Origin of the sequence: Janthinobacterium sp. SUN073 (assembly GCF_030397665.1) — a bacterium.
Classification (GTDB): Bacteria; Pseudomonadota; Gammaproteobacteria; order Burkholderiales; family Burkholderiaceae_D; genus Janthinobacterium.
The window spans coordinates 94,465-151,770 of sequence record NZ_JAPUBT010000008.1 but is presented as its reverse complement, the minus strand read 5'-3'; the positions used below and the strand labels follow the sequence as shown (position 1 = coordinate 151,770).

51 protein-coding genes and 1 pseudogene (2 of these 52 cut by a window edge) are annotated in these 57,306 nt (G+C 58.8%); 34 read left to right on the top strand and 18 right to left on the bottom strand.

The genetic code is table 11. The annotated features are described in order from the left end of the window. The 5 genes from O0882_RS20810 to O0882_RS20790 all read left to right on the top strand — a co-directional run. On the top strand, window positions 1-293 hold the final stretch of the coding sequence (locus tag O0882_RS20810; RefSeq protein WP_289951047.1) for an amino acid ABC transporter permease. 385 nt of this gene lie to the left of the window's left edge; only the last 293 of its 678 coding nucleotides appear in the window; its start codon lies beyond the left edge, outside the window; its stop codon occupies window positions 291-293. After that, window positions 293-985, top strand: a complete 693-nt coding sequence (locus tag O0882_RS20805) for an amino acid ABC transporter permease (RefSeq protein ID WP_289951045.1) — start codon at window positions 293-295, stop codon at window positions 983-985. Before O0882_RS20810 ends, O0882_RS20805 begins: the two co-directional genes overlap by 1 nt. Next, the gene (locus O0882_RS20800) at window positions 982-1,725 is read left to right on the top strand and encodes an amino acid ABC transporter ATP-binding protein (RefSeq protein ID WP_289951043.1); all 744 of its coding nucleotides are present in this window, start codon (window positions 982-984) and stop codon (window positions 1,723-1,725) included. Before O0882_RS20805 ends, O0882_RS20800 begins: the two co-directional genes overlap by 4 nt. A gap of 126 nt (window positions 1,726-1,851) precedes the next feature. Further along, window positions 1,852-2,418, top strand: a complete 567-nt coding sequence (locus tag O0882_RS20795) for a glycine zipper domain-containing protein (protein ID WP_289951041.1) — start codon at window positions 1,852-1,854, stop codon at window positions 2,416-2,418. A gap of 197 nt (window positions 2,419-2,615) precedes the next feature. Beyond that, window positions 2,616-2,969: a hypothetical protein gene (locus O0882_RS20790; protein WP_071078622.1), complete on the top strand. Its 354-nt coding sequence runs from the start codon at window positions 2,616-2,618 to the stop codon at window positions 2,967-2,969. A gap of 19 nt (window positions 2,970-2,988) precedes the next feature. Here O0882_RS20790 and O0882_RS20785 read toward each other — a convergent pair whose 3' ends face one another. After that, on the bottom strand, window positions 2,989-3,855 hold the full coding sequence (locus tag O0882_RS20785) for a universal stress protein (protein ID WP_289951037.1): 867 nt from the start codon (window positions 3,853-3,855) through the stop codon (window positions 2,989-2,991). A gap of 168 nt (window positions 3,856-4,023) precedes the next feature. Here O0882_RS20785 and phbB point away from each other — a divergent pair, with 168 nt between their 5' ends. Continuing rightward, a complete protein-coding gene (phbB, locus tag O0882_RS20780; RefSeq protein ID WP_289951035.1) occupies window positions 4,024-4,770 on the top strand; it encodes an acetoacetyl-CoA reductase in 747 nt (248 codons plus the stop codon). A gap of 175 nt (window positions 4,771-4,945) precedes the next feature. On the opposite strand, the gene O0882_RS20775 is transcribed toward phbB, so the two are convergent. From O0882_RS20775 to O0882_RS20750, 6 genes are all read right to left on the bottom strand, one after another. Further along, window positions 4,946-5,326, bottom strand: coding sequence for a TraR/DksA family transcriptional regulator (locus O0882_RS20775; RefSeq protein WP_289951034.1), 381 nt, complete (start codon window positions 5,324-5,326; stop codon window positions 4,946-4,948). 110 nt (window positions 5,327-5,436) lie between these two features. Beyond that, the gene (locus tag O0882_RS20770; RefSeq protein ID WP_289951031.1) at window positions 5,437-5,856 is read right to left on the bottom strand and encodes a VOC family protein; all 420 of its coding nucleotides are present in this window, start codon (window positions 5,854-5,856) and stop codon (window positions 5,437-5,439) included. Between the two features lie 80 nt (window positions 5,857-5,936). Beyond that, entirely contained in the window at window positions 5,937-6,410 is a 474-nt protein-coding gene (locus tag O0882_RS20765) for a hypothetical protein (protein ID WP_289951029.1), read from the bottom strand. Further along, window positions 6,395-7,213, bottom strand: a complete 819-nt coding sequence (locus O0882_RS20760) for a hypothetical protein (protein ID WP_289951027.1) — start codon at window positions 7,211-7,213, stop codon at window positions 6,395-6,397. The genes O0882_RS20765 and O0882_RS20760 overlap by 16 nt, the downstream gene beginning before the upstream one ends. Before the next feature lie 88 nt (window positions 7,214-7,301). Next, on the bottom strand, window positions 7,302-8,084 hold the full coding sequence (otnI, locus tag O0882_RS20755) for a 2-oxo-tetronate isomerase (RefSeq protein ID WP_289951025.1): 783 nt from the start codon (window positions 8,082-8,084) through the stop codon (window positions 7,302-7,304). Window positions 8,085-8,316: 232 nt separating this feature from the next. Then, a complete protein-coding gene (locus O0882_RS20750) occupies window positions 8,317-9,687 on the bottom strand; it encodes a DEAD/DEAH box helicase (protein ID WP_289951023.1) in 1,371 nt (456 codons plus the stop codon). 290 nt (window positions 9,688-9,977) lie between these two features. Here O0882_RS20750 and O0882_RS20745 point away from each other — a divergent pair, with 290 nt between their 5' ends. The 4 genes from O0882_RS20745 (at window position 9,978) to O0882_RS20730 (ending at window position 15,842) form a co-directional block, all read left to right on the top strand. After that, on the top strand, window positions 9,978-11,699 hold the full coding sequence (locus tag O0882_RS20745; protein WP_289951021.1) for a methyl-accepting chemotaxis protein: 1,722 nt from the start codon (window positions 9,978-9,980) through the stop codon (window positions 11,697-11,699). A gap of 94 nt (window positions 11,700-11,793) precedes the next feature. Further along, window positions 11,794-12,171: a BlaI/MecI/CopY family transcriptional regulator gene (locus tag O0882_RS20740; protein WP_034758847.1), complete on the top strand. Its 378-nt coding sequence runs from the start codon at window positions 11,794-11,796 to the stop codon at window positions 12,169-12,171. A 3-nt stretch (window positions 12,172-12,174) separates the two neighbouring features. Continuing rightward, window positions 12,175-13,614 (top strand): M23/M56 family metallopeptidase, encoded by a 1,440-nt coding sequence (locus O0882_RS20735; protein ID WP_289951017.1) that lies wholly within the window; start codon window positions 12,175-12,177, stop codon window positions 13,612-13,614. An 83-nt stretch (window positions 13,615-13,697) separates the two neighbouring features. Beyond that, window positions 13,698-15,842 carry a TonB-dependent receptor gene (locus O0882_RS20730; RefSeq protein ID WP_289951016.1) on the top strand — a complete coding sequence of 715 codons (2,145 nt, stop codon included), beginning with the start codon at window positions 13,698-13,700 and terminating at the stop codon, window positions 15,840-15,842. 7 nt (window positions 15,843-15,849) lie between these two features. Here O0882_RS20730 and O0882_RS20725 read toward each other — a convergent pair whose 3' ends face one another. Then, complete coding sequence (locus O0882_RS20725) at window positions 15,850-16,104, bottom strand: hypothetical protein (protein WP_289951014.1); 255 nt, start codon at window positions 16,102-16,104, stop codon at window positions 15,850-15,852. 217 nt (window positions 16,105-16,321) lie between these two features. Between O0882_RS20725 and O0882_RS20720 the strand changes: the two genes are divergently transcribed. Further along, window positions 16,322-16,975, top strand: a complete 654-nt coding sequence (locus O0882_RS20720; RefSeq protein ID WP_289951013.1) for a hydrolase — start codon at window positions 16,322-16,324, stop codon at window positions 16,973-16,975. Between the two features lie 45 nt (window positions 16,976-17,020). Beyond that, window positions 17,021-18,871, top strand: a complete 1,851-nt coding sequence (locus tag O0882_RS20715) for an amidohydrolase (RefSeq protein WP_289951011.1) — start codon at window positions 17,021-17,023, stop codon at window positions 18,869-18,871. A gap of 14 nt (window positions 18,872-18,885) precedes the next feature. Here O0882_RS20715 and O0882_RS20710 read toward each other — a convergent pair whose 3' ends face one another. The 3 genes from O0882_RS20710 to O0882_RS20700 are packed head-to-tail and all read right to left on the bottom strand — an operon-like array spanning window position 18,886 to window position 21,346. Continuing rightward, on the bottom strand, window positions 18,886-20,250 hold the full coding sequence (locus O0882_RS20710; protein WP_289951008.1) for a VWA domain-containing protein: 1,365 nt from the start codon (window positions 20,248-20,250) through the stop codon (window positions 18,886-18,888). Continuing rightward, on the bottom strand, window positions 20,250-20,861 hold the full coding sequence (locus O0882_RS20705; RefSeq protein WP_289951006.1) for a TadE family protein: 612 nt from the start codon (window positions 20,859-20,861) through the stop codon (window positions 20,250-20,252). The genes O0882_RS20710 and O0882_RS20705 overlap by 1 nt, the downstream gene beginning before the upstream one ends. Next, window positions 20,858-21,346 (bottom strand): TadE/TadG family type IV pilus assembly protein, encoded by a 489-nt coding sequence (locus O0882_RS20700; protein ID WP_289951241.1) that lies wholly within the window; start codon window positions 21,344-21,346, stop codon window positions 20,858-20,860. Before O0882_RS20700 ends, O0882_RS20705 begins: the two co-directional genes overlap by 4 nt. Before the next feature lie 358 nt (window positions 21,347-21,704). Between O0882_RS20700 and O0882_RS20695 the strand changes: the two genes are divergently transcribed. The 14 genes from O0882_RS20695 (at window position 21,705) to O0882_RS20630 (ending at window position 37,089) form a co-directional block, all read left to right on the top strand. Beyond that, window positions 21,705-23,324, top strand: coding sequence for a histidine kinase (locus tag O0882_RS20695; RefSeq protein WP_289951004.1), 1,620 nt, complete (start codon window positions 21,705-21,707; stop codon window positions 23,322-23,324). 39 nt (window positions 23,325-23,363) lie between these two features. Next, window positions 23,364-24,053 carry a response regulator transcription factor gene (locus O0882_RS20690; protein WP_289951002.1) on the top strand — a complete coding sequence of 230 codons (690 nt, stop codon included), beginning with the start codon at window positions 23,364-23,366 and terminating at the stop codon, window positions 24,051-24,053. Window positions 24,054-24,445: 392 nt separating this feature from the next. After that, window positions 24,446-24,619 carry a Flp family type IVb pilin gene (locus O0882_RS20685; RefSeq protein WP_289951000.1) on the top strand — a complete coding sequence of 58 codons (174 nt, stop codon included), beginning with the start codon at window positions 24,446-24,448 and terminating at the stop codon, window positions 24,617-24,619. A gap of 158 nt (window positions 24,620-24,777) precedes the next feature. Beyond that, on the top strand, window positions 24,778-25,371 hold the full coding sequence (locus O0882_RS20680; RefSeq protein WP_289950999.1) for an A24 family peptidase: 594 nt from the start codon (window positions 24,778-24,780) through the stop codon (window positions 25,369-25,371). Next, window positions 25,368-26,735, top strand: a complete 1,368-nt coding sequence (locus tag O0882_RS20675; protein ID WP_289950996.1) for an ATP-binding protein — start codon at window positions 25,368-25,370, stop codon at window positions 26,733-26,735. The genes O0882_RS20680 and O0882_RS20675 overlap by 4 nt, the downstream gene beginning before the upstream one ends. A 16-nt stretch (window positions 26,736-26,751) precedes the next feature. After that, the gene (gene cpaB, locus O0882_RS20670) at window positions 26,752-27,588 is read left to right on the top strand and encodes a Flp pilus assembly protein CpaB (RefSeq protein WP_289950995.1); all 837 of its coding nucleotides are present in this window, start codon (window positions 26,752-26,754) and stop codon (window positions 27,586-27,588) included. Window positions 27,589-27,612: 24 nt separating this feature from the next. Further along, a complete protein-coding gene (locus tag O0882_RS20665) occupies window positions 27,613-29,148 on the top strand; it encodes a type II and III secretion system protein family protein (RefSeq protein WP_289950994.1) in 1,536 nt (511 codons plus the stop codon). Between the two features lie 10 nt (window positions 29,149-29,158). Continuing rightward, window positions 29,159-29,437: a pilus assembly protein gene (locus tag O0882_RS20660; RefSeq protein WP_289950993.1), complete on the top strand. Its 279-nt coding sequence runs from the start codon at window positions 29,159-29,161 to the stop codon at window positions 29,435-29,437. Window positions 29,438-29,474: 37 nt separating this feature from the next. Beyond that, window positions 29,475-30,635: an AAA family ATPase gene (locus tag O0882_RS20655; protein WP_289950992.1), complete on the top strand. Its 1,161-nt coding sequence runs from the start codon at window positions 29,475-29,477 to the stop codon at window positions 30,633-30,635. Between the two features lie 22 nt (window positions 30,636-30,657). Then, a complete protein-coding gene (locus tag O0882_RS20650; RefSeq protein WP_289950991.1) occupies window positions 30,658-32,028 on the top strand; it encodes a CpaF family protein in 1,371 nt (456 codons plus the stop codon). Window positions 32,029-32,034: 6 nt separating this feature from the next. After that, window positions 32,035-33,009 (top strand): type II secretion system F family protein, encoded by a 975-nt coding sequence (locus O0882_RS20645; protein ID WP_289950990.1) that lies wholly within the window; start codon window positions 32,035-32,037, stop codon window positions 33,007-33,009. 41 nt (window positions 33,010-33,050) lie between these two features. Further along, on the top strand, window positions 33,051-33,983 hold the full coding sequence (locus tag O0882_RS20640; RefSeq protein WP_289950989.1) for a type II secretion system F family protein: 933 nt from the start codon (window positions 33,051-33,053) through the stop codon (window positions 33,981-33,983). Beyond that, complete coding sequence (locus O0882_RS20635; protein WP_289950988.1) at window positions 33,980-34,798, top strand: LytR C-terminal domain-containing protein; 819 nt, start codon at window positions 33,980-33,982, stop codon at window positions 34,796-34,798. Before O0882_RS20640 ends, O0882_RS20635 begins: the two co-directional genes overlap by 4 nt. A gap of 50 nt (window positions 34,799-34,848) precedes the next feature. Beyond that, window positions 34,849-37,089: an Ig-like domain-containing protein gene (locus O0882_RS20630; RefSeq protein WP_289950987.1), complete on the top strand. Its 2,241-nt coding sequence runs from the start codon at window positions 34,849-34,851 to the stop codon at window positions 37,087-37,089. A gap of 76 nt (window positions 37,090-37,165) precedes the next feature. Here O0882_RS20630 and O0882_RS20625 read toward each other — a convergent pair whose 3' ends face one another. Beyond that, on the bottom strand, window positions 37,166-37,948 hold the full coding sequence (locus O0882_RS20625) for an inositol monophosphatase family protein (protein ID WP_035826389.1): 783 nt from the start codon (window positions 37,946-37,948) through the stop codon (window positions 37,166-37,168). A gap of 195 nt (window positions 37,949-38,143) precedes the next feature. On the opposite strand from O0882_RS20625, the pseudogene O0882_RS20620 reads away from it, so the two are divergent. Continuing rightward, window positions 38,144-38,257 (top strand): annotated as a pseudogene (locus O0882_RS20620) (tRNA (cytosine(32)/uridine(32)-2'-O)-methyltransferase TrmJ); the annotation flags it as partial. 645 nt (window positions 38,258-38,902) lie between these two features. Here the strand turns inward: O0882_RS20620 and O0882_RS20615 are convergent. Further along, window positions 38,903-39,346, bottom strand: a complete 444-nt coding sequence (locus O0882_RS20615; protein WP_289950986.1) for a DUF6641 family protein — start codon at window positions 39,344-39,346, stop codon at window positions 38,903-38,905. Window positions 39,347-39,633: 287 nt separating this feature from the next. Here O0882_RS20615 and O0882_RS20610 point away from each other — a divergent pair, with 287 nt between their 5' ends. The 4 genes from O0882_RS20610 (at window position 39,634) to O0882_RS20595 (ending at window position 46,787) form a co-directional block, all read left to right on the top strand. After that, a complete protein-coding gene (locus tag O0882_RS20610) occupies window positions 39,634-44,592 on the top strand; it encodes a type ISP restriction/modification enzyme (protein WP_289950983.1) in 4,959 nt (1,652 codons plus the stop codon). 245 nt (window positions 44,593-44,837) lie between these two features. After that, window positions 44,838-45,404, top strand: a complete 567-nt coding sequence (locus O0882_RS20605) for a tyrosine-type recombinase/integrase (RefSeq protein ID WP_289950982.1) — start codon at window positions 44,838-44,840, stop codon at window positions 45,402-45,404. 385 nt (window positions 45,405-45,789) lie between these two features. Further along, the gene (locus tag O0882_RS20600) at window positions 45,790-46,353 is read left to right on the top strand and encodes a hypothetical protein (protein ID WP_289950981.1); all 564 of its coding nucleotides are present in this window, start codon (window positions 45,790-45,792) and stop codon (window positions 46,351-46,353) included. A gap of 80 nt (window positions 46,354-46,433) precedes the next feature. Next, window positions 46,434-46,787, top strand: coding sequence for a winged helix-turn-helix domain-containing protein (locus tag O0882_RS20595; protein ID WP_289950980.1), 354 nt, complete (start codon window positions 46,434-46,436; stop codon window positions 46,785-46,787). 218 nt (window positions 46,788-47,005) lie between these two features. Here the strand turns inward: O0882_RS20595 and O0882_RS20590 are convergent, their stop codons facing one another. The 4 genes from O0882_RS20590 to O0882_RS20575 form a co-directional block, all read right to left on the bottom strand. Then, window positions 47,006-48,424, bottom strand: coding sequence for an FG-GAP-like repeat-containing protein (locus O0882_RS20590; protein WP_289950979.1), 1,419 nt, complete (start codon window positions 48,422-48,424; stop codon window positions 47,006-47,008). Window positions 48,425-48,705: 281 nt separating this feature from the next. Further along, complete coding sequence (locus O0882_RS20585) at window positions 48,706-49,917, bottom strand: VCBS repeat-containing protein (protein WP_289950978.1); 1,212 nt, start codon at window positions 49,915-49,917, stop codon at window positions 48,706-48,708. Window positions 49,918-50,311: 394 nt separating this feature from the next. Continuing rightward, complete coding sequence (locus O0882_RS20580; RefSeq protein ID WP_289950977.1) at window positions 50,312-51,361, bottom strand: hypothetical protein; 1,050 nt, start codon at window positions 51,359-51,361, stop codon at window positions 50,312-50,314. 136 nt (window positions 51,362-51,497) lie between these two features. After that, the gene (locus tag O0882_RS20575) at window positions 51,498-52,157 is read right to left on the bottom strand and encodes a hypothetical protein (protein WP_289950976.1); all 660 of its coding nucleotides are present in this window, start codon (window positions 52,155-52,157) and stop codon (window positions 51,498-51,500) included. Between the two features lie 608 nt (window positions 52,158-52,765). On the opposite strand from O0882_RS20575, the gene O0882_RS20570 reads away from it, so the two are divergent. Next, entirely contained in the window at window positions 52,766-54,133 is a 1,368-nt protein-coding gene (locus tag O0882_RS20570) for a hypothetical protein (protein WP_289950974.1), read from the top strand. 258 nt (window positions 54,134-54,391) lie between these two features. On the opposite strand, the gene O0882_RS20565 is transcribed toward O0882_RS20570, so the two are convergent. Then, window positions 54,392-55,426 carry a tyrosine-type recombinase/integrase gene (locus tag O0882_RS20565; protein WP_289950972.1) on the bottom strand — a complete coding sequence of 345 codons (1,035 nt, stop codon included), beginning with the start codon at window positions 55,424-55,426 and terminating at the stop codon, window positions 54,392-54,394. 311 nt (window positions 55,427-55,737) lie between these two features. Here O0882_RS20565 and O0882_RS20560 point away from each other — a divergent pair, with 311 nt between their 5' ends. After that, window positions 55,738-56,502 (top strand): RNA methyltransferase, encoded by a 765-nt coding sequence (locus tag O0882_RS20560; RefSeq protein WP_289950971.1) that lies wholly within the window; start codon window positions 55,738-55,740, stop codon window positions 56,500-56,502. Beyond that, on the top strand, window positions 56,499-57,306 hold the 5' portion of the coding sequence (locus tag O0882_RS20555) for a LysR substrate-binding domain-containing protein (RefSeq protein ID WP_289950970.1). Its footprint extends 95 nt past the window's final position; only the first 808 of its 903 coding nucleotides appear in the window; it begins with the start codon at window positions 56,499-56,501; its stop codon lies off the right edge, out of view. The genes O0882_RS20560 and O0882_RS20555 overlap by 4 nt, the downstream gene beginning before the upstream one ends.

Genomic DNA, 57,306 nt, shown 5'->3' with positions numbered 1-57,306 from the left:
TCGAGGCAGGCCGGGCGCTGGGCTTCAGTTTTCTCGCCACCATGCGCCTGTGCATCGTGCCGCAGGCGCTGCGGCTGGCCGCGCCGCCGCTGCTGTCGCAAACCTTGAACCTGTGGCAAAACACCAGCATCGCCACCGTCATCGGCGTGGCCGAGCTGATGTACCAGACGCAACGCGTGGAAGCGGCCTCGTTCCGCAGCGTGGAGGCGTTTGTCTTCGCCAGCGCGGCCTACCTGGCCGTTTCGCTGCTGATCGCGGGCCTGGCGGCCTTGCTGCAAAGGAAGGTGTCCTGATGCTGGAACTCATCCACGATTACTGGCTGTATTTTCTTGTGGGACGCTATCCCGAAGGACCGCTGGGCGGCCTGGCGCTGACGGTATTGCTGGCCAGCCTGGCGCTGGTGCTCAGCCTGCCGTTCGGCTTGCTGCTGGGGCTGGCGCGCCTGAGTCCCTGGCGGCTGCTGCGCTGGCCCGTCGCCGCGCTGATCCACGTGGTGCGGGGCATCCCCTTGCTGCTCGTCATCTTCTGGGCCTATTTCTTCCTGCCCAGCATCACCGGGCATGAAAGCGGGCAATTCGGCACCATGCTGGCGGCCCTTGTCATCTTCGATGGCATTTACCTGGCGGAGATCGTGCGCGCTGGCGTGCAAGCCGTGCCCAAGGGACAGGTGGAGGCGGCCCGTTCGCTGGGCTTGAATTACCTGGACAGCATGCGCACGGTGGTGCTGCCGCAGGCGCTGCGCCACATGTTGCCATCCCTCGTCAACCAGTTCGTCTCGACCATCAAGGAAACCTCGCTGGGATACATCATCGGCCTGGCGGAGGTGTCGTTCATCGCCTCGCAAGTCAATGGCCTGGTGCTGACCAAGCCCGTGCAAGTGTATTTTTTGCTGGGCATGACGTACTTTGTTTTATGTTTCAGCCTGTCACGCGCCGCCTTCTGGCTTGAGCGGCGCCAGGCGCGTCTTTTGAAAGCGGCAGCATGATTACCTTTGACAACGTCAACAAATACTATGGCGACTATCACGCCTTGAGCGATATCAATGAACACGTGGCCAAGGGTGAGGTGCTGGTCGTGTGCGGGCCGTCCGGCTCCGGCAAGTCGACCCTGATCCGCACCATCAACCGCCTGGAGGCGATCGCTTCGGGCCGCATCACGGTGGCGGGCCAGGATATTGACGCGCCGGGGCTGGACGTGAATGCCTTCCGCTCGCACATCGGTTTTGTGTTCCAGCAATTCAACCTGTTTCCCCATTTATCGGTGCTGGACAATTGCGCGCTGGCGCCGCAGCGCTTGCGCGGCCTGACCCGGCGCGAAGCCGAGGAGCGGGCGCTGGCCCTGCTGGAACGGGTGGGACTGGCGCACAAGGCGCGCGCCATGCCGGCGGCCCTGTCGGGCGGCCAGCAACAGCGGGTGGCGATTGCCCGCGCGCTGGCCATGCAGCCGCCGCTGATGCTGTTTGACGAACCCACCAGCGCATTGGACCCGGAAATGGTGGGCGAGGTGCTGCAAGTGATGCGCGACCTGGCGCAGGGGGGCATGACGATGGTGTGCGTGACGCACGAGATGGGTTTCGCGCGCGAGGTGGCGGACCGCGTCTGGTTCATGGACCATGGGCAAGTGCTGGAGCGGGCCACGCCCGAGGATTTCTTTGTGCGGCCGCAACATGCGCGCGCACAACAATTCCTGTCGGATATCCGCAGCCCGTTCAGCGCGTCTGCTTGAGTGAGCATATGATTGGGCATGGGAGTAAGAGGCTGTGTGCGTAAGCGAACGGTATCCTGGCGTTGTCTGGCGCACGCTATCGAGGCGGCGCATGGTGCGCCAGCAGCCGACCAGGAGGGTCGTATCATGTCACGCATCATCGCAGGTCATTTTCAGTTGCAGGAACAGATAGACGCCGCGCGCGCCGCGCTGAACCAGGCGGGTTTTTCCGATAGCCGCATCAGCGCCTTCTTTGTCAACCAGCCGGGCCAGCACGACTTGCACGCGCTCGGCGGCGACCGCGACATCTCGCCCGGCGCCAAGGAGACACCGGAAGGCGTGGTGGAAGGCGTGGCCGTCGGCGCCGCCGTAGGCGCGGGCATCGGTGCCGCCGCCACCCTGGCGACGGGGCCGCTCGGTCCCGTCGTCGGCGCGCTGGTGGGCGCCCACGTGGGTTCGCTCTACAGTTTCAATAAAATGAAGGAGGCGGGCGAGTCCGAAAAACATGGTGAAAACAAGGGCGAAAACCGCCGCCAGCCACGCCATCCTGGCATGCTGATCGCCGTCGCGCTGGGCGGCCTCGACGAGCGCGAACGGGCGCTCGAGGCACTGCACCGGCTGGGCGCCGAGCATATCGAGGAAGCGGAAGGCACGATCGCCAATGGCGACTGGTACGATTTCGACCCGCTCAGCATTCCCGTGCTGGTGGCGTGAAGCGGCGCCCTTGTGGCGCACGATGCATAAATGCCGCGCTGCATGCAATTTTAGGTATGATCCTTGTTAGTATTGCTAATTATTGGTAAACAATGCCGACAGGGATAGTTTCCGCGCGCCCGTAGTGACACTGGACCAAGGTGACTGCCTGTAGTACTTGCCTCGCATGCTAACGAGTATGGATAGGGGGTCGCGTCATGACACAGGCATGGTTCATTCTGACACGGGCCGATGGGCGCGACATTTGCGCGCCCTCGCCGGCACAGCTGGCCGATGCGCTGGCCGAGGTCTACCGCGGCGCCACGCCGGACGGCAGCCCGGCCGCCGTCTTGTTGCGCTTTGGCTACGACGACGGCTTGATGTATCAGGTCGAGGTCGCTAGCGGAGGCGAAGTCACTTTCGAGGAATGGTCGGACCGCGATTGCGAAATCGCCCTGGCTTCGCCGCGCCACATGTCGGCCCTGCCGCAGGGCGACGCGCTGCAGCTGTGGCAGTGGCTGGCGCAGCGCCAGGTGGCGAAGATCCGCAGCCAGCCCTGGCAGGGCGGCTAGTCCCCGTTCTCAACAGGCCCTAGTGTGCCATCAGCACGGGGATCGTCATGCTCTGCAAAATCGTGCGCGTGACGCCGCCCAGGATGGTTTCGCGCAGGCGCGAATGGCCATACGCTCCCATCACCAGCAAGTCGGCCGACAGGTCGGCCGCCTGCGACAGCAGCGCCTCGCCGATATCGCCGCGCCGCACGCCGCCGCCATCGAGCAGATGCAGCCGCGCTTCCACGCCGTGGCGCGCCAGGTAGTGCGTCAGCTCGGCGCCCGGCTGTTCGCCGTGTTCGGCCGCATGCACCTGGGCATCGAAGATGGCCACGTGGACTTGCCCGGCGCGTTGCAGCAGGGGCAGGGCGGCGCTCACGGCACGGCTCGCTTCCTTGCTGGCGTTCCAGGAAATGAGCACATTGCGCGCGGCCGCCGGCGGCGCCAGCAGGGGCAGCGGCGGCGCATACGGCACGATCAGCACAGGGCGGCCAGAATGTAGCAGCACGTAGGCGGGAAAGTCGCGCATCACGGACGGCGATTTATCCTTGGCATTGTATTGGCTGATGACGACCAGGTCCGCATAGCGGGCCAGCAGGCTGATGCCGCCCGCCGCCTCGTCGTCGAGCACGCGCTGTTCGAACGAGGCGACGCCGGCCGCGCGTGCCTGTTGCTCGAAACCGTCAAGGGCGCGCGTCGCCCGTTCGCGCAGGAAGTTCAAATGCAAGCTCAGGTTCGGGTCGGCATCGAGGTCGGGCTGGTTCTGGTACAGCAGGCGCGATACGCCCGTCAGCGCCACGCCCGTCAGGTGGCCGCCGCACGCCTGGGCGATGCTGGCTGCCGCTTCAATGCGGGCGGCGCGCCCGGCGCTGTCGTCGATGTGGAGCAATACGGTTTTATATGTCATGGCCTGTCCTCTCGCTGTGCGGTAGGGGCCATTCTGGCACAGTCCGGGACGTCGGCCGCGCACGACTGCATCAGGCTGAGCACTTGATCTGGCGCAAAGCTGGCGATAAAAACTGCTCCTACACTTGATCCCACGCAGAACAACCATAACAAGCGGGGAGAGACAGCAATGAAGGAACAAAAGGTAGCACTGGTCACGGGCGGCATGGGCGGCCTGGGCACGGCCTTGTGCCGCCGCCTGCATGCGGCGGGCTTTGCCGTCGTGGCGGCACATACGCCGGGTAATGCGCGCGTGGCAAGCTGGCTCGACGAGCAACAGGCGCAGCAGTATTATTTTCACCCGCTGGCCATCGACGTGAGCGACTTCGCTGCCTGCAGCGAAGCTGTGGCAAGCGTGCTGGCGCAGTTCGGCCGCATCGACGTGCTGGTCAACAACGCCGGCATCACGCGCGACCAGAGCATGCGCAAGATGGAATTGCCGCACTGGACCGAGGTCATGCGCACCAATCTCGACAGCCTGTTCAACATGAGCAAGCAGGTGCTGGAACCCATGCTGGAAAAAAAATGGGGCCGCATCATCAATATATCGTCCGTGAATGGCCAGAAGGGCGCGTTTGGCCAGTGCAACTACGCGGCCGCCAAGGCGGGCGTGCATGGCTTCAGCAAGGCGCTGGCGCTGGAAGTGGCACGCCACGGCATCACCGTCAATACGGTCTCGCCCGGCTACCTGCGCACGCAGATGGTGACGGCCGTGCCGGCCGATATCCTGGAAACGAAGATCCTGCCGCAGATTCCCCTGGGCCGCCTGGGCGAGCCGGACGAGGTGGCGGCCCTGGTGGCTTACCTGGCATCCGACGAGGCGGCGTTCGTCACGGGCGCGAACATCGCCATCAATGGCGGGCAGCACATGAGTTAAGCAGCGTGCAGCTGGATATTTGAAGCAGGGCAATGGCAGTAGAGGAGACCCGTCCACCCAGCCGGCACGCACGATGCTGGCGGAGGACGACAGGCAACATGGTAGTCACGCTGGAAAACAGGGGGCAGGGCAGCGATGCCTTGCCCTTTGTTGTTGCGCAACCGTCATGCTCGCGTCATGCTACGCCGCGCCGGGCTTTTTCCAGCCGCGTCTGGCAATCGATGCACAGGCGCGCTTCCGGGCGCGCGTTCAGGCGCGACAGGCCGATGGCTTCGCCGCAGTTGTCGCACAGGCCGTAGCTGCCATCGGCAAACTTGGCCAGCGCATGCCTGATGGTGGCCAGCTGCGCCAGATTGTGCTCGGCCGCTTCGCTGACGAGGGCGTTCAAGGTGTGTACGCTGGCGTTATCGGCCGGCGAGGCTTCGATTTCATTGAGCAGCGAGGCGCGCGCATCCGCTTCGGCCGCCTCGTTCTCGATCTGTTCCAGCAACGCCAGCTTGCGTTGCTCCAGCACGCCTTGCAGGCGTTGCAACTGGTCTTGCGGCAATCCATTCATGGTTGTCACCCGGTAGAGGTTACTTCCATTATGGTAGTCCAAGATTGGACGCTCTGCTTGCGCTACTGCCCGCGCCGCGTTTGATGCGGCGCAGGCAGGCATGGGCTGTTCTATGCTGGTTCTTTCAGGCAGTTGACCATCCAGGCGACGCCGAACTGGTCTTTCAGCATGCCGAAGCGCTTGGCCCAGAACGTTTCCGCCAGCGGCATCTGGATGTTGCCGTCACGCGCCAACGCGTCGAAGGCCCGTTCCGCTTCCTCCGGCGTGTCGAGGGTCAGGCAGACCGAGCAGCCGCTCATGCCCTTGGCGCCATCCTCGGTGCAGCCGCCGTCCGAGCCCATCAGCATGGTGGCCCCCAGCTGCACGGAGCCGTGCATGATCTTGTCGTACCAGTCTTCCTTGACCTGGTCCTGAGCTGGCGAGCCGCGATACGGCATCAGGCACAGGTCTGTGCCATGCAGGTGCTGGCGGTAGTATTCCAGCGCTTGCGCGCAATTTCCATTGAATTGCAAATACGGTTCGATACGCATATTGGCCTCCTCTGGTGGTCCCGCAGGCACGATTGCCATGCGGGGACGTCCCAGTATAGGCGCTCGCCGGCCAAATTCAATCAGTCCGGTGCCATCTCTTGCAGCCGCTCACGCACCTTGCCCAAGGTGCTGAGGATACGCTCGGGATTGCCGGCCAGGACGGCGCTGCCCAGGTGCAACAAGCTCGTCGCCAGGCTGATCCAGTGCCGCACGTCGTCGTTGCGGGCGATGCGCAGGCGCACCGTGTCGAGCAGGCCGCTGAGCTGGCGCTGCGCCGTTTCCAGGCCGGCGACCGTATGCCCGGCGGCATCGGCATACAGCTGGTTGGCTTGCTGGCGCAAGGCCACTTCCAGGGCGAAGACGGCTTGCGCCTGACTGTGGCTGATACCGTTTTCTCCCTGGCTGGCGCGCTTGCGGATGGCGCGCATAACGGCGCCATGCAGGGTGACGGCCGCCTGCGACAGGCTGTCGGCCAGTTGCTCGACGCGCATGGCGCTGCTCAGAGCCGCTTCGCGGCGTTCGCTGCTGCTGCTCCTGTTTACCGATCCGTCCATCTTGCCTCCGTGGTGGTGAGGGCGGCAGCGAGTTGGGCGTGTTCGCGCCCCAGTGCCGCCAGTTGACGGCGCGCCAGGGTATGGCGCAATCCAAGCAGGCGATATTCCTCGGTTTTGCTTTGTTGCATGTTTTTCGCCAGCACGGCCAACAGGCGCTGCTGCGGCGTGTCGGCATACGCGATTTCCACGTCCAGCAAGCCGAGCACCATGTCGCGCTCGTTGTCGCCGCTCTTGTCGTACAGCGCCAGCAAGCTGTCGAGCGCGGCCAGCAGAGCTTGCAGCGGGGCATCGCCATCGTGCAGTACCTGGGCCAGGTGCGCCTGCTGGCTGGCCGCGCCGCCCAGGTTCGAGAGTTGCTGCAGCAGCAAGGTGTAGGCGCTGACATGCCGGTCATCGATGCCGCTGCCCGGCCAGGCGCGGATGGCGGCGCCGGCACTGGCCAGTTCCGGTTGCACGTCATAGGCATCGGCTTGCGCCAGCCGGCCCAGCGCCTGCAGGTACAGGCGCACGGCATGCGCCAGGCGCGCGACATCCGCTTGTGCGGCACGGCGCTGGGCATCGAGCAGGCGTTCGCGCGCGTCTTCGGCGGGCGACAGATAGGGGCGGGCGCGCTGGTAGCTGTCCACGTGGCGCTGCGACAGTTCGCTGAAGGCGTTCAGGGCATCGGTGCCGGCGGCCAGGGCGCGCACCTGCGCCAGCTCGGTGCGTGGAGTGGCGCAGCCGCACAACACGGCAGCCAGGAAGAGGCTCAGGTACAGGTTCAGGCCAAGGGCGCGGCAATGGCGGGCGGGCAGGACGGACACGTCACCTCTCGACAGGAAATACTGTATGGAAAGGTATTGTCGTGCCGGCCTGCGCTGTTCGCCTTGTGCGGGCGCAAGCGTGCTGCGATCAGGCGCCCGTCAATTGATCGCGCCAGCCCAGTCCGGCCACGGTATCGCCCGCGGGACGGTATTCGCAGCCGACCCAGCCTGCGTAGCCGACCTGGTCCAGCAGCTTGAACAGATGGCGGTAGTTGATTTCGCCCGTGCCCGGTTCGTGGCGGCCCGGCGTGTCGGCGATCTGGATGTGGCGGATCAGGGGGAGCAGGGCACGGATGGTGTTGCTCAGTTCGCCCTCCATGCGTTGCATGTGATAAATGTCGTACTGCAAGAAAATATTGCTGCGCTGACAGTCGGCGATGATGTCGGCCGCCTGCTGACTATGGTTCAGAAAGTAAGCGGGCATGTCGTAGCGGTTGATGGGCTCGATCAGCACGTGGATGCCGTGCGGCCGGCAGGCGTCGGCCGCATATTGCAGGTTGCCGATCAGGCTTTGCCGCGCCCGTTCCAGGCTCATGCCGGGTGACACGATGCCGGACATGCAGTGCAGCTGTTTCGCGCCCAGCGCCAGCGCGTAGTTGAGCGCCAGTTGCACGTTGCTGCGGAATTCTTCGCCCCGGCGCGGATCGCAGGCGATGCCCCGTTCGCCGTGTTCCCAGTCGCCGGGCGGAAAATTGAAGACGGCAAGCTGCAGATGGTGGCGTTCCAGCCGCATGGCGATCTGCCGCGCCTCGATGGCATAGGGAAACAGGAATTCGACGGCATCGAAGCCCGCTTCCCTGGCGGCGGCAAAGCGGTCCAGGAAGGGCAGTTCGGTAAACATCATGCTGAGGTTGGCAGCGAAGTTCGGCATGGCAGCACGCAGGTGAGGACGATGGACACTATCCTAGCCCAAATTGGCAAAAGATGGCGTGCATGAAAAATGCGCCCGCCAACTAGGTTGGGGGCGCATCTCAAGAAATACAAACGGGGCCTGAAAGCGTAGCGAGCGGGAGTGATATTGCGTTGAGTAGCGCAGCCGTACTGGAGTACGGCGAGCAACGTAAACGCAATAGCGCCCCGCGCAGTAGCTTTAAGGCCGCGTTTTAGCGACCGCGGCCGCCGGAACGGTGATTGGCCGCCGAACGCGGCGCATTGCCCGAACGGTTGCCGCCGCCACCGCCGCCCGCCGGGCCGGCGCTGCGTGGCTTGGCGCCGCTGCCGCCGGTTTTCACGCGTACCACGGCGCCTGCTGGCGCGCGGCTGTTGTTGCGGTGACCGCCGGTGCCGCTGCGCAATTGCACAGGCTGGGCGCGGGCGTTCAGGTCTGGCTCGAAGCCTTCGATGACTTCGCGCGGCAGGGTTTGCTTGATCAGCTTTTCGATGTCTTTCAACATTTCGTGCTCATCCACGCAGACCAGCGACACGGCTTCGCCCTTGGCGCCGGCACGGCCCGTACGGCCGATACGGTGCACATAGTCTTCCGGAATGTTCGGCAAGTCGTAGTTGACGACGTGCGGCAACTGGTCGATATCGATACCGCGCGCGGCGATGTCGGTGGCGACCAGCACTTGCAGGGTGCCATCTTTAAATTCCGACAGGGCGCGCGTGCGCGCCGACTGGCTCTTGTTGCCGTGGATGGCCAGGGCGCCGATGCCATCCGCGCCCAGTTGTTCGACCAGTTTATTAGCGCCGTGCTTGGTGCGCGTAAATACCAGTACTTGCGTCCAGTTGTTCGACTTGATCAGGTGGGACAGCATCGGGTGCTTCTTGTCGCGGTCGACCGGATGGATCTTTTGCTGGATGACTTCCACGGTCGAATTGCGGCGCGCTACTTCGATCATGGCTGGCTTGTTCAGCAAGCCGTCGGCCAGGGCCTTGATCTCTTCCGAGAACGTGGCCGAGAACAGCAGGTTCTGGCGTTTCGGCGGCAGCACGGCCAGCACTTTCTTGATGTCACGGATGAAGCCCATGTCGAGCATGCGGTCGGCTTCGTCGAGAATCAGGATTTCCACTTTCGACAGGTCAACCGTGCCCTGGCCCATGTGGTCCAGCAGGCGGCCCGGCGTGGCGACGAGCACGTCGACGCCGTGTTTGAGCTGCTTGATTTGCGGGTTGATGCCGACGCCGCCGAAGATCACGGTGGAGTTCAGCTTGGTGTATTTGCCGTAGGTGCGCACACTTTCCTCGACCTGCGCGGCGAGTTCGCGCGTCGGTGCCAGGATCAGGGCGCGGATCGGGCGCGTGGACGTGTTGCTGGTGATGGCCGCGCCATTCGCGTCAGTCGACAGGCGGTGCAGCAAGGGCAGGGTGAAGCCGGCCGTCTTGCCGGTACCGGTTTGTGCTCCGGCCAGCAAGTCGCCGCCAGCCAGCACGGCGGGAATCGCCTGCGTCTGGATGGGGGTCGGCACGGTGTAGCCGTGTTCGGTAACGGCACGTACGATAGCGTCGGACAATCCGAGGGAGGAAAAGGACATGGTAACTTTATTGTGAGATCGGCCTGTCGCCATCGGGGGGCGCCAGTCGCAGGCAATCAGATTAGGGGTCGAAAGACAGCGGCAAGGGGACTGGTCATATGTGCCGCACACGCGAAGTATAACAGCATGGCAAAAAAGCGCCGGGTTTGTTTCAGGTACGCAATGCCACAGGTAAAGGAAATGCGTGGCTATGGCGCGCTCCGGATCATCGTTATTCACTATTATTCTCTATAGCACTCCATGCGCGGGACTCACCGTGGCGCCGGCGTGTTCATTCCCGGAGGAATATCATGCGTATCGCCGATCTTCGCATCGCCACCCGCCTGTATGGCGGTTTCGGCACCATCGTCCTGTTGCTGGCCGCCCTGGTCACCGTCGCCACGCTGAATGTTTCGCGCTTGGCCGACGCCAATGCCATCAATACCCACACTTACCAGGTGCTCGCCGAAAACAGCGCGATGCTGGAAAGCCTGATCAACATGGAAACAGGCCAGCGCGGCTACGTGATCACGGGTGCGGAGGCGTCGCTGGAACCGTACAAGGCGGGGCAGGCCGGGTTTGGCACGCACTTGGCCAAGGCGCGCGACATGACCAGCGATAACCCTGCCCAGCAGGAGCGCCTGGCGAAGCTCGATGCTGCCAAGCAAGCCTGGTTGGCCGGTGCGCTCGATCCCGTGATCGCCATGCGGCGCGCCGTGGCGCAGGGCACGGCGGCCATCGAGCCCGTGCTGGCGCTGGAGAAAGAAGGCAGGGGCAAGCAGGGCATGGATGCCATGCGGGCACTGCTGGGCGAGATCGGCCAGGCGGAAACGGTGCTGCTGGCCCGGCGCTCGGAAGCGGCGGCGGCCCTGCAGGCGCGCACGCACTGGACCTTACTGGGCGGCGGCGCGGCGGCGCTGATCCTGGCCGCCCTGATCGCCTGGTGGCTCGCCCGCAACATTTCCGGCCCGCTGCGCGCGGCGATCGACGTGGCCAGGCAGGTGGCGCACGGCGACTTGACGGTGCAGGTGGACGTGCGCTCGAAGGATGAGACTGGCGAGCTGATGCAGGCATTGAAAGACATGACGGCCAGTCTGCTGCGCATTGTCACCGAAGTGCGCGGCGGCACGCAAGCCATCGCCACGGCGTCGCGCCAGATTGCCTCGGGCAATATCGACCTGTCCGCGCGCACGGAACAGCAGGCCAGTTCGCTGGAAGAGACGGCGTCGTCGATGGAGGGACTGACCAGCACGGTACAGCGCAATGCGCAGAATGCCAGCGAGGCCAACGGCCTGGCGGCGTCGGCCTCCACCGTGGCCGGCAAGGGCGGCGCAGTGGTGGCGCAAGTGGTGGACACCATGGGGTCGATCAACGACTCGTCGCGCAAGATCGTCGACATCATCGGCGTGATCGACGGCATCGCCTTCCAGACGAATATCCTGGCCCTCAACGCGGCCGTGGAAGCGGCCCGGGCGGGCGAGCAGGGACGCGGCTTTGCCGTCGTCGCCACCGAGGTGCGCAACCTCGCACAACGTTCGGCTGGTGCCGCCAGGGAAATCAAGGCCCTCATCAATGACTCGGTGGCGCAGGTGGAAAGCGGCGCGCGCCTGGTCGACGAGGCGGGCCACACCATGCGCGAGATCGTCGACAGCGTGCACAAGGTCAGCAGCATTGTCGGGCAGATCTCGGCCGCCAGCGACGAGCAACGGGCTGGCATCGAGCAAGTCAACCAGGCGATCGGCGAAATGGACCAGGTGACCCAGCAAAACGCTGCGCTGGTGGAAGAGGCTGCCGCAGCGGCGGAATCCATGCAGGAGCAGGCCGCCCGGCTGGCCGATGCGGTGAGCGTGTTCAGGACCGCGCAGGTGGATGCCATTCCGGCGCTCGCGTCCCGGCCCGCCGCGCGCCGTCCGGTGCCGCTCAAGGTGGCGCACGCGCCTGCCCGCGTGAGTGGCAAGCCGGTGGTGCGCCATGCGCCGCAAGTTCCGGCCGGCAAACAGCGCTCGGGGGAAGATGAGTGGGAAGAATTTTAATGAGGTAATGCATGCGACAGATGTCGCACGTAGTGCTTGCGTTCGTGTGACTGTTGTCGCATAATTGTGTCAACAGTCACTAAAAGAAATCTCCATGAGCACGCCCTCCGTCACCGAACTGTCGTTATTGAAAGCCTTGTGGAAAGACCATCCGCTGTCCGCGCGTGAATTGCACGCCAGGGTGGAAGACGAGCTGGGATGGTCGTTTTCGTCCACGCGCAAGACGCTCGAGCGCATGCTGGACAAGGGCATGCTGCTGCAGCGTAGCGTGCATGGCGTGCTCGTGTATGAGGCGAACGTGGACAAGGTGGCCACCCTGGCCGCGTTTGCCCACGACTTTGGCCGGCGCGTGATGGAAATCGACAGTCCCTTGCCGGTCAGTATGTTTACGGGCAGCAAACTGGTGGACCAGCAGGAACTGGCGGCGCTGGAACAACTGCTGCAGGACTGGCCGCTCGAGGGAAAGGAATAAGCGATGCTGCTGTTTTCTCTCACGCTGTTGCAGGCCAGCGCCGCCTGTCTCGTGACCGGCCCGCTGCTGTGGGCAATGCTGAGCCTGGCGCAGCGGCGCTGGCCCGCGCTGGCGGCGCAGCGCAGCGTGTGGCTCGGCGCCCAGCTGGTGCTGGCCGCCGTGTTTGTGCTGCCGCTGCTGCCGGACACGCGCCAGCTGAGCGTGGTGCCCGAGGTGAACGTGCCCGTTTTCCTGGCCAGCGCAGCGCCCGACGTGCCAATGGCCATGGCGGCGCCAGCTGCCGGGCTGTCATCCGCTGCTTTGTGGCTGGCCCTGGTGCCACCCGCCTGGGGCCTGATCTATCTGCTGGGCGTCGCTTGCGCAGTCTGGCGCTGGCAGCGTGGCCACGCCATGTTGCGTACCTTGCTGCAGCTGGCGCGGCGCCGCCGGCTGCATGGCATGGATGTGCTGGAAGTGGATGCGCCGATCTCGCCGATGCTGGTGGGCATATGGCGGCCGCGTTTGCTGTTGCCGGCGCACCTGGCGCAATTTACGCCGGAACAGCAGCAACTGGTGATCGCCCATGAGCTGACCCATGCACGCCGGCGCGACCCCGTGCTCCTGCTGCTGGCCAAGCTGCTGCAGGCCCTGCTGTGGTTCAATCCGGCCGCGCGCTGGCTGGCCGGCCAGTTGGCTTGGGCGCAAGAACTCGGTTGCGACCGCCAGGTACTCGCAGGTTGCCCGCCGAGCCAGCGCCAGCAATATGCGGCGGCCCTGGTCAGGCAGCTGGGCCTGCAGACCCAGCCGTTGCCGGGGCTGGCCTTTGGCGGCGGCGGCATGGCCGAGCGCCTGCTGCGCATGCGTGACGGGCAGGCACGCCCGCCTGTGGCCTTGCGGGTGCTGACGGCGCTGCTGCTGTGCGCGATCGGCGCGGCCAGCCTGGCGCTGCAGCCGGCACTGGCGTGGGCCGTGGCAGTCACGCCGGCAGCCACGCCGACAGCTGCGCTCATTGGGCCGGCGACGGCGCCAGCTACCTGGCGCAATCCCCTGGGCAGCATGCGCGTGACCGGCTTCTTTGGCGTGGTGCGCCAGCTGACGCCGCAAGGCCATAGCGGCATCGATCTGGGCGCCAGGCGCGGCACGCCCGTGCATGCGGCGGCCGACGGCATCGCCAGCGTCAGTGCAGATGAGCGCCTTGGCAAGGCCGTGCGCATCGACCATGGCGGCGGCATCGAGTCGCTGTATGCCCATCTCGACCGGGTCACGCTGACGACCGGCATGGCCGTCACGGCAGGGCAGGCCATCGGCACCGTGGGCGCCACCGGTCTGGCGACGGGGCCGCATTTGCATTTCGAGGTGACCCGCGACGGGCGCCTGCAGGATCCGCAACAGTGGCTGGCCGATCTCGATGTCAACGCCACCGCGCGCGCCCTGCGCCTGCGCAAGGAGCAGTTTGGCCGCTAGTTTTACCTGGCCGCAGGTCGGATGAGCGCGCGAGCGCAAGCCGACCGCAAGCCGACATCACCACAGACCTTTCAGGATTTCCCATGCGATTGAGTATTCTATTGTGCAGCCTTGCGCTGCCGTTGACGGCGCACGTCCATGCCGAAGACGACCTCCCCTCCGTGACGGTCAATGCCGGCAAAGTGGATCAGCGCCGCAACGACACCGTCGCCGCCATCGTCATCGGCCACGAGGAATTGATACGCCAGGGAGACCGCGTCCTGGCCGATGCCTTGAAGCGCCTGCCCGGCATTTCCATCGGTGCGCCAGCCGGCACGGCTTCGGGCACGACTGGCGGGCAAATCCAGCTGCGCGGGCTGGGCCAGGGTTATACCCTCGTCATGCTCGACGGCGTGCCCGTGCCGCCCGGTTTTTCGCTCGACTCCCTGGACCCGGAACTGGTCGAGCGCGTGGAAATCATGCGCGCCGCCACGGCGCAATTTTCCGCCCAGGCGATCGCCGGTTCCATTAATATCGTGCTGAAAAAATCCGGCAAGCGGCGCGAGCGCACCTTCAAGCTGGGCACGTCCGGCAGCCACGGCATGCCCGCCGGCAGCGCCACCGTGCAGTGGGCGGACAAGGACGGCCGCCTGTCTTACGCGCTGGCCGGCACGCTCGCGCACACGGGGCGCCGGGGCTTGTTCGATGAATGGAACCGCGCATATGATGCCGATGGCAGACCCACGGTGGTGCGCCATTCGCCGCTGACCGAGCGCGTGACCAGCGATACGTTGGAGCTGGCGCCCCGTTTGCAATGGGCGCTGGCGGGCGAAGACAGCCTGGCCTGGCAAAGCCTGGTCAGCTTGCGCCGCCTGGCCAGCCGCCGCCAGGTGGTGGAAACGTCTTACCTGGGCGGCCATACCGACTATCCGGACAACGACGCCGCTTTCAGGCAGGACAGCGGCACCGTGCGCAGCGATCTGCACTGGCTGCGCAAGCTGGGGCAAGGAGCCAGCCTCGATATGAAACTGGGCCTCGATGTCAACCACCGCGGCAGCGATTATCTGTTCCAGGGCGTCAGTGCCGCGCCCGGGCCGGCGAATGTGCGCCGGGTCGATGCGGGCGTGGACGATGTGGGCGTGCAGACCAGCGGCGCCTATCGCCGGACGCTGGGCGAGGGCCACGCACTGGCGGCGGGCTGGGATGCGGGGCACCGGCGGCGCGCGGAGTTTCGCCGCGAGCGCCAGCTGTCGCCGGGCGGGCCGCCTGTGCTGCCGGACGAAGACTATGCGACCACGGTGCGGCGCCTGGCCCTGTTCGCGCAGGATGAATGGGAAGTCTCCGCGCGCTGGTCGCTGTATCTGGGGCTGCGCTGGGAAAGCTGGCGTACGGCCAGCGCCACCGGTGGCGCTGGCCCCGTCGACGTGCGCGCGCAGGTATGGAGTCCCGTGCTGCAAAGCCTGTGGAAGCTCGCCGGCAAGGATCAGCTGCGCCTGGCCGTCACGCGCACCTACAAGGCGCCGCAGATTTTCCAGCTGATCCCGCGCCCTTACCTCAACGACAACGGCAATAGCCCCGCGAATCCCGACAACCAGGGCAACCCGGCGCTGCGCCCGGAACTGGCGTGGGGCCTGGACGCGGCCTACGAATACTATCCTGCGGAAGGCGCCATGCTGGGCGCCAGCGCTTCGCTGCGGCGCATCGGCGACGTGATGCTGGACCGGCTGTACCAGGACAAGGGGCGCTGGGTGGCCACGCCCGTCAATCAGGGCAGGGCGCGGGTGCGCGGCATCGAACTGGAAGCGAAGCTGCCGTTGACGGCGCTGTGGGCGGGCGCCCCCGCGCTGGACTTGCGGGCGAACGTGGCGCGCAACTGGTCGACGCTGGACGCCGTCGCCGGTCCGGACAATCGCCTCGATGGCCAGCTGCCGTGGAGCGCCAACCTGGGCGCCGATTACCGGCTGGCCAGCAAGCCCTTGACCCTGGGCGGCAATCTGCATTACCAGGGCGGTGGACCGTCGCGCGAGTCAAGCCAGCTGCTGGCCTGGCAAGGCGCCCGGCGCGAACTGGATCTGTACGCGTTGTGGACCTTCAGCGACCAGCTGCGCCTGCGCCTGTCGGGCGCCAATCTGCTGCGACAGCTTGAGCGCACGCGCAGCCTGTATGCGGATGGCGGCGGCAGCCTGCTGCGCACGGTCGATACGGGCAGCTACCGCACGCTGCGCGTCATGCTCGAAGGCTCCCTGTAGGTTCTATTTAGTCGTCGATCTCTTCGACGGCATAGCGTACGCCCTGCGCATCGAGCCAGGCGCGCAGGGCGGCCAGGCCGTGCCACGGGTCCGGGCGCAGGTGCTGGCACACATACAGGCCGGCGTCCGTCAGCCTGGCTTCGGTATCGGGCCTGGCGCTGCCGGGCGGGCGCGGCGCCGGCGCCGCCAACTCTGGCAACCGCGCGAGGTGCTGGCGCTGTTCCTGCGTCAGGCTGGCCGTGATCCTGAATTCAAATCCCATGTTTTCTCCTTGAGGTGTGGGTTGCTGTTGCGCTTATTTCGTATCATCGAAAAAATTGCATATAGCTTGGCATTCTTTCCGTTTTTGTTTTCAAAATATCTCGTTCATACTGCATAGCACTGGCTCGGCACACACAGCGTGACGCAAGGGCAGGAGCAGAAGCACCGTACAACGACATCCCTCTTCATATTCAATTATTTTCACTAAGGAAAACATCATGCCTGTCGCCACCGCCCAAGCCGCACAAAAACTGCTGACCCCGAACGATCATACCCTGATCATGATCGACCACCAGTCGCAGATGGCGTTCGCCACCCGTTCCATCGACCTGGCCCTGCTGCGCAACAATGCCGCCCTGGTGGCCAAGGCGGCGGCTGAATTCAAGGTGCCGACGATTTTGACGACGGTGGCCGCCAAATCGTTCTCCGGCCCGATCTTCGATGAGATCCAGTCCGTCTTCCCCGAGCAGGCGCCGATCGACCGCACCAGCATGAACACCTGGGAAGATGCGCGCATCGCCGACAAGGTGAATGGCTACGGCAAGGGCAAGATCGTGCTGGCCGGCCTGTGGACGTCGGTGTGCATCGTCGGCCCCGCGCTGTCGGCGCTGGAGCAGGGTTTTGACGTCTACGTGATCGCCGACGCCAGCGGCGACGTCTCCGACGAAGCCCATGCGATGGCCATGCAGCGCATGCTGCAGGCGGGCGCGCAGCCGCTGACGTCCGTGCAATACTTGCTGGAACTGCAGCGCGACTGGGCCCGTGGCGAAACCTACGACGAGACGGTGGCGACGGCCGTGGCGCACGGCGGCGGCTATGGCCTGGGCCTGATCTACGCCAAATCCATGTTCAACGCCAGCGAAGGCCATTGAGATTTCATCGATGTATCGTCCAGCACCTGATTCAGGAGAACCAGCATGAGCGCAAGCACGATTTTACTCAATGGCCGTTTCCACACGGTCGACAGGACGCAGCCGCTGGCGTCCGCCGTCGCCATCGCCGATGGCAAATTCCTCGCCGTGGGCGACGTGGAAGACGTGATGCGCCATCGTGGTCCCGCCACGCAGTTGATCGACCTGGCTGGCCGCACGGTGATTCCCGGCCTGAACGACTCGCACCTGCACCTGATACGGGGCGGCTTGAACTACAACCTGGAATTGCGCTGGGAAGGCGTGCCCTCGCTGGCCGATGCCCTGCGCATGCTCAAGGAACAGGCGCTGCGCACGCCAAACCCGCAGTGGGTGCGCGTGGTGGGCGGCTGGACGGAGTTCCAGTTCGCGGAAAAGCGCATGCCGACGCTCGATGAAATCAACGCGGCCGCGCCCGATACGCCCGTCTTCATCCTGCACCTGTACGACCGCGCGCTGCTGAATCGCGCCGCCCTGCGCGCCGTCGGCTACGATAAAAATACGCCGAACCCACCCGGCGGCGAAATCGTGCGCGACGCTGCCGGCAACCCGACCGGCCTGCTGATCGCCCGGCCGAACGCCATGATTTTATATGCGACCCTGGCGCAAGGCCCGAAGCTGCCGCTCGACTTGCAAGTCAATTCCACGCGCCAGTTCATGCGCGAACTGAACCGGCTCGGCATCACCAGCGCCATCGACGCGGGCGGCGGCTTCCAGAATTATCCCGAGGATTACGCCGTCGTCGACGAACTGGCGCAAAAAGAGCAGCTGACCATCCGCATCGCCTACAACCTGTTCACGCAAAACAAGGGTGCGGAACTGCAGGACTTTCAGAAGTGGACCGGCATGGTCAAACCCGGCGACGGCACGGATTTTTACCGCCACAACGGCGCCGGCGAAATGCTGGTGTTCTCCGCCGCCGACTTCGAGGATTTCCTCGAACCGCGTCCCGAGCTGGCGGCCGGCATGGAAGACGAGCTGGAAAAGGTCGTGCGCCACCTGGTCGAGCAGCGCTGGCCGTTCCGCCTGCACGCCACCTATGACGAATCGATCAGCCGCATGCTCGACGTGTTTGAAAAGGTCAACCGCGACACGCCGTTCGGCGGCTTGCACTGGCTGTTCGACCACGCGGAAACCATCAGCCCGCGCAATATCGACCGGGTCAGGGCGCTCGGTGGCGGTATCGCCATCCAGCACCGCATGGCCTTCCAGGGCGAATATTTTGTCGAGCGTTATGGCGCGGATGCCGCCAAGGCCACACCGCCCGTGCAGCGCATGCTGGACGCGGGCGTACCGGTCGGCGGCGGCACGGACGCCACGCGGGTCGCCAGCTACAACCCGTGGACGGCGCTGTACTGGCTGGTCTCGGGGCGCACCGTGGGCGGCCTGGCCCTGACGGAGGCGGCGGGCAGATTGTCGCGCGACACGGCGCTGGAATTGTGGACGGCGGGCAGCGCCTGGTTTTCCAGCGAGCAAGGCAAGAAGGGGCGCATCCGCGAGGGCATGCTGGCCGACCTTGTCGTGCTGTCGGCCGATTATTTCGCCGTGCCGGAAGAGGCGATCAAGTCCATCGAATCCGTGCTGACCGTGGTGGGCGGCAAGATCGTCCACGGTCAGGCGGAATTTGCGACCCTGGCGCCGCCACCGATTCCCGTGCTGCCCGAGTGGTCGCCCGTGCGCGCAGTGCCGGGTCATTACCGGCCTGCGGCCAGGCCGGCGCAAGCCTTGCTGCCGCACCAGTGCGCGGGCGCCTGCGGCGTGCATGCGCATGCCCACGACCTGGCGCGCAAGTCGGCCGTGCCGATTTCCGACTTTTCCGGCTTCTGGGGCACGCTCGGCTGCAGCTGCTTTGCCTTCTAGCAGGTGGCCAGGCCTTATTTGGAAATACGCAAAATGGCCGAGGCGAGCCGCGTAAAGCAGGGGCTCAGGTCGCTCTCGGTGGCGGCATAGCAGTACAGGCCCACGGGTTCGGCCGGCTTGCGGCAGCGCACTGGCGCATCGGCCGTATTGGCCATGCAGCGCAGCAAGTCTTCGCCCACCTCGTTGTCCGGGCCTTCCTTGGCCTTCAGTCCCGCGCCCATGCCCAGGGTAAATATGTAGGTGTTTTCCAGGCGCGACTTGCTTGCCATCGCTTCGGGCAAGTTGCGCGCTGCACGGTGCACATTGTCGTATTGGAGCGTGCGTGTGGAAATGTCTGCCGTTACCTTGCGCGGCGTATTGGTCAAGATGGGAAATTCCCCTGGCGCCGCGGCATCGGCCTGGGCCTTCGTTAGGTGGGCGTTATACCAGGCAGGCAGCTTGTTGATCAGGCTAGCCGCGCACGAGTTGGTGGGGGGGAGACTTTGCGAGGCAGCATCAATGCGATACAGCCCGCTCGTTGCCCTGCCGCTGGAGGGCAGCGTGGCCGAGACGGCCAGCGCCCCGGCCTCCGTGCAGTTGCCGCTGGTGGCGGGGAAAAAATACGAGGACAAGGCAGTGGGCGCACCGTCGGAAAAGAAGACGATGACGCGCAGGCTGGAGCGGTCGGACTGGCTGATGCCATTGAGCTGTTCGCGTGCCCGCCACATGCCTTCCGAGTAATTCGTATTGCCGCTAAAACCGTAGTTATCGATCGCAGTGCTCGCTTGCGTGCGGTTGAAGCCCCGGTCGAGCTTCTTGATCGGCAGGTCGATGACGGTGCCGCTGGAAAAATGCAGCAAGCCGATCCGGTCCACGGTGGAATTGAATTTGTTCAGGAATGACTTGCCGGCGGCCCGCACGGCGGCCGCATTGCTGGACAGCGACCCCGACGTATCCATCACCAGCACCATGTCCAGGTCCTTGCGGATGGTTTGCGCGCTGGCGGCCACGTTCAGGGTCTGGAAGCCGAGTATGCCCATCAGCGAGACGGGCAGGGAGGCGGTGGCCGAGACGTCGATGGTGACGGTGCCCCTGTCGAAAACCACGCCGACGGGATTGAGTACGGGCGTCGAGAGCAGGAATTTGTCGGGATAGTTGATGTCAAAAAATTCCTTGGCCGATTGGCGCGCGTTGGTCGCCTGCGCTGCCTGTGTGTCGCCCAGGGTCACGCCGCGCGCCGCCGCCAGGCTGGCCGAGTCGACGGCCGCATTGAGTTTGGCCTTGACGAAGTAGCCGAGCGCCGAATCGATGGCCAGGCCCGCCGAGGCGATCAGGACGACGGCCGACAGCGCCACCATGATCAGCACTTGGCCGCTTTGCCGCTTGTGTGGAATGCGCATCAGAATACCGTCATCGAATTAAGGTCGGGGCCCAGGATGGGCGTCGTGCTGTTGCCAATTTTCAATGTGCCGAACAGCATGTCGAAATTGTAGAAAGTCTCCACGGCGTAGATCAGTTCGCCATCGGACAGCTGGCCCGACATCAGTGACACTGCGGGGGCACTGTCGGCCTTGGCGATATTGGTGCACGTGCCATTGCTCCAGCTGCCGCAGCGCCACACCTGGCTGGCGGGCAGGTAGCCGCTCACTTTCGCGCCGGCGTCCCAGCGGTACTGTTCCAGCACGATATTGCGCAAGCCGCTCTTCGCCGTGTAGCCCATGATCTTGGTGATATAGATCATGCCACGCTTGTTCATGTCCAGCGGCGGGGTGCTGGCGGCCAGCGCATTCATGATGGTCTGGCCCGAGCCGCTCAGGTCGGTGGTCGAGCGCGAAGCCAGGTTGGCGCCTTCGCGGCTGATGTTGAGCAGGATGATCTTGGTCTGGATGGCGCGCGACAGGTCGACCACCATGAAGAGCAGCAGCGCCAGCAGTGGCAGCACGATGGCAAATTCCACGGCGGCGATGCCGCGCGCGGCACGCCGCGGCAGAAGGCGGGGGCGGCGCATCATAGGCCGCCAAAGCTTTCATTGCGCATGGTGGCGGCGACGACGTTGGACGATTTGCCGTCCTTGTAGAAGGCGGCCATCATCGGCGTGGCGAATTTCCAGTTGTATGCGACGGAGATGACGACGATATCACCCGCGTTGCCGAACATGCCGGCACTGGTGCCGCTGACGCCGTTCACCGTGATGACGGGATTGACCTTGTCGTAGATGCCCATCGAACTTTCCTTCATTTTTTGAATGACCGCCTGGTAGCGCTGCTGGTTGCTGCTGGCGGGATCGAGATCCTTGTTGCCCGTCACGGCATAGCGCGCGCCTTCGCGTACCGCATGCTGCATGGTGAGATTGGCGAAATATGCCATGCTCAGTTCGATGATGCCTATCATCAGTAACAAGAAAACCGGTGCAATGATGGCGAATTCGACGAGGGTGGAACCGCATTGCCTGAATCTGCCTGGCAGGGGGCGGAGGGATTTGGCCTGGTTGAGCATCATGTCTGGTATCCGTATCAAGGCTCGCGCCGGCATTGGTGTGATGGCGGGCCTGTTGCCCATTTGGCGGGCTTTATTGTATCGCGCTTCGAGCGTACAAGGTTGGCACCAAAGTGCATATAAATCAAGTTTCTTGTAATAAATGTAGTTAATTGATTACTCCATACCCCTGAGTAACGTTCCTGAGAGTAAGATGCAGAGGCTTAAGAAATTAAAAAATAATCAACCATTCTCCTGGCGACCCAGTCGATGGTGTTTCTTGAAAAGTGAATAAATCAGCATGCTGCAACAGCAACAACTGCAAGAGGAACCAAATGCCGATACGGCATTGCCAATGGTTGATCATGCAGATTTGATCATGATCTCTGGCATGCGCCTGCTGCTGTCGGTGACGGCCTTATTAACGCTGATCATCAACCCCGGCAAGCTGGGCGTGCCGAATCAGCTGGCCTGGTTGATCCTGTGTTCGTATGTGCTGCATAGCGCAGTGCTGTTTGTTTTTCTTTATTTCAAGCATCCGGTAGTGCATGGCAAGTTGATATGCTGGCTCGACGTGCTGTGGTGTGGCCTGATCGTGTATGGCACCGGTGGCGCCGAAAGCTATTTTTTCCCTTTCTTTTTCTTCGTCATCCTGGCGTCGTCGTTTCAGCGCGGACTCGATGAAGGCGCGCGCATCACGCTCGCCTCCTGTGTTCTGCTGGTGCTGGCATCGGTGGCATCGACCCCTGAACTGATTATTTCGCACCTGTTGCTGCGCACGACCTTTGTCATGGCGCTCGGCTACATGATTGCGTACTGGGGCGGCCTGGGGCTGTTGCAGAAGCGCCGTCTGGCGTTGTTGCGCGAGGTCAGCCAGCAATCGAATCCCCGCTTTGGCGTCGACCACACGGTGGCGTCGGTCTTGCAGAAAGCGCGTGCCTTTTTTGACGCCAGCAGCTGTATCCTGGTCATGCGCGAGGGCGATGCGGCGCAGTGGCAGTTGCGTACGGCGCTCGAAGAGAGAGGCGGACACGCGGGGCGTGTCAGCCAGCTGAGCGAAGCCGCGGTGGCGCCGCTGATGGTGTTCGATGCCAGCCAGAGCGTGCTGTACGCGCCGTCGTTGCGCGCGCGCCTGGGGCTGGCCAGCGTGCTCACGGGAGTCGAGCGCGGCAGTGCGAAGTGGCAGCGGCTCGATGCGCATGGGCCGCAGGGCACGGCGCTGGCCGAATTGCTCGATGCGCGCTCCTTCATCAGCGTGCCCCTGCCTTTGCATAAGGGACTGGGCCGTATCTACGTGATCTCCGCGAAGAACCGGCTGACCCGGGCCGACGCCAGGTTCCTGCTGCATATCGTGGCGCAAGTGTTTCCCCTGATTGAAAACATCGCCATTCTCGACAAGCTGGCCTCCGGCGCAGCGTTCCGCGAGCGGCAAAAGATTGCGCGCGACTTGCACGATTCGACCATCCAGCCGTATATCGGCCTGCGCCATGGCTTGAGCGCCTTGCGCGCCAAGGCGGCCGCCGACAGCCCCTTGCTGGCCGATATTGAGAAGCTGATCGACATGAGTGGCCAAGTGATTGGCGACCTGCGCCGGATGGCGCAGACGGTGCGCGGCGGCGCGGAGCGGGAACAGGTGACCTTGCTGGTGGCGCTGCGGCGCCAGGCGGAGCAACTGAAGAAGTTTTTTGGTATCACGATCGAGATCGTCTCGGACGGCGCGTTTGATCTCAGCGACCGGCTGGCAGCCGAAGTGTTCCAGATCGTCAATGAAGGCATGAGCAATATCCGCAAGCACACCACCGCCCGCGAGGGCCGCGTGACACTCGTTTGTGATGCGCATGCCTTGTCGATATCGATAGAGAATGCCGGCGAAACGTCGTCCCGCGTCGAGTTCATGCCTGCCTCCATTGCTGAACGCGCCATGGCGCTGGGCGGTCGGGTGCAGGTCAGCCAAGGCGCTGATGGCGCCACCGCCGTGCATATTGAAATTCCAGTCTGACGGCAAGAGCGTCACGGCTGACCCGTTAAAGGCCATCGTATGTCAAGTCTGCATCCCATCCGCGTCATGCTGGTTGATGATCATAAAACCATGTTGTGGGGACTGGAAAAACTGCTGGAAGAGGCGCAACCGGCGATGCAGGTGGTCGCCAGCACCAGTACGATAGGCGGCGCGCTGGAGCTTGCCGAGAGCTTGCGCCCCGATATTGTCGTGCTGGACGTGGACCTCGCCGGCGTGTGTTCCGTCGACTTCGTCCCCGCGCTGTTGGCCAATGGCGTCACCCGGGCGGTGATGTTCAGTGGCACGCGCGACCAGGAGATGCTGGGCCGCGCCGTGCGCAGCGGCGCGCGCGGCGTGATCGGCAAGGAGGCGGCGGCGGAGCAGGTGATCGATACCATTGCCCGGGTACATCGCGGCGAATTGTGCCTGGACCAGGCCTTGCTGGGCAGTCTGCTGGGAGCGCTGATCAAGCCGGCGCCAGCGCCGGCGCCGCCCGATCCCGAAATGGCGCGCATTGCCCAGCTGACCCTCAAGGAACGCAAGATAGTCGCCATGATGGTCGAAGGCAATGGGGCACTCAACAAGACTATCGCGCAGCGCGCCTTCATTTCCGAGCAAACCTTGCGCAATCACTTGACATCGATTTACAGCAAACTGGACGTTGCCAATCGCCTGGAACTGTATGTGTACGCGGTGAAGAACGGGCTGACCACGCCCCAGGAATGCTGATGTCAGTACAAATGTACTGATGCCATGTAGGAAAAAGAGCTCTTTTGTACCAGCAATAAAATTACTTTTGTCTGATTAGTATCAATGTGTATTTCCATACAATACCGTCATCAGCAATCGGTGATTGTCGCTGAGTTAGCCAGACTGAAAATGCGAACGGTGACAGGAGCTGGAAATGTGCTTGAACGATGGTGGGACGGGTGAGCTTGCGTACTTCTTGCAAGATCAAAGTGGTAACTCATTTTTCGAACATGCTTTGCTGCTGTCGCTGATGGCCGTGGTGTTCCTGCTTGCGTTGCTGGCTATATGCAAGGGTTAATAAGTGAGCAATTTACTGCTTGCATCAGCAGTCCCACATGACGTTGTTAACACTTACTCTGAATGGATTAATCATGAATTTCATTAAAAACTTTATCGCTGAAGAAGATGGCGTGACCGCAATTGAATACGCACTGATCGCTGCGCTGGTCGCTGCAGCGCTGGTGGGCGGCATTGGCCTGTTCACGGATGGCTTGAAAGATGCATTCACCAAAATCGGCGCCAAGCTGTCTGGCGCGTCGATCTAAATTCCGTTCGAGGCGCGCGCTCACTGTTGTCTGTACGCTCGCGCCGCTTCAACAAGCCCTGTTTCCACGCCTGGACCAGGGCTTGTTGAACTTTAGGTGCCAGTGTCGTGCGATGCGATGTATTCGCTTCATGAGTTCCGCCTGTATTCGAAGAAATGATGAATGCTCACTCTTTTTGGATGTTTTCGCCTGCCCTCGTTCTTTGGGGCTTGCTTGCCGCTGCCGTCTGGCATGACGTGCGCAGCCGCCGCATCCCGAATCGCCTGGTGTTTCCCGGCGCACTGATGGGCCTGCTGCTCAATAGCCTGCCGGTGCACCTCGACGGCGTGCTGGCGCCGGTCTCCGCGCCACTGGGTTTGCCAATGGCGCTGGCCGGCTTTGCCGTGGGCCTGGCGCTGCTGCTGCCCATGTATGCGATGAAGGCGATGGGGGCCGGCGATGTCAAACTGATGGCGATGGTCGGTGCCTTTCTTGGCCCCTATCCGGTGGCCATCGCCTTGCTCTTCAGCTTGCTTGCAGGCGGCGTGATGGCGGTCTTTGTTGCGAGCTGGAATGGCACGCTGCTCAGGGTGACGACAAACAGCTACCATTTGCTGTTGCAAAGCCTGATGCGCGGCGTGGCCGGCGACTTGCCGAGCATTGATGCACCAGCGCTGCCTAGCGGCAAATTACCGTATGCGATCGCCATTGCTACCGGTACATTCATCTATCTTGCCTTGGCGGCGCGCGGCAGTCTCGGAGTGTTTGCGTGACGCCTGTCGCCCCGCCGTCCTTGCCTGTCTTGCCAGCCGACGCCAGGGCGCCGCGCACCGTCGAAGAGACGGGCTTGCCCTTCTTTTTCCTGGTCGAACTGCTGGCGAAGGTGCTGTTCCAGCGGGGCCAGTTGCACCTGCCCGAGCTGGCCAGTTACGTCAAGCTGGGCCTGGGCGTTATCGACCCCGTGATGGTCTTCATGCGGCAGGAAAAAATGTGCGAAGTCATGCGCCGCGGCGCCAGCGGCACGGATGCCGACATCCACTACCAGTTGACGGACAGCGGCCGCCAGCGCGCCCTCGAGTGCCTGGCGCGCAATGCCTATGCGGGCCCATGTCCCGTGCCGCTGGCTGCCTACAACGCGCAGGTGGCGGGGCAAAGCGTGGCCAACATGCATGTCACGCGCCCGCAGGTACAGGCCAGCTTCGACGGCGTGGTGGTCAATCCTGCCGTGCTCGACCAGTTGGGCGCGGCCATGAATTCCGGGCGCGCCATTTTCATTTACGGCGCCGCCGGCAGCGGCAAGACGTATCTGGCCGAACGCCTGCAAGACTTGCTGCAAGGGGCCATTGCCCTGCCTTACGCCATCATGGTCGATGGCGAAGTCGTGCCCTTTTATGACCCGGTGCTGCATCTGCCGGCGGCGCAGCAGCCGGAAGCGCCGGCCGGCATCGAGCGCGCCGTGCAGCTCGACGCGCGCTGGGTGCGCGGCGTGCGCCGTCCGGCCGTGCTCACCGGCGGCGAGCTGACCCTGGAAATGCTGGACCTGCGCTTCGACAGCGTGACGCGTTTGTACCGCGCGCCGCCGCACCTGAAAGCCAACAACGGCATTTTCATCATCGACGACCTGGGGCGCCAGCGCTGTTCGCCGCTGGAACTGATGAACCGCTGGATCGTGCCGATGGACCGCGCCATCGATTACCTGTCGCTGCACAACGGCCACACCTTCCAGGTGCCGTTCGACGTGGTGGTGGTGTTTTCCTCGAATTTCCTGCCCGAGCGCCTGTCGGATGCGGCCTTCCTGCGCCGCCTGGGCTACAAGATCGAAGTGCCGGCGCTCAGCGCAGCGCATTACGAAACCGTCTTTCGCCAGACCTGTGCCGCCTATGGCGTGCCGTTCGACGCGGCCGCCTTTGCCTTCCTGCTGCAGCGTCATGCGCGCGGCGCGACGCCCTTGCTGGCCTGTTATCCGCGCGACCTGCTGCGCCAGGTACGCGACCTGGCGCGCTACGAGGGCACGGCGGCGCAACTGAACGAGCAAGTGCTGGACTGGGCCTGGAACAACTATTTTGCCGGCGCGAATCAGCGCCATGGCGCCGATGACATGGCCGTGCAAGAGCGGCGTGAACCGAAATCAAGCTGAAGTCAGAGGAAAAACGATGCGAAATACCCGTGCTTTACTCATGTTGCTGCTGGCCCTGGTGCTGGCCGGTGCCGCCGTGCTGACGGCGGCGATCTGGATGGGCGGCCAGAGTACGCCGTCGAGCCAGAAGATCGTCGTGGCCCTGGTCGATATCGGCGTGGGCACGAAGATCAGTCCGCTCATGTTGCGCAGCATGGACTGGCCCGCAGGGGCGCAGCCGCCCGGCGCCTTTGCCGACAGCAAGGCGCTGGACGGGCGCATCACGCGCACGGCCATCAGCCTCGGTGAACCGGTGCTGGAAAGCAAACTTGCACCGCCGGGTACGAGTGGTGGCCTGTCGTCCATCGTGGCAGACGGCAAGCGCGCCATGACCGTGCGCGTCAACGATGTGGTGGGGGTGGCGGGCTTTGCATTGCCTGGCAACTTTGTCGACATCCTCGTCAATACCCAGGATGACCGCGCCAAGGCCAGCGGTGGCGCCGAACTGGCCATTTCCAAGATCGTGCTCGAACGCATCCTGGTGCTGGCCGTGGCGCAGGAATCGAACCGCGATGACAACAAGCCCAAGGTGGTCAATGCCGTGACCCTGGAGTTGACGCCGGACCAGGTGGAAAAGCTCGACCTGGCGCGCAGCGTCGGCACCTTGTCGCTGGTGCTGCGCAACCAGATCGATCCGGCGCCCGTCAACACGGGCGGCGCCACCAAGGAATCGCTGCTGGGACTCAAGCCGCTGGAGCCGGTCGCCGCGCCGCGCGCGGCTGCGCCAGCGCGGCAGGCGCCGCGTGCTGCCGCACCACCGGCCGAGAGCGTCAAAGTGATCACGGGCATGGACACCCGTGTCCAGCAATTTTAAAAATTTCAGAACCAGGGATAGTTGATGACCTCATTTCGTACCCGTATCGTCAGGCCCCGCTTGACCTTGGCCCTGGCCCTGAGTGGCTTGACGGCGAGCTTGCTGTGGCAGCCCGGCGCCAGCGCCGCGCCCGCCGTGCGCAAGGTGGACGCCGTCAGCCAGTCGGCCCCTCTGTCGCTGGGGGCCGATATCGCCCGGCTGGGTCCGCCGATCCGCTTGTCCGTTGGCAAGTCGACCTTGCGCAGCCTGACGCGTGCCGTCTCGCAGATCGCCGTCAATGATCCGAAGGTGGCGGGCGCCAGGCTGCTGGGCAGTTCCAGCGAGCTGTATATCTGGGGCCTGGCACCGGGCAGCACCAATCTGATTCTGTGGGACAAGGATCACCGTCCCGTGATCGTCGATATCGAAGTCGGTGTCGATGCCGACGGCTTGCAGGCGCAGCTGGCGCTTGTGTTTCCCCGTGAGACAGATCTCAAGGCCAGCTCGGCTGGCGGCGCGATCGTGCTGACGGGCATGGTCTCGGATGCCGTCAAGGCCAGCCAGATCATGGCCATGGCCACGGCGTTCGCACAGCGCGGCGCCGGCGACGCGGCGGCGCCCATTACCACCGCGGGTGTGATGCCAGCGCCCGCTGCCACCGGTGCCGCCGGTGCTGGCGCCGCCGGCGTGAGCGTGATCAACATGCTCACCATCGCCGCGCCGCAGCAGGTGATGCTGGAAGTCAAAATTGCCGAGGTTTCGAAAACCCTCGTCGACCAGCTGGGCGCCAGCATCGGCGCGCGCGCCAGCAGCGGCAACTGGACCTACAGTTTCCTGTCGAACTTGTTGAGTGGCAATCCCAGCATGATCGATGGTTTCAACGGTAAAAACGGCAATTTCCTCACGCTCGATGCGCAAAAGCGCGACGGCCTCGTGAAAGTGCTGGCCGAACCGAACATCATGGCCATCAGCGGTCAGGAGGCCAGCTTCCTGGCCGGTGGCAAGATCTACATACCCGTCTCGCAAGACAGCGCCACCAACAAGATCACCCTGGAAGAAAAGGAATTCGGTATCGCCGTCAAATTCACGCCCACCGTGCTCGATGGCGGGCGCATCAACCTGAAGGTGGCGCCGGAAGTGTCGGAACTGAACAAGGACGGCATCGGCATCACCACGGGCGGCACGGCCGGCAGCGCCATCCTGCCGGCGTTTACCACGCGGCGCGCCACCACCACCGTGCAATTGTTCGACGGCCAGAGCTTTGCCATCGGCGGCTTGATCAAGAACAATGTGACCACGAATATCAAGGCGCTGCCGATGCTGGGCGAGATTCCTGTGCTGGGCGCCTTGTTCCGCAGCAGCGATTTCCAGACCGACCGCACCGAACTGGTGTTCATCATCACGCCGCACCTGGTCAAGCCGCTGGCCGGCGACTACGTGCTGCCGACGGATGGCTATGTGGCGCCAAGCCGCGCGCAGTTTTTCCTGCAAGGAAAGATGGAAGGCGACGCCAGGCAGCCGCAGCCTGCCGCCGACAAACAACCGGGCGCCGCTGCGGCGACCGGCTTCGACATTCAATAGGAGAGTGAGCATGCAGCGTCCTCCATTCCATTCCCTGCTGTGCGTGCTGCTGGCGTCGTTTGCCGCCAGCGGCTGCGCCACCACGCCGCACTTCGACCGCAACTTTGGCCGCAGCGTCGGTTTGCTGCGCGCCCAGCAAGTGATCAACCCGCAGGCGGGCTTGAACCGCGACCCGGTGACCGGCCTCGATGGCAAGGCGGCGGTGGCGGGCTACAACGCGTACCAGAAGTCGTTCACCGCGCCGGTGCCGCAATCGGGCGGCATGACGATCAGCCTCGGACGCCAATGAACATGTCACCGTCACCACAGAACAGGCAAGGCAAATCGTGAAAATCGCCATCATATCCCGGGATGAAAAAGCATTGGCCGAGCTGGGCCGCCTGGTCGGCAACCGCAATCCGGCGGACGACGTCGAGGCGCGCAGCGGACCGCTGGAGCAACTGTATTCGGCGCAAGAGCTGCCCGATGTGCTGATGTTCGACCGGCCCGGCAACGATGGCGCCGACCTGGCCGCGATCGAACGCCTGAGCAATCAGTTTCCGCGCCTGGCCGTCATCCTGCTGTGCCCGCAGCATTCGCCCGACTTCCTGCTGCAAGCCATGCGTGCCGGCGTGCGCGAAGTAGTGCCATCGCCGGCCACGGCCGCCAGCGTCTATCCGGCGCTCGAGCGCATCGAGGAAAAACTCGAGCGGCGCGACAATGGCAATGGCAAGGTGCTGGCCTTCATTTCCTGCAAGGGCGGCAGCGGCGCCACCTTCATCGCCACCAACCTCGGCTATGCTCTGGCAGCCAGCGGCCACAAGCGTGTTGCCCTGCTGGACCTGAACCTGCACTTCGGCGATGCCTCGCTGTTTGTCTCCGAGAGCAAGCCGCTGGCCACCCTGGCCGATGTGACGCGCGACATCCACCGCCTGGACCCGTCGTTCCTCGCCTCGAGCATGCTCAATGTGCTGCCCAATTTCAGCGTCCTGGCGGCACCGGAAGACCCGGCCCACGCCAGCGAAGTGCTGCCCGAACATATCGACGCCATCATCAAGCTGGCGCGGCGCCAGTATGATTTCGTGGTGCTCGACGTGGGGCGCAACCTCGATGCCGTCAGCGTGCGCGCGCTCGACCACGCGGACCTGATTTTCCCCATCCTGCAAACGACCTTGCCGTACATCCGCGATGGCAAGCGCCTGCTGGGCATGTTCCGATCGCTGGAATACGACAAGGACAAGGTGCGCCTGATCGTCAACCGGCACGACAAGGGCGGCGAAATCCGCTTGCAGGACCTGGAGGCGGCATATGGCACCACGATCGACCGCACGGTGCCGAATCATTATGCGTCGGCCGCCGCATCGGTCAACCAGGGCATGCCGATCTTGCAGCTGGATAAGAACAGCCCCATCACGCGCTCGTTGCAGGAGTTTGCGGCCAGCCTGACGGGCGTCAGCGCCGAAGCCGTGCCGCAGGGCTGGCTGAGCCGCGTGCTGCGGCGCGCCTAACACCACTCGAACAGGATTTCTCATGGCAACTTCTCCCGCCTCCAGTCTGTCGATCCGCGAGCGTCTCGGTAACGGCAAGATCGCCACCCTGACGCCGCAGCGCGCGCCGTCCATCGACAACCGCAGCTACCGCGAGCTGAAACAGCGCATCCACGCGCTGCTGCTCGAGCGCGTCGACCTGGAAAGCATGCAGCGGCTGACGCAGGAACAGATCCGCGACGAGTTGCGCAGCCTGGTCGAGCGCCTGCTCGACGAGGAAGCCGTGGTCATCAATGATGTCGAGCGCAAGAATCTGACGCGCGACATCCGCAACGAGATGCTCGGTTTTGGTCCGCTGGAAACCTTGTTGTCGGACCCGACCGTGTCGGATATCCTCGTCAATGGCCACAAGCAAGTGTATGTCGAGCGGCGCGGCAAGCTGGAATTGACCGATGTTGTGTTCAATGACGATGCCCATCTGATGAAAATCATCGACAAGATCGTCTCGCGCGTGGGCCGCCGCATCGACGAATCGAGCCCCATGGTCGATGCGCGCCTGCCCGATGGATCGCGCGTCAACGCCATCATCCCGCCATTGGCCATCGACGGCCCCGTGATGTCGATCCGGCGTTTTTCCGTCGATCCCCTGCGCCTGGCCGACCTGGTCGCCTACACCAGCATGACGGCCGAGATGGCCGAGGTGCTGCAGGGCCTGGGCAAGGCGAAGATGAATATCCTCATTTCCGGTGGCACGGGCAGCGGCAAGACCACCATGCTGAACGTGATTTCCGGCTTTATCGGCCATACCGAACGCATCGTCACGGTGGAAGACGCGGCCGAGCTGCAATTGCAGCAGCCGCACGTGGTGCGCCTGGAAACGCGCCCGCCGAATATCGAAGGCAAGGGGGAAGTGTCGCAGCGCGCGCTGGTGCGCAATGCCTTGCGGATGCGTCCCGACCGCATCATCCTGGGCGAGGTGCGCGGCGCCGAAGCGCTCGACATGCTGGGCGCGATGAACACGGGCCATGAAGGCTCGATGGCCACCATCCACGCCAACACCCCGCGCGACGCCATTACGCGCCTGGAAAACATGATCAGCATGGCGGCCGCCAACCTGCCCAGCAAGGCCATCCGCCAGCAGATAAGCTCGGCCATATCGGTGGTGGTGCAAGTGTCGCGCCTGATCGACGGCAAGCGCAAGGTCACGTCGATCCAGGAAATCACGGGCATGGAGGGCGATGTCATCACGATGCAGGAAATTTTCAGCTTCAAGCAGACGGGGGTGGGGGAGAGCGGGGCGGTCGTCGGGTATTTCTCGGCCAGCGGCATCCGTCCCCATTTCCTGGAACGCCTGAAGAGTTTTGGCATCGGCATTTCCACCGCGGTCTTCGAGCCGACCGGCAGCGGGCGCTGACGCGGCATGGGCTATCTCTCGTATCTGGTGTATCTGTTGATCTTCCTGGCGGTCATGCTGCTGGTTGGCGCCGTTTACTTCAACCTGCAGGCGCGCGGCGCCGGCGCCGGGCGCGTGGCGCGCCGCTTGCGGGCGATGAATACGGCCAGCGACGACGCGCAGAAAACCGTGTCGATCACCAAGAACCGGCTGCTCAGCTCGCATGCGGGCGTACAGGGCTTGCTGGAGGCACTGCCTGGCGTGCAATGGCTGGACCGCTTGCTGTTGCAGTCGGGTAAAAACTGGGATGTGGGCAAGTTGCTCGGCTACTGCCTGTTGGGCTTGCTACTCGGGCTGCTGCTGGGCAGCCTCAGCCCCTTGCCCTGGTATCTGCGTTTGCTGCTGAGCCTTGCCTGCGCGGCGCTGCCGTTCTTGCTCGTGATGCGCGCCAAGGCCAGCCGGCTGGTGCGCATCGAGCAGCAGTTGCCCGACGCCCTGGACATGATGAGCCGTGCCATGCGTGCCGGCCACGCCTTTCCCACGGCCCTGAAAATGGTCGGCGAAGAGATGACGGGCCCCCTGGCCGAAGAATTCCGCGCCGTGTTTGATGAAGTCAATTTCGGCGTGGCGATGTCCGATGCCCTGTCGGGCCTGGCGGCGCGAGTGCCCAGCACGGACCTGCGCTATTTCGTCATCGCCGTGCTGATCCAGCGCGAAACGGGCGGCAACCTGACGGAGTTGCTGAACAGTATCAGCGCCATCATCCGCGACCGCCTCAAGCTGCTGGGCCAGGTGCGCGTGCTGTCGGCGGAAGGGCGCATGTCGGCCTGGGTGCTGGGCTCGCTACCATTTGGCGCCGCCCTGATGATGCATCTGATGAATCCGCAATTCCTGTCCGTGCTGTACACCGACAGGGGCGGACGCAAGATGGTGGCGGTGGCATTCTGCCTGCTCCTGGTCGGCGTGCTGGTGATCCGCAAGATCGTGCGTATCCGTGTGTGAGGCAATGAAATGAGGCAATTGAAAAGGCGAGGGACGGCAATATGAGCGGCATGCAGATAGGCCTGTTGGCGGTGCTATTTCTGATTGTATTCGGCATCGTTCTGGTGGTGCTGCGGCTATTTGCGGGCAATGTCGTGCAAGTGCGCCTCGATACGCTTGACGGCAAGAAGGTCGATACCGACAGGGGAAACCGCACCAGTCAGCGCTGGATGGCGCGTGTCGTCAGCCTGACGCGTCCGCTGGCCAAGCTGTCGGTGCCGGAAGAGGGCTGGGAAGAATCGCCGGTCCGCATCCGCTTCATTAATGCGGGGTGGCGCAAGAGTACCGCGCCGGCGCTGTTCTACGCCGCCAAGACGGGCTTGACTTTGCTGTTCCCCATTCTGATGTATCTGCTGCTGCGCCATGGAAACCACAATCTGTTCTTCTGGATAGTGGCAGCGGCGGCCATCGGCTATTACCTGCCCGACATGTGGCTCAAGCATTGTTTGACGGAGCGCCAGCGCGAGGTCTTTGAAACCTTCCCCGATGCGCTGGACTTGATGACCGTCTGCGTCGAAGCGGGCCTGGCGATGGATGCGGCGTTGGCCCGCGTGGCACAGGAAATTGGCATGAAAAGCATGGTCCTTGCCGAGGAATTGCAATTGGTGACCCTGGAACTGCGCGCCGGCAGTACCAAGGACAAGGCCTTGCGCAACCTGGCCCTGCGCACGGGCGTGGAAGATGTCGATGCACTGGTGACGCTACTGATACAGGCGGAGCGTTTCGGTACCAGCATCGCCGCCTCGCTGCGCGTGCAGTCTGAGCAGCTGCGCACCAAGCGACGCCAGCGTGCCGAGGAAACGGCCGCAAAAATCGCCCTTAAATTGCTGTTTCCCCTGATCTTTTTCATTTTCCCCGCATTGATGGTCGTCCTCATGGGACCAGCCATCCTGCAGATTTACCGTGTCTTGTTACCGGCTATGAAGGGCGTATGAGCATGCCCGTGCGTCTTTTCAGCCTGCTCCTGCTGCTCTGCCTGTTACAAGGCTGCGCGAGTGCGCCCGCCGTGCCCAAGTGGAACATGCAAGCGGTGCAGCGCATCAGCCATTCCGCTGGCCAGAATGCCGTCACGTATTTTGAACTGGGCAAGTTCTACCAGGCACGCGGCCAGTTGGTGCTTGCGGCCGAAGCCTTTGCCGCCTCGATCGCCCTTGACCCGCAGCAACTGGCGGCGCGCAATGCGCTGGCCGTGCTTGACGCGCGCCAGGGCCGGCTTGAACAGGCCGCCACGGCGCTGCTGGTGCTGGTGCGCGATTTCCCTGAGGCTGCCCAGCCCCTGAATAATCTCGGTTATGTGTATTACCTGCAAGGGGAGCTCGCGCAAGCGTCCAGCATGCTCGAGCAGGCCATGGCGCGCGATGGCGGCACGGCACTGGCGCGCAATAACTTGCAACTGGTGCAGGCGGCGCAGCTGGCGTTGGTGCCGGCCGCGCCGGCAGCGCCAGCCGTGGCCGTCGCGCCGGAGGCGCTGGCCGAGATCGAAATCATCAATGGCAATGGCATACGCGGCATGGCGGCGCAGGTGCGCGTGCGCGTGCAGGCGCGGGGCATGGCGGTCAGCCGGCTGCGCAACCAGCCCGGTTTTCGCCAGGAACGCAGCCAGATCCTGTACGCGCCCGGCCACGCACGCCAGGCCGATGCCTTGCGGCAAGCGCTGGCGCAGCGGGGGGAGGCCATGCAACTGGTGGCTGTCGCCAGCCTGGGGCGCGGCGCCGGCATCCGCCTGATCCTGGGGCGCGACCAAGCTTGAACAAGATAGCAGTAACACATGATCAGCAGCAAAATAACAGGGAGAAGTGCATGTCTGGATTGATGAGTAGCGGTGTGCCGGCGCGCTGGGCGCTGTGTCTGGCTGCCGGCACGGCAGTGACGTTGCTGGCCGGCTGTGGTGGGGGCGGTTCCGGCGGCAGCGATTGCAGCACCTTGGACCCGAGCCGCAATCCGAACCTGCCCGGCTGCGTGGTGCCACCCGTCACGCCGGTGGTTCCCGTGACACCCGTCGTGCCGTTGCCGGCGACCCTGGCGCTGAGCCTGAAAGACGGGGCCGGCAAGGCGACCACTTCGGTCAGCCCGGGCAACAGCGCCACCGTGCAAGCTGTCGTGAAGGATGGCAAGGGTGCGGTGCTGTCGGGCGTCTTGCTGACCTTGAACAGCAGCGACAAGAGCGCCAGCTTCACCCCGGGTGCGGCCAGCGCCCTGACGGACGCGAACGGCGTGGCCAGCATCGTCATCGCGGCCGGCAGCCAGAGCGGCGCTTTTGCGCTGACGGCCAGCGCCACGGTGAATGGCAGCGTGGTGACGTCGAATATCAATTACACGGTGGTCTACCCGACCCTGACCCTGGGCGGCGTGGGCGTCGTGCCGGCGACCCTGTCGGCGGGCGGCACGGCTGGCCTGAGCGTGACGGTGATGAATGGCGCGGCCGTGTATGCACCGGTACAGTCGGTTGTCTTCAGCTCGCCTTGCGCCGCAGCCGGCAAGGCGGCCATCAGCAGTCCTGTGAATACGGTCAATGGCGTGGCCAGCACGTCATACATCGACAAGGGCTGCGGCGCGCCGGACGTGATCACGGCCAGCACCGTCTTCAATGCCACCACCTTGAGCCAGACGGGCACCCTGACGGTGCAGACGGCCGCTGCCGGCCAGATCGGCTTTGTCTCGGCGCTGCCGCAAAACATCGCCCTGAAAGGCACGGGCGGGGCGGGCCGGCAAGAGTCGTCCATCGTCACCTTCAAGGTGCTCGACAGGAATGGCAATCCCGTCAGCGGCAAAACGGTCAATTTCTCGCTCAACACCACGGTAGGCGGCCTGAGTCTCAATCCGGCGCAATCGACCAGCGGCGCCGATGGCAGCGTCAGCACCACGGTGGCTTCCGGCACCATGAGTACGCCGATTCGCGTCACGGCCACCCTGCAAGGCACCAGCCTGTCGACGGTCTCGGACCAGTTGGTGGTGTCCACCGGCGTACCCGAGCAGGACAGCTTTACCTTGAGCACGTCCATGTTCAATACGGAAGGCCGGGATTATGCCGGCTGCACCGCGCCGACGGGCGCCACCATCACGGCGCGCCTGGGCGACCATTTCCGCAATCCCGTGCCCGATGGCACGGCCGTCAGCTTCACGGCCGAAGGCGGCACCGTCGATGCATCCTGCCTGACGGGCCTGGTCAACACCACCTTGACGGACGGTACGGTGATCACGCAGAAGGGCATACCGGGTTCGTGCAGCGTGCGTTTCTGCCCCGGCAACCCCCGTCCGCTTGACGGCCGCGTGACCATCCTGGCGGTTGCGCTGGGTGAGGAAAGCTTTGTCGATGCGAATGGCAACAATTTGTATGATATCGGCGAAAGCTATGTCGACCTGGGTGAACCGTTCCGCAATGACCGCGCCATTGTTAGCAGCAACGCCAATTTCAAGGATGACGCCTACAGCACGGGCAATGCCGTGCGTGCCAATGACGAAATGCCAATCGACTCGAATGGCAACGGCATCTGGGACCAGGCCGGTGATGGACAGTACAATGGCATCCGACGCGCTGCCTCCAGCGCCAATACGACGGTCGCCAACACCGTGCATATACGCCAGGCACTGGTGCAGGTGCTGTCCGGCAGCACGGCGCGTTTCACGCCGCTGGGCGCTGCCACCATTGATCTGGACAAGTGCGTCGATGGCACCGTGTTCGAGAACAGGGTACGGACCTTCCCGCTCGCCATCCGCGATAGCAATGACACCGTGTTTGCCATGAATCGTGCCGCCGTCACGGGGCTGGCGATGGATTTGCCTGGCAATCCGCTGCCGGCCGGCACGACGATCAGCTTCTCGGCGAGCAATGGCAGCATCGTCAGCAGCGCCAGCTTTGTCGTGCCGAGCATGGACAGCGCCAGTTCCGCGAGCTGGATCTATCCCGTGCAGATGATCAGCGACGTGACCCAGATCGGCACCGCGTGCCAGCCAAACAGCGTGCGCAACGGCCTGTTGACGGTGCGCGTGCAAACGCCGAATGGCGTGGTGACAACGGCGCAATACGCCGTCAGCGACTGACCGCGGGTCACTGGGCAAAAAAAAGCTGCCGGAGTTTCCTCCGGCAGCTTTTTTTACATCAGTCTGCGTCTGGCGATCAGGCGAAAGGCGTCAGCAGGGTGATCATCTGGCCAAAAATCTTCGGGCTGGCGGCGATGACGTCGCCCTTGTACAGGTAGTCCGATTCGCCGGAAAATTCACCGACGATGCCGCCCGATTCCGTGATCATCAGGGCGCCGGCAGCGATATCCCAAGGCTTCAAGCCTTTTTCGTAGAAGCCGTCCAGGCGGCCGCAGGCGACGTAGGCCAGGTCCAGCGCGGCCGAGCCGGCGCGACGCACGCCCTGGCTGCGTTCGCCCATGATCGCGTACATCTTCAGGTATTCGTCCAGCGCGCGGGCGCTGCCGGCCACGTAGCCGGTGCCCAGCAGGGCGTTCGAGATGCGGTCCAGCTTGGTGACGCGGATGCGTTTTTCGTTCAGGTAGGCGCCGGCGCCCTTGGTGGCCGTGAACAGGTCGTTGCGGACCGGATCGTAGATGACGGCTTGCGTGACGACGCCGCGATGCGCGAGCGCGATCGAGATGCAGTATTGCGGGAAACCGTGGATAAAGTTGGTGGTGCCATCGATCGGGTCGATGATCCACTGATATTCATTCTCGTCGTGCGAGTTGGCGGAAGCTCCCGATTCCTCAGCCAGGAACGCGTGGTCCGGGTAGGCTTTGGACAGCACCTCGATGATGGCTTGTTCGGCCGCCTGATCGACGTCGGTGACGAAATCGTTATGTTGTTTTTCCGTGACGACGACGCGGTCGAGGTCAAAAGAGGCGCGATTGATGACGGCGGCGCCGCGGCGGGCGGCTTTGATCGCCGTGTTGAGCATTGGGTGCATGTGAGCTTCCGTTAAAAGCACGCGACCGCCCATGGCCGCCTTGCGGCGCCGGTACGATAGAGTGCAAGAATGAATTAAAGAGCGGAGCGGTGCCGAAGTGGTTAAAATCCCGGCCTGGCGTCAGCGTTTTGTGACTCCGTTTCCCGAAATTTCCTGTATCGATACCGCGCAATAGCGCTATTTTAAATGAATCTGCCCGAAATCAACACGTCTCTTTTCAAACGCCTGCGATTTATTCTTGTCGAAACTAGTCGTCCTGGCAACATTGGCGGCGTCGCGCGCGCCATGAAAACGATGGGTTAAGCGTTGCACAAAAGAAAGCCTGTGCCTATGCGGCTTTCCTGTCAGTCGTAGCATTGTGTGCAAAAAATGCGCAGAATATGTGAATTTTGAAATTTTTCATGTCACAATTTGCATCGATGCGTAGGTGATTTTTCCTCATGGCGGAGCGAGTTGCTTGCCAGTTGCACGAGTTGGGCGTTCCAAGCGACTACCCATCGCGCCGCTTGCCCTTTTTCTTGCCGGTTTCTCGCGTTTAGGAAACGCTCCATAGCCAAGTTAAGCCGAAGCCGGGCATACATTTTTCTAATACCGCACATTTCACAATCACCACACTTCTCAAGCGTTGTCTGCATCAGGGCGATTGGCGCTTTCTTCATTTGCTCAACTCAAGTTAATTGTGATGTGCACAGTTCGGCTGATGGCAATCAGGTATTGGGTGCGCCAGATAGTTGCCAAATAGTGGGTAAAATATTGATACAAAAATTATAGCAGTTTCCACGTAGAGTTCCGCGATTGCTGCTAGTTTTGCGGCTGTTTGTATAGGTGTGACCTCTGGCCCACGGCACTTAACAGCTATTACTTCAAGACGTGTGCAGGTAGCGGGTGTCGTTTAAACCGACATTGCGCTAGAGATGTTGGCAGCATGGGCTGCCAACTGCCAGGTCACTTCTTGGCGAAGCCTTTGCGCAGCATGCCGCTCATTACTTCGATCTGAGCGTCCAACTCGCCAGCAGATACAGCAGCTTTCAGCGTTTCCAGCGTCGGGATCAGGTCAGCTTGCGCGGTCATCTCGATAGCAACCTTACCCTTCGCCAGTTCCAGCGGTTTAGTGCCGTATTTGACGACCAGGCACAGCTTGCCGCTGTCATCAGTAAACCACCAAGGCTTAACGCGCTTCGGCATTTCAATGCGCTTGCTCTCGCCGGACTCTTGATCCTTCACGGTGCAAATGCGCGTTGGCGCGTACACGCCGCCGTCTTGCTGGGCTTGGGCGTAAGCGACCTGTTCGTTCAGTTTCGTGATCAGCATGTCACGGCGACGTGCGATTGGCGATACAGGGGCAGGGCGTTTTGCGGTAACGATTTTCAAGCTGTTCAGCAGGGACATATTTGCCATCCTTAGTAGTTGTTCACGGAAAGGATGGTGTAGTATTGTTGATATAAAATCAACAAAATAATGACTTTTTGGGTATGGTTTGTTAAAACATTATCTTTCGCCTACTATCTGTTAAAGGTGGTTTAGTTGTCGGTTGAACCGACAGTACAAGAGCAAGGCTCTAGACGGTATATGAAAGCAAGCGTTAGGGCGCTTAAGAATGGTGCCTTTTTAGACCCGATAGTGTTCGTTGTGGGCCATAATAACGGTCATTGTTTTCCAACAGAAAGCCCTCGAACATGGCCGCTTTACATGAATTACTGGATACCTACCGACAAGCATCCGTTAGTGAACGCGAAAAAGGTACTTACTTTGAAGATCTGATCGTTACCTATTTCCGCAACGAAGCTACTTACCGCGACCTGTACGACAAGGTCTGGTCATATACGGAGTGGGCAAAAGAGCACGGTTTGGATGGTCGCGATACCGGCATTGATCTTGTTGCGCGAACTCAAGGAACGGCAGAAATCCACGCAATTCAATGTAAATTTTACGCAGACGACTACAAGGTTCAAAAGGCCGACATTGACAGCTTCTTCACTGCCTCAGGCAAGAAACCATTCACTCGCCGCCTAATCGTCACCACGACCAACAATTGGAGCGAGCACGCCAACGACGCGTTACAAAATCAGCAGCCGCCTGTCAACAAAATCGACTTGAACGATCTCGAAAACAGTCAGATTGATTGGGCAAAATACCGCCCGCACCAAGCGCCAGTCATCAAAGCAAAAAAGACTCTGCGTGAACACCAGCAGACTGCCTTGAACGCCGCTGAGCATGGGTTAATGACTGCTGACCGCGGCAAGCTCATCATGGCTTGCGGTACCGGCAAAACTTTTACCAGCTTGAAGATTGCTGAAAAATTGGCTGGTGCTGGCAAGCGGGTGCTGTTCTTGGTTCCGAGCCTTTCTTTGCTGTCGCAAACACTGACTGAATGGACGCAGGAAAGCGCCACGCCGCTACACAGCTTTGCTGTCTGTTCTGATAGCGATGTCGGGAAGAAGCGAGCGAAAGACGAGGATGTGGTTCAAACCTTTGCACATGAGCTGCGATACCCAGCCACGACAGAGCCAGCACGGCTGGCATTAGAAATGGCAAAGCGCCATGACGACGAACACATGAGCGTCGTTTTCTCTACCTATCACTCGATTGATGTTATCAGCAAGGCTCAGAAGCTATTCGAGCTTGCTGATTTCGACCTGATTATCTGTGACGAAGCGCACCGCACAACAGGCGCAACATTTGGCGATGATGATGAAAGCAGTTTCGTTAAAGTTCACGACGCTGACTTTATCCATTCCGCCAAACGCATCTATATGACCGCGACGCCGCGCATTTATGCCGACACCGCCAAAGCAAGTGCAGAGAAGGACAATGTAGCGATTTGCTCGATGGACGATAAAGCACTGTATGGCGAGGAACTGTATGTCATCACGTTTTCCGAGGCCGTCAAGCGCGGCCTGCTGGTCGATTACAAGGTCATCGTCCTGGCCGTGGACGCGAAGCACATTAGCAGTCGCCTACAAAGCTTGCTTGCCGATGAAAACAATCAACTCAAGGTGGACGATGCGGCCAAGATTATCGGCTGCTGGAAAGCCCTGAGCAAGCAAGATACGCAAGACGATTTGAACGGCGATACAGATCCTATGCGCCGCGCCGTGGCGTTTTGCCAGGTCATCGAATCGCAAAAAAATGCCATGACGGCAAAAACGCACAAAGTCAGTTCAAAGAACATCGCTGGCATGTTCCAGGCAGTCGTTGAAGCCTATCAGGAAGAAGACGAGTTTGAGACCATCGCACGTCTGACCTGTGAAGCGGCCCACGTTGATGGCGGCATGAGCGCCAGTCAGAAAGAGGAAAAGCTGACATGGTTGAAAGCCGAAGCCCCGGATAACACCTGCCGCATCTTGAGCAATGTACGTTGCTTGTCCGAAGGCGTGGACGTGCCGGCACTGGACGCCGTGCTATTCCTGACCCCACGCAATTCGCAAGTGGACGTGGTGCAATCGGTGGGGCGTGTCATGCGCAACGCTCCCGGCAAGAAACGCGGCTATGTAATCCTGCCTGTCGTAATCCCGGATGGCATGGAGGCGCATGAAGCGCTGAACGACAACAAGACCTACAAAGTCGTGTGGCAAGTGTTGCAAGCCTTGCGTTCACACGACGACCGCTTTGATGCGATGGTCAACAAGCTCGATTTGATTGGCAAAGACCCGAAAAAAATGGAAGTCATCGCCGTCACCGACAAGCTCAACAAGAAAGCCGACAAGGGCAGTGGCAAGAGCAAGACCAATACGGGCAAGGGTCAGTTTGGTATTGGTCAAGACCATGCTGAATACAAGGTTCCGCAGCAAGCAACTTTGGAATTTGAAATTGGTGAAATTGAGCGCGCCATTTACGCCAAGGTGGTGCAAAAATGCGGCAATCGCCACCACTGGGAGGACTGGGCGAACGACATTGCGAAGATAGCCCAAACTCACATCACCCGCATAACGACCATTGTTGAAAACCCGGACAATACTAAAGAACGTGCTGCGTTTGACTGCTTCGCAAACGAATTGCGCGACGATTTGAACGACAGCATTACCGATGCCGAAATCATCGAAATGCTGGCGCAACACTTGATAACCAAGCCGGTATTTGACGCCCTGTTCAAGGACTACAGTTTTGCCAAGCACAACCCCATGTCTCTTGCCATGCAAGGTGTTCTGGACGTGCTGCACGAGCATCACCTGGAGAAGGAAGCCGATACGCTCCAACGATTCTACGACAGCGTAACAATGCGCGCCGACGGCATACAAAGCGCTGAGGGCAAGCAGAAAATCGTGGTCGAACTGTACGACAAGTTTTTCCGCAACGCCTTCCCGAGAATGACGGAACGCCTGGGCATCGTCTATACGCCGGTGGAAGTGGTGGACTTCATCATCCACAGCGTCAATGGCATTCTGAAAAGTGAGTTTGACCAGACGCTTGCCAGCGATAACGTCCATATCATCGACCCCTTTACTGGCACCGGCACCTTCATCACGCGACTGCTGCAAAGTGGCCTGATAAGCAAAGCAGAGCTGCCCAAGAAATACGGCAGTCAAATCCACGCCAACGAAATTGTTTTGTTGGCATACTACATTGCCGCAATTAACATCGAGTCCGTTTATCACGATATTGTTGGCGGAGAATATCAACCGTTTGAAGGTATTTGTTTGACTGACACTTTCCAGCTTTACGAAAAAGAGGATTTGGTCGATCAAGTTTTAGTGGTGAATAGTGCACGCCGTAAGAAACAAAAAAAGCTTGATATTCGTGTAATTATCGGAAATCCGCCATACTCTGCGGGTCAGGCTAGTGCAAACGACAATAATCAAAATGTTGCGTATTCTGGGTTGGATGAGAAAATTCGAAATACGTACGCATTAAGATCAAACGCCACAAATAAAAACTCTCTTTACGATAGTTATATTCGGGCAATTCGTTGGGCAAGTGATCGCATCGGCAATAGCGGAGTAATCGGATATGTGACGAACGCTGGTTTTTTGGATGCAAATACCGCTGATGGTTTGCGTAAATGTTTGGCCGATGAATTTAGTAGTTTATACGTGTTTCATTTACGCGGAAATGCTCGAACATCAGGCGAGCAACGTCGCAAAGAAAAGGATAATGTTTTTGGTCAGGGCACTCGCACACCTATTGCGATCACATTATTCGTAAAAAACCCTGCCGCAAAGACCCATGGACAGATTTACTGGCACGACATTGGCGATTATTTGACTCAAAATGAAAAATTGGAAAAGATTTGTAATTACACAAGCATTGCCGGGATTAGTGAGAGCAATGGTTGGGTATCAATTACACCAGATGAGCACGGAGACTGGATAAGTCAGCGAGACAATAGTTTTAGTGATTTTATTTCACTTGGCGACAAAAAAGATAACGGAATAAAAACGGTTTTTTCCACCTATTCAATGGGGATAAAAACCAATCGCGATGCATGGGTTTATCAATTCTCAAAAAAATCGTTATCAATAAAAGTAAATGAGATGATTTCGTTCTTTAATAGTGAATCCCACAGATATGAACAATTTTTCTCTAAAGTCTTATTGGATAAGCGAACTCCTGTTGAGGATTTTATTAACTTGGATCCATCGAAGATAAGTTGGTCGCGAGCGCTCCGAAATGATATATCTAAATTTTCCATTCGAGAGTACCGTGATAACACAATGACTGTCGGCCTCTATAGACCATTTACTAAACAATATCTATATTTTGATCGTTACTTTATCAATGATGTTGCGCTAGTGCCAAATTTTTTTCCAGCAGCGAATATACAGAATATTGTAATTTGTGTAACTGGCAGGGGGGCGACAAAAGATTTTTGTGCTTTCGTGACAGACAAAATACCCGATCTTGAAATGATATCTAAGGCTCAATGTTTTCCGCTGTATATCTATAGCAAGGAAGACCAAGTATCGCCCAAAGATTCGAAACAAGCTGATATATTTGCTGATACCCCCGTGGAAAAACTTGGAAAGGCCACTATACAAGGGTTTGCCCGCAATGACGGCATTAGCCAATCTGCTTTGAGTCACTTCCAAATCGCTTATCCAAACGAGGTAATTGGAAATGAAGACGTGTTTTATTACGTTTACGGCTTGCTTCATTCTTCTGACTACCGAGACCGTTACGCTGATAATTTGACTAAGGAGCTGCCACGCATTCCATGTGTTAAGACCGCTACGGATTTTTGGAAATTCTCTCAGGCTGGACGCAAACTTGCTGATCTTCATATTAATTACGAATCGGTCCCGTGTCATCCAGTAGGATATGAAGGCGGCGGTTTGCTTATGAGTGGGCTGGATGATGCTGATTTCCGAGTAACACAAATGAAATTCGCAATTAAGACAGACAGGTCCCGTGTGGTCTACAACCACAAGATCACTATGACCGGCATTCCATTGGAAGCTTACGACTATGTTGTTAACGGTAAACCAGCTTTGGAATGGGTAATGGAGCGGCAATCAGTCACCACACATAAGGACAGCGGCATCGTTAACGATGCCAATTTGTGGGCGACTGAAACGATGGGCAATGCTCGCTACCCGCTTGAATTATTCCAAAGGGTTATTACGGTAAGCCTTGAGACGATGAAGATTGTCCGTGCGTTGCCGCCTCTGGAAATTATGGCTAGCATATCATCCAACTAGCGCCTGACTAGCACTGTCACCCTACGCGACGGTGCTAGTATCCGCTTTGGAGTCTTCCTTCTTGTTTTATATGTAATAAGTATTTTAAAAGATATCTTTCTTCTTAAAATATAAGGAAATTGCTAAATTCTTACATTGTCAGCTAACCTATTGAAATTAAAGGCAATTACTTGCCATCAGTTTTCGGTTGATTTCTAAAACAAAAGGTTGCATCCTCGGGTGCATTAAATCCTTTTGTTTTCTATATGGCACAAGCAAAGACACTCACAGAAAAAGAACTCAAGCGAATTCTCGCTTTCATTGCAATTAAACGGCACGCAGCAAGAAATCGCGCAATGCTGTTGATGACGCATTTAGCCGGTATGCGCGTTGGCGAAGTAGCAGCCCTGCGGATCGGTGATGTGCTCTCGGAGGATGGACGCGTTAGATCGGAAATTCGATTGTTGCCAGAACAGACCAAAGGGAGCAGGGCGCGGACAGTCTTTTTAAACGAACGCCTGCAAAAGGAAGTGTCAACCTACCTTGCTACGCTTAAGCGGGTGCAGGGCGATATGCCGCTGTTCTACACACAGAAGCGTCTGGCCTTTAGCTCCAACACCCTGTGCCAGCACTTCCACTTTCTCTACAAGGAAGCCGGGATTGATGGTGCTAGCAGCCACTCAGGCCGCCGAACTTTCATTACAAATCTTGCCAGCAAGGGCGTTGGCGTACGAGTGTTGATGGCTTTGGCAGGGCATCAAAATATAGCAACCACGCAGCGCTACATTGATGTGAATGACGACATGCAGCGGGTAGCTGTCGAACTTGCTTAGATCGGCTGATGCGTATTTTTTTGCATACAAAGATCTTCTGCTAAATATGGCAGGAGGTAGTTGCAATGCGATATGTTGAATTCAGTCAAGCAAGAAAAACAAAGCCGAAGGCTGCAGCCGAAGTTGACCCCGTTGACCCCGCAAACCCAAAAGTTGTTCGTATTCCGGCGGGGGCTGGGCCTGTGCTTGTTCGTGCCATTAGACGGAAGGCATATGTCATCAGTGACGGAGCAGCCACTGTGTGCCAACCTTCAAAGAAGCCTTGAGCCTGCGGATGCTGTGTTGCATGCATGGGCACTTACATTGAACTGTTTGCGTCGAATGTGTTACTGTTGTGCAAGAGAGATGTGGTCTTGGTGACCGCAGCAGCAATTTTCAATACAGCATGAATCAGCCTGTTTCGCCTTCCCGAATGGATTTCTACATGGTCGTGGGAACTATCTGCCTTCATGGGGCGATGATGGTTGTCAACGAGCTGTTTTTCCGACGCGCAGAATTTCTACAAGGCATCGGTTGGATTTACATTCCAGCTGGCACACGGCTTTTATGTACACTGATGTTTGGACGGGCAGGGGCGATTGGACTGCTTGTAGCTGGCTGGTTTGCCTGTTATTGGTATTACTTCCCAGGTGACGCGCTACGCGCAACAACAGGTACAGTAGCTGGTGCTATTGGGCCGTATCTTGTCTATGTAGCAGCGCAATCTCGATTCGGTTTGCAGGCATCATTGACCAATCTAACGCCACAACGCTTGCTGCTCTGCGCACTGGGTTGTTCAGTTGCGAGTCCATTACTCCATCATCTATGGTTCTCGATACATGGGGGTAACCAACTGGTGCCCGGTCTCTTTGTTATGGTGATCGGTGATCTGGTTGGCAGCTTAATAGTTCTGTATACGGCCAAGTGGCTGCTATCGCTGTTGCCGATGCCTCAGCGACGAATGCGCTAGTGGTAGGCTATGTGCTAAAATTTGTAGCAATTGCAGTTGTCGGTTGGTCCGACAATACCCGAGTAGTTTTAAACGATTTTATGACACATCCTAAACGACCTGCCGATATTTATATGCGTTTCTTGCAGTTGGCAGAAGCGTTGCGTGGTTTGCCGTCCCTGCCTTCGCTCGATCCCCTTGAAGAACGTATTCTTGCTATCGTCGCCCGTGCTGGACAAGATGAGCAGCGGCTGTCTGTCCGTGACATGATGGCCAAAGACGAATTCGGTTCACCCGCTACCGTTCACAGTCGGCTCAAGTCCATGCGTGAGAAGGGCTGGATTATGCTGTCCGACACTGAGGACACGCGCCGCAAGCAGATCGAGCTTACTCAGGCTGCGCTGCTGCACTTCGACAAGCTATCGAAGTGCTTGATACAGGCTGCGAACGGCTAACGACTATTGCCAGCACCTTCACAACCGCTGTAAGAGCGTAAGCATCGACCGTCCAAGAAATAATTTATAAATCGCCACTGATAGTCTGGACGCTCTTGAGTTTGAATTTTCTCGTCGAAAGTGCACAAGGGGGCCGCTGGGATTTTGCAAAAATCAACTGTTCCCATAAAATTCCGTATCCCTGATGCGGCCCCAAGTTTCATTCAACCGAGATATGGTCAGATAGGGATAGCAAGCGAAAATCGGCTATCATAAGCTACCAAGGTACCTTTATAGGGCATGATGAACACGTTATCGTTACTGTATGTTGTCCAATTTGGATAAGCTTTTGCTCCATCATAAATCAGCGTATATCGTCCAGTGACCAGATCGTATTTGCGAATCTGACTCTTGTAGTTATCGCTGTTTAGGTTGGTATAGACATACAAATAACCATTCAAAAAGACTGCGTCGTTGAGATGATAGTCACTAGGGCCCTTCTCAAAGCTAACTAAGGTGTTCATGAATCGACCAGTACCGTCACCCAATAAAATACGCGGTGTTGTCTGAAGTTCTCCAGTGCCAAGAAATAAGTCAAGCAAGCCGTCGCCGTTGAAGTCAATCAATTCAACATCAAACGCGCCGTTATAGTATGCCTTGTCAAACATCGTGTAATCGGCATTTGATGCAATAAACCCTGTAGGAGCTTCGCGGAAGCCGCCTTTGCCATCTCCACGCAGCATTACAAAGCTAGAACGACCGTCTCGTGAGCGATTAAGGTCACTCACGAGTATGTCTATATTGCCGTCACGGTCGACATCGCCAGCAGATGCGCCATGGCAGTAACATGTAATCGGCGCAGGGGTATTTTTATAGGTGCCGTCGGGTTGGCTAAGAATAATGCGTGGTTGTTCGCCAGGCCAGCTTGCTATTGGGCCAAATTCCGCACCATGACACGATAAGAACAAATCGGGTTTACCGTCGTTGTTGAAATCTGCCACAAGGACACGACGTGGGGCTACACAGCCAGTCGTGTCTGTCAGTAACGTTGACGTCACATCAACAGGCTTCCCATCCATATACTTGTAAAAATGTATGGCACCTACTGGATTGGGTTTTGTCGGGTCGATCGAAAACCTGTTGGTGGCAACAACCAACGATAACTCACCCGTTTGTAAGAAGTCACCAAAAGCAACCCCGCTGCCTGCAGACTCATTGTAGGCATTCGTACTTACATATGTCGGCATCGCCTTTGGTGCTGTATTCAGCGATTTTGCATTAAGATTTGATGTCGCCATAACTGGCAACGGAACAGCAAGCGTAGCTGTTGCGATCTTACTGCCGCCTGCACCCGTGCAGGTTAGTGTGAACTTAGTTTGACCGGGCGCCGCAGTTACAGCAGTGGCGCCGGAAGTCGTACTCGTCGATAGCGCGTCAGATCCGACGCAGGACGTTGCATCCGTAGAGTTCCAAGTAACAGACACATTGTCACCAGTCTTTGCCTTATTCGTGCTAAGCGTTACGGTTGCAGTCGGGGCATTTGCAACTTGGGGTGGTGGAGTGGGTACCGACGAAGCGGAACCACCTCCGCCACAAGCTGTAAGAGCCAGCGTGAAAATTGCTCCAAAAAATAGGCTATGCTCATGCTTAAATCTCATTTGTTCTCCGATCTTTTCGTGATGTGATTGCCGCCGTGACCTAAGCGCAATGATTGTGCGCGTGCCTCGATGTGAAAAATTTTCTCGATATTAATTGCTGTAAAAGTAATTAATAAATGGTTTTTATTTTTAAAATTGGAATAAAATATATTGCCAAAAAGAACGATTTTTTTGGTTCTTGATTGGTGGCATTGGCATCAAGTATGGCTGGCTAGCCGAGGTGGCGATGTGAAACAAATTGTAGGAAGCCCCGTTTGCAGGGCTACTTTTAAATCGAGGATTTAGTCGTTAATTCCTAGCCCAAAGGTTGAATCTAAGGACACGATCTTGTTGTTCCGTGGCATTACCCAGTCAACCCACAAGTAGTTGTTCGGGAATCGACCTGTATGGTTATATACCAACTTACTTGACAATGTTTTGTAATCAATTTTTTGGATGCCGAAGGTTTCGTAGTTCTGGTCCACCATCGACATATAAATCGTGTCATTCACGAATACAATGTCTAGTGACAAGACCAGTGGATACCCGACCACGCTAGGCAGAATTGTCACCGCTGCGTTGCTAAAATCGTTGTTGCCAGGGTTCTTGAAGATTGACGGCGCAAAGCTAGCGATCGATTTATCGTTGGTGCCGCCGAGCCACAGGTCAAATTTTCCGGCATTATCAAAGTCGATTAGCTCTACGCTATAAATTTGCAGAGGGCAGCTAATAGCGCAAGTCAAACTGTTCTTTTCGGTGGATGGAGGCATCCGGCGGTAGTCAGCAGTGAACGTGCCATTCTTGTTGTTGATCAGAAAGAACGGCTGACCATGGATAGCTGAGTCAGTTACGACTATATCGGCATAACCCTTGGTGTTCATTTCAGCAGCCGAAGCACCGTGGCAGTAACAGTCAAACCCCATGTCAACGTTCTTATAAGTGCCATTGACCTGACTCAGTAACATCCTTGGATGTTCACCAAACTTACCACCAACTGGTATTTCCCCGTCGATACCATGACAAGCAGCAAACACGTCTGGTTTACCGTCACCGTTAAAGTCGGCGACGATTACTTTGCGCGGAGAAAGACATCCGGTGGTGTCATCTAATACCCTAGCGGTCTTGTCCGTCCAGGCACCATTCGCGTCTTTCTGGAAGAAGTAAACCTTACCAGGAACGAGTGAACCGAATCCGTTAGCACCAGCGAACACGTTGCTAAAGGCAACCATAGACATCTTGCCTTCTTGGAAAAAGTCGGCAAACGCGACGCCAGAGGTAATAAGTTCATTGTTTTGCGCCAGCTTCGGATACGTTTGCGGATCAATGTTCATATCCTTGGCATTTGCATACGATGATGACTTGACTGCGATAGGAGGTAGAGCTGGTGGGGGTGTGACAACAACCGGTGGTACTGGTGTGGTTGATGGCAACGCAGTACCGCCGCCACCGCATCCAACCAGAGCTAGTGTGATCATCGTTCCAAAAATTAGACTATATCCATGCTTAAATCTCATTTGTTCTCCGACTTGTTAATTGTTGTGATTGTTGTCGTTAGCTTGACACAATCGTTGGCACGCTTGCTTCGAGGCAGAAAATTTGCTCGGAATAAAACGCTATAAAAATTATAGCAGAATGGGTGCCGTGAATTTCCAAATGGCAATAAAAATGTTGTTCAACTGGATTTTTGTTGTCTTTGTGGTCACAGTAGCGATGGACTAGCTGGCTTGTGTTGAGCCACGCCAAGGATTGACGAGTTCGTCACGCCAGCGCTTTTTCTAGCTTGGGTGAGGTGTGCTACTAGCCTGACCTGTTTTTGCAGTCAGGCATCGATCTCGTGTCGCCTATGCCGATTGCGGTTAGAAGTTATCGGCCGACCCGATAACTTATTAGCCTACGTCCCTTCTTTTTTCAGTCAGCTTTTTTCTCTAGCATCCATTCTGGCCACGCACTGTCGCTGGTACCTGAAGCATCAAGGCGTGTACCTTTGTAGAGACGCCCATGATCTGGAACTTTGTTATGGAAAGCATGAAAGTGCAGTACCGTCTCTGCATAGCCTTCAGCATCCTCGCCTTCTTCAACATTTACCGCAAACACGCGCCAGTTGCTGCCGCCATAGGGGCGCAGTGTGCTAAACATATCTGGCAATTCGCTTTTTTTAATCGAAAAAACGTCTGTCGTCTGTTGTGCCTTTGCAATATTTTGTACAGACTTTTCCATGGCATTAAATAAAGCTTTTTGCTTCGCTACACTGGGAGCCTTATATGGATTTGGGTCATTTTTTTTCGCTTGCTCTTTTTCGTATCCAATACTTTTTTCCTTCGCCGCATTTAGTCCTCCGCAATCAAAAATCCATTGCGCGAATGTGTGCTCATCTTTCTTTAATTCATAAGCATAATTTAAAATCTTAGCATCAGCGGAAGCCTGTCTAGTATCATTGCCACGATATTGGCGAGATAATAAATGAAAGGCTGTTGTTTTCTTATTTTCTGCTATTCCGATTTTTTTACGCAGCTCTTGCATCAGGATGTAAGTTTGATGTGCGGCGACATTTTTAAAGTATTTGTCGTGAATTCCAATAATTTTAGCCAAATCATGAACGGCCCGGGATTGTACTTTTTTTGTGAAATTAGTTTTTTCTTTTTCGGCGGATTTTCCCGCTTCAGAGATTTTTTCAAGATCAGAAAGAAATTCATAAACCACCGCATCCATCACAAGAATGCTATTCGATATTTTCTCCGGCTTGCTTGTATCGATTGTGGAATAGTTAAAAGTCGCTGTAATAATCTGGCTTGATGGGCTAACGACAACAATAGGATAACTTGGAATGGATGTGTTTGCTAAAATATTAATATTTTTCGTTTTATCTAGTGATACTCCATTCGGATTGCTTACATTATCTACTACAACGGTAAGGTTCGGATTGATGTAGCCGGATTTGATGGAGTCGTTGATAGACATATTTTCCTTTTAATTTGAGTTTTTGTTTAATCCCGACCGTCTGATCGGATAACTGAACTTTAATTAAAAGGAATGTCGAGATATAGCCCGTCCGCTATGCCGACGCCAGCGTTGTCAGTGCTGACGTTGGCGTTTGCTACGTTAGAGTTTGCGTTTTCTTAGCAAACGTCATACTTTCTAGCCAACCAGTGATAGTCCGTTCGGCTTGGAGTTCAGACAGCGATATGCCGAGATCCTTTGCCGCCGCTAATATTTCGGCCTTCATGCTCAAGGCTGCTTGGCGCCGACTGGTAAATGGCTTTTTCACCGCCAACTCTCCTGCTAGCTTGCGGAGTGGGTCATATTTTCCGCTACGGCCTTTTGCCGCTACGGCAGCTCGATCAGAATTGCGGTGCGCAATGATCTGGCCTACGGCCGGCTCCAACACCAACGAGTTCTCTAGCATCCCCAACTGGTACATGGCATTGGCGATTTGTGCCCACGCATTGACCTGGGTGTGCTGCTCATCTGCTGTCGTTGCTTCTGCAACGTGATCTATGACCCTCAGAATCAATCGTAGGAATATCTCGTAAGTTTGCTCGGAGTGTTCGGCGTAGATGTCGAGGCCGATGGATGGTGGGCTGTCTGGAGTGGCAGCAGCAATTGGCGTCATAACGTCGGTCCAAAAGTCAGCGCTCGTTTTTTCCGGCTGAAGTATGCAGTACACATGCGCAAGCCTTGCCAGTATGGCGTCTGTAGCTTCGTCGATAGATTCCGACGCCAAATCAAATGCTCCAATCTTCTGTGCTTCGCTCATGCGTTTCTCATTTCTTCGGTGTTATGGGATGGTAAACATTATAGCCAACTGTATCCGCGTGGTCGTTGCCGGTGCACAGTCACGATATAGATGATAGTTAACGGATATCCGACCCGACGGACTTGATAATAAAGCAATGGCATTATTGTGCCGAACATATCGCATGAACCGACAAGTTGCCGAATGACAGGCGACTTCTTCATGACTATCTATCTAATTACTTTCAATACAATAGGGTAAGATTAGATAATGGTTATTCTTTAATTGAAGGCATTTATTTAATCGAATTGTCCATCAAGAAGTAGTTTGAATGATTCCGAAAGAATGTTTGGATAATAATGTTGGACTACCAAGCAAAGGAAACGATTCGCCAAGAATCGTCAAAGAATTCTGATTGAGTCGTTGGTTGTCTTGGTAAATTGAAAGAAGATAGATAAAGCAAAAGAAATAAATATCTAGCAGGTGACGCCTGTATTCTTTATTTGCTGCTACATGACCACGAGGGCCAAGTTGACTTGGCCCTTTTTTTATATTGATCTATTGGCAATCTCTTCGTACCATCCAGATTAAATATAAGAAAGCCTTTGGTCAGGCTTCAGGAGCTAATAATGAATAATAACAAGAGTCGGACGAGAACCGGCCAATATATCCCCAATTTCGATAATCCGCGTATCCGTAAACGTGTCAAAAAAGCCCTTGGTTGGGCTGCTGGCTGTGTTCGGTCAGAGCCGCGAGAAATGGCAAAGAATTGGATTGATGTCAATCTGGGGCAGCAGCAGAATGAGCTTGGAGCTTGGTTACGCGCAAAGCTTTTAATCTGTCAGGATAACTTCTACTATTTCGGTGTTGATGGCGGCAAGTGCAAGGAATATTCACTCAATCAGTCTGGTTGGGATGAGGTAAGCGGCATGCTGCTTGGTATCGAGGATGCAAACGCAGCTGCGCCCATGCAGAAGGAAGGAAAGGGAAAATCACTGCATGACATGGAGCTGATACATGCCTGGGCACGCGACGTGCACAAGAAGGAGTTCGACAGCAAAGACTTCCAGTATGAAGAAAAGCAGTGTGCCCGCCTGTGGCATCCACTCCAGAATCTGAAAAAGGACGCCAAAGCCTATGTCTGGAAAAAAGAAGGGTTGAGCTTCGATTATGACATTCAGGCTTGTGCACCTACGTTGATTCTTCAACACGCACAGCAACTAGGGTTTGATGAGTGGCCGCATGGCATTCAAGAGTTCCTTGCTGACCCGCGAGCATTCCGCAAGCATGTCGCTGAAGTGGCCGGTTACGACTACAACGACGACAAACAAGCCAAGAAGGTTAAGGCTCTGGTAAATGCCATGTTTTGTGGCGCAAAGCTGGGCGCTAACAAGGATTTCGCTCTGTTCCAACTACTTGATGAGAACTACGAGAGAGTCAATGCATTGAAGAATGATACTCGCTTGATGCTGTTGAAAGATGACATCAAGCGCTGCTGGAAAGTCATCGAAAGCGAGTCCATGTACACTGTCAAGAACGAGAATGGACGTAAGCTGGCTTTGAATAGCAAGCGCAAGTGGGGGCGTTACTTTGATCTGGAGCGCCTTGTTCTGGATGCAGTACGTTTTTACTTGATTAAATCAGGGGTTAAGTTCTTTTTGGAGCACGACGGATGGCGTACAGATCAGGTAATTGATGTTGAGTCCCTTCAGGAGCACGTCTTTGTCTCAACTGGTTATCGAATCAAGATTGCAGGTACTTCATCACGAATTATTGAAGAATCACTTCCTGCTGACTTGGAATCAATCCCGAATAACTACCAAGAGGCACATGAAGCGAAAAACCAAGAAGGTATGGCACTGTGTCAATTATCCCCTATTGTATTGAGAGTTAATGCCGAGAAAGATTATTGCGAGATCGTGCAGATTCCATCTTTATTGTCGAGGCTGAGGAATAAACTGCTAATCTCGCAGAATATGAATAGGCCTAATGGTTGAACGTCAGAACTCAGCGAAGCATGACAATAGTAAGGCTGAAAATGCAGGCAGCGCTGAAAAGTTGTCGGCTCAATAGACAATTGGCAAGGTTGGGTTGACGTGGTTCAAGCCACGTCACTCTGTTCATGGAGGTTAGTCCAGATTCCGTGCCGGATTACTGGCGTAGTGGTTTGACTGCACGTGTTGGCACGGTTAGGTGGGTTTGCAAACGAAAAGCGTGATGCTGGCTGTGCGTACAACGTCACGCATGCTGATCGTTCAAGCGCTGTTGAAAACTGCCAGCGCTTTGCTGGCTACTTCGCTCGGCTGAGAATGCAGATATACCATCGTGCTGCTGATTTGCTTGTGGCCCAGAAACTTTTGCACCATCGTAATATCCATGCCTGAACGGAGTAGGCGAGTTGCAGTCGTATGTCGAAACGTATGACTGGTGATCTTGCCACCTTCTTCCGATATGCCAGCACGTTTTACCAAGTCTCTCAGCCAAGACGACAGGCCGTTTTTGTCGCCGCATTTAGTCGGGAATACGAAGTTGTTGGTTCGCGCTGGGTAGCGACGTTCCATGACGGCCCGTAATGCTTTGGACATCAGAGCGAGAGTATTGTTGCCGTTTTTGAGGCGACGCACCAAGATTGTGTTCCGGTCGAAATCGATGTCTGACCACAGTAAGTTGCTGGCTTCGGAAATGCGAGCAGCCAGGTGCGACAGGCAAACGATGATATCGTGGTTGTCCTGCCGACATCTGTCTGTGTTCGCGTTTTTGCCTATGTATTTGATGTCGGGGGAAAGCTCGGCCAGGATTGCAGTTTCTTCAGCAAGTGTGATCACTCGGAAGCGCGTTAAAGCTGGCTTGATACGGTCTAATTTAGGTCCAGGTGATAGGCGTTTCTGCACGCAGTAGTTGACGAGCGCATTCCAGTACGTGATGAATAGCGCGACTGTGTTTGTTGCCCGGCCAAGCGTGATCATCTCATGTACTGCGGCCTGAACTTGGTGCTTCTGTATCGACTTCATTGGGCCATCAGGCAATAGTTTTTTCCAATGCCGCATTTGTTGCTCGGCAACGCCATAACCCCTTGTGTGCTTGCGAACAGCCAAAAAACCGTCGATTGCGTCATACAGCGTGACAGGGCGTTCACCAAGCACCTTAATTTGCTGAACGGCTTCGTGGTCCCACTTACGAGCGATCTTGGTCGCCAAGGCCTTATCATCCGTTTTAGTCGAGCGATTCAGCATTACTCCATCGATCATCTTCCGCCATTGCCAAATTCCCTTGCGTTGCACTAATGACATTTTTAAATCCCGAGTTAATGCAATACTGGCACTGTGCAAAAAATGCGCAAATTCTCCTATGGCGCGGTGTGCAAAAAATGCGCAAAACAGCGTCCTGGAGCGTGTGCAAAAACAGTATTGCAGAGGTCAGGCAGGATGCGTTCAGGTGTATAGAAGATCAAGAAGAAATTGATAAAAAGACAATTAAATGCGATTTTTGAGAATTGCGTCTTCGGATGTCAGTACAGGTTAAAATTCAGGCTTGTGGGGCAGCGTAGGGGTAATTTCGCTGTAATTCCTTGTTTATCGATACTGCACAATTAGCCATTTAAATGAATCTGCCCGAAATCAACACGTCTCTTTTCAAACGCCTGCGATTTATTCTTGTCGAAACTAGTCGTCCTGGCAATATTGGCGGCGTCGCGCGCGCCATGAAAACGATGGGTTTTTCCGATCTGGTGCTGGTCAACCCCCGTTTTCCCGATGCCTTGACGGATGCGGAAGCGGTGGCCTTCGCCAGCGGCGCGCAGGATATTTTGTCGGGCGTGCGCATCGTCGGCTCGATCGCCGAGGCGCTCGAAGGCTGCAATTACGCGGCCGCCGTCTCGGCCAGATTGCGCGAATTTTCGCCGCCCGTGACCGCCCCGCGCGCCATCGCCAGCCAACTGGCCGCCAGCGAAGACTTGCACGCTGCCGTCATCTTCGGCAACGAGCGCTTCGGCTTGCCCAACGAGATCGTCGAGCAGTGCAACGTGCTGATCAACATTCCCGCCAATCCTGCGTATTCGTCGCTGAATCTGTCGCAGGCGGCGCAGGTCGTCGCTTATGAATGCCGCGTGGCGGCCCTCGGCGATGGACAGCTCGCCAGTCCCGTCGGTTTCCATGGCGACGCCGCCAGCCTGGCGCAGGTCGACGGCATGTACGATCACTTGCAGCAGGCGCTGGTGGCCATCGATTTCCTCGATGCCGACAACCCGAAAAAGCTGATGCCGCGCTTGAAACGCCTGTTTTCGCGCACGGGACTGGAGACGGAAGAAGTCAACATCCTGCGCGGCATCGCGCGCCATATCCTGGCGGTGGCGAAAAAGGCGCCATGATCGAGACGCGGCTGCTGCGCCAGTTCATCGCCGTCGCCGAGGAACTGCACTTCCGGCGCGCGGCCGAACGGCTGCACATGGCGCAGCCGCCCCTGTCGCAGGCGATCTTGCGGCTGGAAGACTTGCTGGGCTACCCCGTATTCGAGCGCACCAATCGCAAGGTCAGCCTGACGCCGGCGGGCGATGCTTTCCTGGCCACGGCGCGCCAGGTGCTGGCCAGCCTGGAAGAGGGCGTGGCGGCCACGCGGCGTGTGGCGCAGGGCATCGACGGGCACTTGCGCCTCAGTTTCATCCACATCACGCCGTACGTCCACGTGCTGGACGCCTTGCGCGCGTTTCGCGCCGCCTCGCCCGCCGTGCAATTCACCTTGCGCGAAGCGTCGACGCAGCAGCAGGTCGAGTGGCTGGAAAAAGGCGAGGTCGATATCGCCCTGCTGCGCGCGCCGGGGCGCAGCACGCCGGGCTTGCGCATCGAGCGCCTGTCCGGTGAAGACATCGTCGTGGCGCTGCCATCCGATCACCGTTGTGCGGGCCAGGCAAGGGTGGATCTGGCGGACCTGGCCGATGACGATTTCGTCGCCTCGCCGCGCGCGCTGGGCCAGGGTTTTCATGATCAGCTGGCCAGCCTGTGCCTGCATGCGGGCTTCGTGCCGCACGTGGTGCAGCAGGCGCGCCGCTTGCAAACGGTGCTGGGACTGGTGGCGGCCGGATTCGGCGTGGCCCTGCTGCCGGCCAGCCTGGGCGCCTGCGCGCCAGCGGGCGTGGTCATGCTGCCGCTGGCAAGCAGCGCGCCCGCGCCGCTGC

What these genes read in the sequence shown, in the direction of transcription:
- O0882_RS20665 (WP_289950994.1), top strand. Translation starts at nt 27,613, where the DNA reads ATGACCTCATTTCGTACCCGTATCGTCAGGCCCCGCTTGACCTTGGCC.
- O0882_RS20640 (WP_289950989.1), top strand. Translation starts at nt 33,051, where the DNA reads ATGAGCGGCATGCAGATAGGCCTGTTGGCGGTGCTATTTCTGATTGTA.
- O0882_RS20705 (WP_289951006.1), bottom strand. Translation starts at nt 20,861, where the DNA reads ATGATGCGCCGCCCCCGCCTTCTGCCGCGGCGTGCCGCGCGCGGCATC.
- O0882_RS20740 (WP_034758847.1), top strand. Translation starts at nt 11,794, where the DNA reads ATGAGCACGCCCTCCGTCACCGAACTGTCGTTATTGAAAGCCTTGTGG.
- O0882_RS20770 (WP_289951031.1), bottom strand. Translation starts at nt 5,856, where the DNA reads ATGCGTATCGAACCGTATTTGCAATTCAATGGAAATTGCGCGCAAGCG.
- O0882_RS20610 (WP_289950983.1), top strand. Translation starts at nt 39,634, where the DNA reads ATGGCCGCTTTACATGAATTACTGGATACCTACCGACAAGCATCCGTT.
- O0882_RS20615 (WP_289950986.1), bottom strand. Translation starts at nt 39,346, where the DNA reads ATGTCCCTGCTGAACAGCTTGAAAATCGTTACCGCAAAACGCCCTGCC.
- O0882_RS20750 (WP_289951023.1), bottom strand. Translation starts at nt 9,687, where the DNA reads ATGTCCTTTTCCTCCCTCGGATTGTCCGACGCTATCGTACGTGCCGTT.
- O0882_RS20735 (WP_289951017.1), top strand. Translation starts at nt 12,175, where the DNA reads ATGCTGCTGTTTTCTCTCACGCTGTTGCAGGCCAGCGCCGCCTGTCTC.
- O0882_RS20575 (WP_289950976.1), bottom strand. Translation starts at nt 52,157, where the DNA reads ATGAGCGAAGCACAGAAGATTGGAGCATTTGATTTGGCGTCGGAATCT.
- O0882_RS20600 (WP_289950981.1), top strand. Translation starts at nt 45,790, where the DNA reads ATGAATCAGCCTGTTTCGCCTTCCCGAATGGATTTCTACATGGTCGTG.
- O0882_RS20695 (WP_289951004.1), top strand. Translation starts at nt 21,705, where the DNA reads ATGATCTCTGGCATGCGCCTGCTGCTGTCGGTGACGGCCTTATTAACG.
- O0882_RS20805 (WP_289951045.1), top strand. Translation starts at nt 293, where the DNA reads ATGCTGGAACTCATCCACGATTACTGGCTGTATTTTCTTGTGGGACGC.
- O0882_RS20700 (WP_289951241.1), bottom strand. Translation starts at nt 21,346, where the DNA reads ATGCTCAACCAGGCCAAATCCCTCCGCCCCCTGCCAGGCAGATTCAGG.
- O0882_RS20710 (WP_289951008.1), bottom strand. Translation starts at nt 20,250, where the DNA reads ATGCGCATTCCACACAAGCGGCAAAGCGGCCAAGTGCTGATCATGGTG.
- phbB (WP_289951035.1), top strand. Translation starts at nt 4,024, where the DNA reads ATGAAGGAACAAAAGGTAGCACTGGTCACGGGCGGCATGGGCGGCCTG.
- O0882_RS20660 (WP_289950993.1), top strand. Translation starts at nt 29,159, where the DNA reads ATGCAGCGTCCTCCATTCCATTCCCTGCTGTGCGTGCTGCTGGCGTCG.
- O0882_RS20725 (WP_289951014.1), bottom strand. Translation starts at nt 16,104, where the DNA reads ATGGGATTTGAATTCAGGATCACGGCCAGCCTGACGCAGGAACAGCGC.
- O0882_RS20605 (WP_289950982.1), top strand. Translation starts at nt 44,838, where the DNA reads ATGGCACAAGCAAAGACACTCACAGAAAAAGAACTCAAGCGAATTCTC.
- O0882_RS20785 (WP_289951037.1), bottom strand. Translation starts at nt 3,855, where the DNA reads ATGACATATAAAACCGTATTGCTCCACATCGACGACAGCGCCGGGCGC.
- O0882_RS20595 (WP_289950980.1), top strand. Translation starts at nt 46,434, where the DNA reads ATGACACATCCTAAACGACCTGCCGATATTTATATGCGTTTCTTGCAG.
- cpaB (WP_289950995.1), top strand. Translation starts at nt 26,752, where the DNA reads ATGCGAAATACCCGTGCTTTACTCATGTTGCTGCTGGCCCTGGTGCTG.
- O0882_RS20570 (WP_289950974.1), top strand. Translation starts at nt 52,766, where the DNA reads ATGAATAATAACAAGAGTCGGACGAGAACCGGCCAATATATCCCCAAT.
- O0882_RS20790 (WP_071078622.1), top strand. Translation starts at nt 2,616, where the DNA reads ATGACACAGGCATGGTTCATTCTGACACGGGCCGATGGGCGCGACATT.
- O0882_RS20730 (WP_289951016.1), top strand. Translation starts at nt 13,698, where the DNA reads ATGCGATTGAGTATTCTATTGTGCAGCCTTGCGCTGCCGTTGACGGCG.
- O0882_RS20715 (WP_289951011.1), top strand. Translation starts at nt 17,021, where the DNA reads ATGAGCGCAAGCACGATTTTACTCAATGGCCGTTTCCACACGGTCGAC.
- O0882_RS20645 (WP_289950990.1), top strand. Translation starts at nt 32,035, where the DNA reads ATGGGCTATCTCTCGTATCTGGTGTATCTGTTGATCTTCCTGGCGGTC.
- O0882_RS20795 (WP_289951041.1), top strand. Translation starts at nt 1,852, where the DNA reads ATGTCACGCATCATCGCAGGTCATTTTCAGTTGCAGGAACAGATAGAC.
- O0882_RS20580 (WP_289950977.1), bottom strand. Translation starts at nt 51,361, where the DNA reads ATGTCTATCAACGACTCCATCAAATCCGGCTACATCAATCCGAACCTT.
- O0882_RS20720 (WP_289951013.1), top strand. Translation starts at nt 16,322, where the DNA reads ATGCCTGTCGCCACCGCCCAAGCCGCACAAAAACTGCTGACCCCGAAC.
- O0882_RS20745 (WP_289951021.1), top strand. Translation starts at nt 9,978, where the DNA reads ATGCGTATCGCCGATCTTCGCATCGCCACCCGCCTGTATGGCGGTTTC.
- O0882_RS20765 (WP_289951029.1), bottom strand. Translation starts at nt 6,410, where the DNA reads ATGGACGGATCGGTAAACAGGAGCAGCAGCAGCGAACGCCGCGAAGCG.
- O0882_RS20800 (WP_289951043.1), top strand. Translation starts at nt 982, where the DNA reads ATGATTACCTTTGACAACGTCAACAAATACTATGGCGACTATCACGCC.
- O0882_RS20590 (WP_289950979.1), bottom strand. Translation starts at nt 48,424, where the DNA reads ATGAGATTTAAGCATGAGCATAGCCTATTTTTTGGAGCAATTTTCACG.
- O0882_RS20680 (WP_289950999.1), top strand. Translation starts at nt 24,778, where the DNA reads ATGAATGCTCACTCTTTTTGGATGTTTTCGCCTGCCCTCGTTCTTTGG.
- O0882_RS20565 (WP_289950972.1), bottom strand. Translation starts at nt 55,426, where the DNA reads ATGTCATTAGTGCAACGCAAGGGAATTTGGCAATGGCGGAAGATGATC.
- O0882_RS20650 (WP_289950991.1), top strand. Translation starts at nt 30,658, where the DNA reads ATGGCAACTTCTCCCGCCTCCAGTCTGTCGATCCGCGAGCGTCTCGGT.
- O0882_RS20685 (WP_289951000.1), top strand. Translation starts at nt 24,446, where the DNA reads ATGAATTTCATTAAAAACTTTATCGCTGAAGAAGATGGCGTGACCGCA.
- O0882_RS20630 (WP_289950987.1), top strand. Translation starts at nt 34,849, where the DNA reads ATGTCTGGATTGATGAGTAGCGGTGTGCCGGCGCGCTGGGCGCTGTGT.
- otnI (WP_289951025.1), bottom strand. Translation starts at nt 8,084, where the DNA reads ATGCCGAACTTCGCTGCCAACCTCAGCATGATGTTTACCGAACTGCCC.
- O0882_RS20585 (WP_289950978.1), bottom strand. Translation starts at nt 49,917, where the DNA reads ATGAGATTTAAGCATGGATATAGTCTAATTTTTGGAACGATGATCACA.
- O0882_RS20775 (WP_289951034.1), bottom strand. Translation starts at nt 5,326, where the DNA reads ATGAATGGATTGCCGCAAGACCAGTTGCAACGCCTGCAAGGCGTGCTG.
- O0882_RS20560 (WP_289950971.1), top strand. Translation starts at nt 55,738, where the DNA reads ATGAATCTGCCCGAAATCAACACGTCTCTTTTCAAACGCCTGCGATTT.
- O0882_RS20635 (WP_289950988.1), top strand. Translation starts at nt 33,980, where the DNA reads ATGAGCATGCCCGTGCGTCTTTTCAGCCTGCTCCTGCTGCTCTGCCTG.
- O0882_RS20690 (WP_289951002.1), top strand. Translation starts at nt 23,364, where the DNA reads ATGTCAAGTCTGCATCCCATCCGCGTCATGCTGGTTGATGATCATAAA.
- O0882_RS20625 (WP_035826389.1), bottom strand. Translation starts at nt 37,948, where the DNA reads ATGCTCAACACGGCGATCAAAGCCGCCCGCCGCGGCGCCGCCGTCATC.